The organism is Devosia sp. (genome assembly GCF_028290625.1).
In the GTDB taxonomy this organism is placed as follows: Bacteria; Pseudomonadota; Alphaproteobacteria; order Rhizobiales; family Devosiaceae; genus Devosia.
In genome coordinates this window covers 1-56,188 of sequence record NZ_JAQGJM010000028.1, presented here as the reverse complement: position 1 = coordinate 56,188, position 56,188 = coordinate 1, and the positions used below count along the sequence as shown (strand labels likewise).

The following is a 56,188-nucleotide window of genomic DNA, read 5'->3' as shown; positions in this document are numbered from 1 at the left end:
CCCAAAGGCTTCGCCGCAACCGCGGCCGGCACGGTGACGATGCCGCCCATGCTGGCGCCAACCAGCACCAGATTGGCCGCTCCGCCGGCCTTGGCGAAGGCAATCGCCGCATCGAGATCATGCCCGATGGCGCCGATATCCTGCGTGCCTTCCGACGGCTTGTAGCCGCGGAAATTGTAGGTCAGCACGCCATAGCCCTGGTCGGCCAGGCTATTGGCGACATCGACCCAGGCCGCCTGGTCCAGATCGTATTGATGGGACAGGATGACGACATTGTCGCCGTCTCCGTACCACAGCCCCGAAAGGGCGATCCCGTCGTCGCTGGTGAAGGCGACCACCTTGGCCTCGGCGGCCAGCGCCGGCGCACTGAGCATCACGGTCGTGGCGACCGTCGTGAGTAGCGACAATAGAGTGGGTCGAAAATCCATGCTGTCCTCCTGCGCGGCCTTCTCGCCGGCGGGACACACTCGGGCGAAGCGCCCTTCGCAACCATGCCGGGATGGACTAGATATCATGCGGAATGGAAACCGCTCCGCCATGATGCCAGCCGCAGCCCAATCGATGTTTGTCGGCCGACAGTTCTTCGCCGGCTACCAGTTGCCGGTCGAACTGGGCCCCTATGATCCGGCGCAGGCATTTGTTGGCCATTACGGCTTGATCCATATTGCGCATGGCACTGGGCTGATCGAGGGCCCCGACGGGCCGGTCATGGTCGCGGCGCCCGCCGTGATCCTGCTCGATGAGACCACCCGCCCGACCATCATCCGCCGCCAGAGTCTGGTGCTCGACGTGCTGTTCTTCGAACCCGGCGTCATCAACAGCCTGTTCACGCCCGACCTGCTGCGCGCCACCGCGGTGTTCGACGGCACGGTGGAGCAGGACGCCTATCTGTTGCGACGCTTTCTCGAACCGGATGTGGCTGGACGGCCACTGCTGCTGTCGGCCACGCTGCACCAGCGCGTTGGCGAAGCCCTGAGCCGGGTGGGAGCCGAGGGTGCGGCGCAAATCGACGCGCATTGGCCCTGCCGCACCCGCTCTTGGCTGATCGAGTTGCTGTTCCAACTGCGCGTCGCCAATCCGCAAGTGCAGCAATTGACGACGCCAGCCTCGGACGACCGGCTGGACCAGGCGCTGCTGTTCGTGCACGAGCGGTTCAACACCGAATTCACCCTGGACGATGTGGCGCGCTGGTGCGGCAGCAACCGGACCCAGGTCAACCTGCGCTTCCGGGCGCTGACCGGCCAGAGCCTGCGCCAATACGTCATCGGTCTGCGCCTGCGGGTCGCCTCGTCGCTGCTGCGCGATACCGGCCTGCCGATTGCCGAAATCATGGCGCGGGTCGGCTACGAAAACGGCTCCAACTTCACCCGCACCTTCCGCGGCGCCTTTGGGCAGACACCGCGCGAGCATCGGCGCACAGTTCGACCAGGCGGCTGACGGCGGCCCGATAATCTCGTAAGCTGGGGCGAGGAGGATTTACCATGACCCAGCCCGTCATCGAACCCCGCCGCAAAGGCCGAAGCGGCACCCAGACCATGCTGATCCCGTCGCTCGAGATGGTGAGTGAGGCCATTGCCGCTGTGCCGCCCGGTCGTGCCGGCGACCTGGGCACGGTTCGCACAAGTCTTGCGGCGCGCTATGGCGCCGACGCCTGCTGCCCGGTGACGGTGCAGCGGCATTTGCGCACCATCGCCGAGCAGGTCGTGGCCGGGGACGGCACCATCCCGTTTTGGAGGGTGACCGATCCGGACCGGCCCAATAGCGCGCGGCTGGCGGGTGGAGTCGAGTTCATTCGCGCCCGCCAGGCGGCGGAACGCTAGGCGCGCTCAGGTATCGAGCGGGTCCCGCGCCGGCGTCATATCCATGACCTTGGGCGGCGGCGCGTCCGAGACGCCGGCGAGCCGGACGATCAGTCGCGCCAGGCTCGGGCCGGTCATCAGCACGACCAGGAACCGCGCCGTTTGCATGGCGATGACGAAAGGCACATCGACCTTGCTCGACGCGGCGATAATGGCCACTGAATCGGCGCCGCCGGGGCTGGTCGCCAGATAGGCAGTGAGCGGGTCGACGCCGGCGAACATCACCAGGCCGACCGCGAACAGCCCGCAGATGGCGATCAGCAAGAGCGTCGAGGCGAGGATTTGCGGGAAGACGCGCGCGGCGTGGCCGAGAATGTCGCGCGTGAACCGCAGCCCGATCGACCAGCCCGCCAGCGCATAACTGATGGCCAGCAGCCATTGCGGCAATTCGATCTGGATGATGCCGGTGTTCTGCAGCACGACGCCCAGGATCATGGGCAGCAGCATCGAGCCGGCGGGCAGACGCAGCCATCGGCCCACGAAAGCACCAATAAAGGCCAGTGCCAGGGTTTGCAACAGCGGCACCCAGACGATGGCGGGAAACCACTCGACCGGCGGCGGCGGCAGGCCGCTGCCACCCCCGCTGGCCCAGATGCGTGCCACCAGCGATGCCGCAATGGCGACGCAGACCACGCGGATATATTGCATCAGCGCCACGAGGCGGAAATCGGCGCCATGCGCCTCGGCCATGATGATCATGGCGGTCGCGGCGCCCGGCGAGGCGCCCCAGATCGCGGTGGTGCCGGGCAGCACGCGCAGCCGCGTCAACACCAGCCCGATCGCGTTGGCCGCCACGATGACCGAGAGCACCCCGATAGCGAAGATCGGCCAGTCCTTGGCGATTTCGCCGATCACCGAGGCGGGCAGCGCCCGCACCATCAGGCAACCGATCACCCCTTGCGCCAGCACGAACAGGTTGGGCGGCACCCGCACCGTGCCATCCGCGCCGGCGATGATGATGCCCGCCACCATCGGCCCCAGGAACAAGGCCGCCGGTAGGCCCGCCAGTTCCAGAATGGCGATGAAAATAACCGAAAGGCCGAGCAGCGCCACGCCCTGCACAGGCCGGCTCCGCCCTCCGATGGCGAAACGGCGCGACGGCTCCAGGAGTGAGGACATGGCTGGACTCGTGGCCGGAAAACTCGGCCCTGGGAAGGATCAATACCCGCGTGGTAGCGGCTTGCGCGGTCACATTCAACCGCCAAAAGCTCGTGTGAGCGCATAGCGGAATTGCGCCCGGCCGCTAATCTGCTATCCATCTGCGAGCGCTTCAAAAATGGCGACCCGGCAGCATGGAACGACGTTTTCTCGATCTCAGCCTGCCCGTCGGCCAGAGCCGGCGTATGCGCATTATCGAGCGCCCCGGACTGTGGATGAAGCCGGAGGCTTTGGCGGAACTGGTGGGCAAGCTGCGCCAGATCGCCTCGCGCACTTTGGCCGACAAGGATTTGGAATACGGCATCTTTTCCGGCGACAAGAGCCGGCTGGAGAGCACGTTCATTACGCTGGTGACCGACAGCAAGAGCGGCGCGCCAATCGCCTTCAATGCGCTGCCGGTGATCCCGCTGGAGCTGGACGGGCGACCGGTGGAGTTACTGCATCTGGGCCTCGTGATGGTCGATCCCGACCAGCGCAGCAAGGGGTTGTCCTGGGTACTGTATGGGCTGACGTGTTTCCTGCTGTTCATCCGCAATCAGGGTCGGCCGATCTGGATTTCCAATGTCACGCAGGTGCCGGCCGTGGTGGGCATGGTGACCGAGACGTTTTCGGAGGTCTATCCCGATCCGGCTGGTGGCGGACCGCGCAAATTCCGTCATCTGGTGCTGGCGCGGCAGATCATGAGGACGCATCGCTATGTGTTCGGGGTGGGCGCCGAGGCGGAGTTCGACGAGCAGCAGTTCATCATCCGCAACGCCTATACGGGCGGATCGGACAATCTGAAGAAGAGCTTCGAGGTCGCCCAGAAGCATCGCAAGGACGTGTTCAACGCGTTCTGCCAGCGCCATCTCGATTACAATCGCGGCGATGACGTGATCCAGATCGGCAAGCTCGACCTGCCGGCGGCGCGACGTTATCTGACCGACATGGTGCCCAAGGGGGCACTGGGCTTTGTGGCGGTGGCGTCGATCATGGCGCTGATCCAGCGGGCGATTTTGCCGGTGATCCAGTGGTTGGATGCGACGCGCGAATTTGGGCGCCTGCGTCCGAGGAGCAAGGCATGAGTTTTTCCTATGCCGAATTCACCAACCGCAACCTGGGATTCGTCGACGCGGAGGGCCAAGAGAAGCTGCGCAAAGCCACGGTGTTCGTCTGCGGCACCGGCGGCATGGGCGGGGCGGCGGTGCTGGCGCTGGCAAGGGCTGGTGTGGGCAAGCTGATCCTGGCGGATATCGACACGTTCGAAATTGGCAATATGAACCGGCAGGTGTTTGCTTTCATGGACACGGTGGGGCAGCACAAGGCGCAGGCCACGGCGGAAATTGTCAGGACCATCAATCCCGAAATCGAGACCGTGATCTACGGGGACGATTGGCCGGACCATGTGGGCGAGAGCGTCGCGGCTGCGGCGGTGACCATCAATGGCACCGATGATCTCGCGGCTGGGCTGCTGCTCTACCGCACTGCGCGGGCGGCGGGGAAGACCGTGATCGACGCCTATGCGTCGTCGCTACCCTCGGTCTATGTGACGCGGCCGGGCGATCCGATGCCGGAGGAGCGGCTGGGCTATCCGACGATCGGTACGGCGTGGAATGCACTGACAGCGGAGCAGCGCAGCAAAGCGTTCATGGCCGAGATCGAGCACGTCATGGTGCATTCCTCGGCGCGCAAATATATCGACATGGCGCTGGCCGGCGAAATGGCGGCGGGCAAGCGCAAGCGAATGTCCTTCGCACCCATGGTGATCACGACGGGCATGCTGATGGCTTATGAGACCATCGCCATCATCCTGGGCCAGACGACGAAAACCGATTGCCGCGGCTGGTTCTTCAACCCCTATGAGGGCAAGGTCGAGCGGCCGCTGCCGGGCCTGCTGTCGGCGATCATCACCCCGATCGCGCGCCGGCAGATCGCCAAGCTGGTGAGTGCCGCGTGACCATCCAGCACTCGCTTATCGCCGATAGCGTCGTTTCAGGCACCGCGCTGGCTGGCACGCTGGCCGCCATCGCGGTCATCCGAGCCCGCTCGACGCCGGACGGGTTGAGCGCGCGGTTCATTTTTGCACTCGGCCTTGTCGCTGCCCTGCTGGCGACGCGGCTGCTGTTCTGGAACCTCCATCCGGGCATTTTCGAGGTTTTGAATTACCTCTGTGCGGCCTGGATTCCACTGGCCGCCTTGCTGGTCATCGAGGGACTGCAGCGCCGCCACGCCCCGCAAATCCTCAAGTATGCGGCGCTGGCAGGCGGCCTCGTGTTTTCGGTTTTTGCGGTTTTCAGCCCTCTGGGCTTTCCGGTCTATTTCCTGCTGGCCTTCCAGCTCGCCAGCTTTGCGGCAATCTACCTGCTCGCCTGGATCGGCAGCGGCGGCCTGACCGAGCAGGAAAAGCGCGTCATCGCCCGCGTCCGCTTCGCCCTGCCGGTGCTGGTCGTGTTCCTCACCAGCGATTTCGGGGTGTTCGAACAGTTCGTGCCCATCCGGGCCTCGGGCGTCGCGATCCTGTTCTTCTGCTGGATGGCCATCGGCCCCAGCGGCGCCACGACCGGACGGCGGGAAGCTGGCGTGGCGTTTCTCGTCACCACGGCGCTGGCCGTGATCATCGGGGCGACGGCGACCGTCATGTCGCAGATGGATTGGGGGTTCCTGATCCAGGTTTCGGCCATGGCGCTGTGCACCGGCATATTGGCGCTGGTGCTCAACGAGGCGGTGCGCGCCTTCGCCGAGTCGCGCCGCGATGATGTGCTCAAGGCTTTGGTGACCGCCGATACCAGTGATGTTCGCCACTTCATCGCCAGCGTCGCCGAAGGCTCGCCGCTGCAAGGTTCGCGTGTGCTCGACGATGATGAGCTGGCCGATTTCGACGCCGTCGCCCTGCGCGCTGCCTTCGCGGCCAAGCCCGTCCTCAGCCGCAGTGATCTACCGGCCTTCCTCGATGATACGCGCCAGCAGCTCGATAGCCTGCTGACCACCTATGACGCGACCCACCTGATTGCGCTCTCGGCTACGCCGCTGATCCTGGCTGCCGCCACCATCCCGTCGGTGGGCCGCAATTCGGCGATCGAAACCGAACTGGCGCTGGTGCAGCGCATGGCCATGCTGGTCTCCAGCCGAAAGGACAATCATGGACCTGCGTGAGGGCGATTTCGACGCATTCTTCCAGGCGCCGTTCGACGCCTATGGGCAGGGCACGCCCTATGTATCGCCGATGCGGTCCGACTTGCGGCGGTTCTATGCAGCGGGGGTAAATCCGCTGTTCGCCAATGCGGCCGATTTTTCGTTCTTCACGGTGCATCGCGACGGCGAGGTCATTGGCCGCATCGGCGCGCATGTGCATGCAGCCTCCAACGCACTCTATAAAACCAACACCGCCTATTTTGCCTATTTCGATTGCGCCGACGACTCGGAAGCTGCCAAGACCCTCCTCGGTGCCGCAGAAAATTGGGCCCGTCAGCGCGGCTTCGATACCATCGCGGGCAATTTCAACCTGACGGCGATGCAGCAGATCGGCGTGACCACCGACGGCTTCGACGGCGTGCCCTATGTCGACCAGGTCTATAGCCCGCCGCACATCGCGCGGCTGCTGGCCGAAAATGGCTACGAGGCCTATTTCCCGATGCGCACCTTCGAGGTCGATCTGGAGAAATTCGATCCGACGACCATGCTAGGCCCCAAGCAGCAGGACATCCTCAACTCGCCCGACTGGAAATTCGCGCAGGTGACGCGCGCCACCATTCCGCAGCGGCTGGAGGATGCCCGCCAGCTGCTCAATAGCGGCTTCGGCCACAATCCGATGTTCGTGCCGCTGACGGCGGAGGAATTCGAGTTCCAGGCCAAGGAACTCAAATGGATCATCGATCCGCGCATCACCTCGGTGATACACTATAAGGGCGAGCCGGCGGCCATCGCGCTGGTGATTCCCGACCTGAACCCGTTCATCCGGGCGACAAAATCGCGGATTTCGTGGTCGACGCCCTGGCATTTCCTCGTCAACCGCCTGAAGCGCACCCGCGCCCTGGTGGTCTATGCCTCGGTGCGTGAGGACCTGCACGCCAGGGGCGTGATGAGCGCCATGATGGTCAATCTGCTGCCCATCATGCGAGCCGCCGGCTATCGCCAGCTCGGCGTCACCTGGGTGTGGGACGAGAACGCGGGCAGCATTCGACTGATGGAACACCTGAACGCCAAGCCGCTGCATCGCAATCATCTGTTCCGCAAAGCGCTGATATGAGCCGGCTCACCCAAGCCGAGCTGTTGCAGCTCGCTGCGGCCGCCAACCAGGCGCCCAGCGTGCACAATACCCAGCCGACCCGCTGGAAACTGGCCGATGACGGCGCACTCTGGTTGCTGTGCGACACCACCCGCCAGCTCGCTGTCGGCGACGTGACCGGGCGCGACATGCGCGTGTCGCTTGGCGCGGCGCTGGAAGCTACTGCAATCGTCTTGGCCGAACATGGCGTGGGGTTTGGCAGCGTCAGTTATTCCAACCTGCGCGCCGCCGTGCGGATCGAGCTGACCACCGGCGCGGCGGGCGATCCGCTGGTGGTGCAGATGCCGCATCGCTTGACCTGGCGGAAGGGCTTTGCGCCAGCATCGTGGGAAAACGCCCGCTCGCTGGTCGCCTGGTCCGAGCGGCACGAGGATATTACCCGGGTGGACGAGGCCGGCGAGATTGCCTTCATCTCGGCGCTGAACGAAAAGACCAGCCTCGCCTTCTATCGCAACGCCGCCTATCGCCATGAACTGCTGTATTGGATGCGCCTGTCGCCCACCGATCCGCGCTTCGGCATCGATGGGCTATCGGCGCCGGCTTTGGGCATGTCCGGCTTCGAGGCCTTCGGCGCCGGCCATGTGCTGCGCGATCCGCTGTTCGGGCTGCTCGACCGGAGCGGCATGATCGGCGGCCTGATTTCCGAGCACGGCCGCACGATGACCTCGACGGCAATTCTGCTGTTTCATCGCCCGATCGACGAAAACCCCATCGACACCGGCCGCGCGCTCTATCGCCGGCAGTTGGAGCTATCGGCGCGCGGCTTCCAGACCTGGCCGATGTCGGTGCTGGCCGACGACCACGATGCCGCCGCCGAAATCGGCGCGCACTTTGGCCTCGCCGACGATCGCCGGCTGATCACGGCCTGGCGCACCGGTCTCGTGCCATCGGGGCAATCGCTCAAGCGCGAGCGCCTGCCGACGGCAGCACTGATTACAACAGCTTGAGATAGTCCAGCAGCGCGGCCTTGTCGGGCTCGCTCATAGTATCGAACGGGGTTTCGTGCCCTATCGCGTGCAAGCCCGGCAGGGCGGTGTCGATCCGCACCGGCGCGGCCCAAGGCGTATAGTCGGGTGGCGTGATCCACATGCCGTCATGGTCCATGCCCGCAATGCCGACCTTGGCCAAGTCCAGCGCATGGCCGCCGACATCGAATTGACTGGGTCGTTCGGCGGGATGCATCAAATGCCAGAGCGTCGGCACGCTGCCATTATGCAGATAGGGCGCGCTCGACCACAGCCCCGTCAGCGGCTGTGCCACATAGTTGGGCGACAGGCGGGCTTGCAGCAAGCCGTCATAGCCCAGGCCATTGACCGCATCGACGCTGGCCTGATCGAACTCTTCCAGATAGGTCCGGTCGGTCCCTATATCGCCCTGCCAGTTCGGGAATTCCACCAGCGCCGGTGCGTCGATCCCCGCACTATAGGATCCGTGGCACGAGGCGCACGCACTGGCATAGACCAGGCTGCCGCGCTCGGCCGAGGCCTTGTCGATCTCGCCCGGAAACGGCTGCGGCTTGTAGTCCCTGAGCCAGTCCATGATGTGCTCGGCGTCATCGACATGACGCGCGGCAGTAGTGGGCAACGTCCCCATGCTGGGCACGGTAAAGAAGGCCGTCAGCCCCGCGAGAGCCCGAAGATGGGCGTCGGTGATGTCGCCGGCACGCATGACGCGGAGCGGTGTTTCGCCGGGCACCCCATAGGACCCGCCGGCCAGCAGCGACGAGCGCCAGATGCGGCTGCCCAGCTCCGGCACCGAAATGGTGGGATTGCGGTCGGCGATCTGGTCCGATGGAATGATGCCGAACCGCGCCTGCAAGGCCTGCAAGCCATTGGTTGCGCCGGACGTGCTGACCTCGAACGGCAGCAAGCGGCCAATCGTGGCTTCCTGCTTGGCCACCAGGTCCTTGACCCTGGACAGAACGACGGTCTTGAGCGCCAGCCACTCGCGCCAGTCCGTTTCGGGATAGAGCTTCTGGACGGCGGCCCAGATGAATTCTTCGTCCTCGGGCCGGTCGCGCAGCGCCGCGTAGAGTTCGGTCACATAGCGTTGCAGGTTGATCGAGCCATTGGGCGTGCCCAGCCAGAAGGTGGAAATATCAGGCCGGCCATCGGCGCCATAGACCACGCTGGCATGGCAGCCGGCGCACGCAATATTGCCGATCGTCAGCCCGATCGGCGGCAGGACGCGGCTCGCAAAGCCGATATTCTGGCCCAGCGGACCATTCAGGCCTGGTTGCGGCATGCCGGCGGGCCAATTGGCGATCCGCGTCGGGGTGACGAAGCCATAACTCTGATACATCGCGGTGACGGCCTGCGGCGTCACACCATCCAGGTGTCCACCGGCATAGCGCAAAGCCAGAAGCGCGGTCGCCAGCTTCCAGGGCGAGGCCGAGACCTCCAGCGCCTCCGAACTCAGCGCCGAGAAATCACCGAAGGCGAACTGCACCGCGCCCTGTTGCGCCGGGGTGAGAGCAAGCCCGTCGAACTGCGCCAGCGTGGCGCTACGCGCCTGCAAGTTACCGGACAGTATTCCCGCCGGATCGCCATCCACCGCCACGCCGACCCCGATCAGGGCCAGCAGCGCAAGGATGGGGACGAGGATGGTGCGCTTGTGCATGGCGTTACGCTACGGCAACAGGCTGAGGTAAGTCATCAATTCCCGCGCCGCCGCCTCGCCGGCGCGGTTGGCGCCGATGGTGGAGGCCGAGGGGCCGTAGCCGACCAGATGCAGCCGGGGGTCGTTGACAACCTGCGTGGCCAGGCGGCCGGTCATCTTGATGCCGCCTCCGGGCTCGCGCAATTGTAACGGGGCCAGATGATCGAGCGCGCTGCGAAAGCCGGTGCACCAGAGGATCGTGTCAACATCCTGGGTGGTGCCATCGGCCCACTTCACTCCGGTCTCGGTGATTTCGCTGAACATCGGCAAGCGATTGAGCACGCCGCGCTGGCGCATGGCGGCGATGGCGGGCGTCATCCGCAGGCCGGTGACCGAGACCACCGAATGGGGCGGCGCGCCGCGGCGCACCCGCTCCTCGACCAGCGCCACGGCGGCGCGGCCGTCCTCGGGGGTGAAATCCCCCTCGCGGAATTCCGGCTCGCGCCGCGTCACCCAGATGGTGGTGGCGACGCGCGAAATCTCGTCGAGCAGTTGGATGGCCGAAATACCGCCGCCGACGATCAATACGCGCTGGCCGGCGAAATCCGCCGCCTGTCGGTAATCGCGGGTATGGAGTTGGCGGCCCTTGAACAGGTACGCGCCGGGGTACTCGGGAATAAACGGAGTTTCCCAAGTGCCGGTGGCATTGATGATGCCGCGCGCGGAGAAATTGCCCGCATCGGTTTCCACCCGCAGCCGCTCGCCCCGGTTCACCACAGTGCTGACCTTGACCGGACGGAACACCGGCAGGTGGAAATTTTCCTCATAGGCGGCGAAATAATTGGGCACCGCAACCGAGGCCTGCACCTGCGCCTCGGTATTGACCGCATCGGCGAACTTCATGCCCGGCAGGTCGTGGATGCGGTTGACGGTACTCAGCGTCAGGGACGGCCAGCGGAACTGCCAGGCGCCGCCGGCCTGTGGCGATTGATCGAGCACCACAAAACCGCGCGCCGGGGCCAGGCCCAGCCGTTGCAGGTGATAGGCCGAGGACAGCCCGGCCTGCCCCGCCCCGATCACCACGACATCGACCTTGAGGGCGACGCGCGCGACCTCGAGGCCGCCCGGCGCGGGATTTTCTTGTGCGGCGCTCATGGCAAACCTGTCCCGGACCTAGCCGATCTTGCCGCCCAGTTCATCATCGATATAGACGCGCAAGAGCGCATCGAGGTCCGCGTCGGCGGTAAAGCCGAGGGCGATGGCGCGCTGCGGGTCAAAATCCTGGGCCCAGCCGTCGACGATTTTGACGATGGTGGGATCGGGCTCGCGGCGGATCAGGGCGACGGCCTTGGGGCCGGCGGCGCGTTCGAGCGCGGCGATTTCCTCGGCCACAGTGGCGCTGATGCCGGGCATCGACAGATTGCGCTGGGCGCCGAGTTGGGCGGTATCAAGCGTTGCGGCATGGAGCAGGAAGCCGACGGCGGCGCGCGGGCTGGCAAACCAGTGGCGCACGCTATCCGCGACGGGCAGGATTGCCTCCTGGCCGTTGAGCGGCTCGCGCAGGATGCCGGAGAAAAAGCCCGAGGCCGCCTTGTTGGGCTTGCCCGGCCGCACCACGATGGTGGGCAGGCGAATGCCGACACCATCAAGGAAACCGCGCCGCGAGTAATCGGCCAGCAGCAATTCACAGATCGCTTTCTGGGTGCCGTAGCTGGTCAGCGGCGTGTGGTGCTGCGTATCGGAAATGACGGCGGGGAACGGCTGGCCGAATACCGCGATAGACGAGGTGAACACCACGCGCGGGCAATAGTGCTCGACAGCACCGGCATGGCGGATCGCCTCGAACAGCAGGCGCGTGCCATCAAGGTTGATGCGATAGCCCTTTTCGAAATCGGCCTCGGCCTCGCCTGACACGATCGCGGCGAGGTGGAAGATCAGGTCGGGCCGTTCAACGAGCAACTGCTCGGCAATGCCGGGGGAGGAGAGGTCCGCCGCGATGGTCTGTGTGGGAATGGCCGTGTCCGGCTTCGTGGGCGCGATCACGTCGGCCAGGATCATGCCAGTGATCGGCGCGTCGCCGACCGTACCCGTCTGCAGCAAAGCTGCCGTCAGCTTGCGCCCGACCATGCCCGCGGCGCCGATTATCAAGACCTTCATGCGTTTCTCCCTTGCGGGCGCACATCACCATTGTTCAGGCGAAATTGTCCAGTCGGCAAAAACAAAATCGGCGCCCGAAGGCGCCGATTGAAGGGGTATCCGGCTCGGGCAACGTGGCCCCTGCCCTTGCCGTAACGGGATCAGTTGAAGCGGTAGCGCACCGAGGTGCGCAGTTCGTGGACCCAGTTATTGGCGATACTGTAGGGCGCCGGTGCCGCGTCGTTCTCGATCGAATTGATGTAAAGCGCGCGGTAACCGATATCGGCGACGACCGCACCGAAGTCATAACCGACACCGACCATGCCGGCGGCGGCGAAGCTCACATTGGTGTCACGCGTATCGGCAGGACCAGGGCCGGTGGTGATGAAGTCGTTGACCGCAAAACCGGCACCGGCGCCGACATAACCGAAGGCACCGCCGCTGGCGCCGTAGCCACCATTGCCGAAGCCGAAATCGTAGTAGACGTTGGCCAGCGCGACGGTCGAGCGAAGCGACAGCTTGTGGACGCCGTCCGTGACGCCGATCGTGCCGACCGGAACTGTGGCCTGCATGTTCTCGTTGCCGAGATAGTCGACGGTCGCGTCAACCCGCAGCCCGGTGCCGGTCTCGTAGCCAAAGCCGGCGCCGACCGAGTAACCGTAGCCATTGCCATCGATGGCAAAGACATTGGGCGTTGCGGTGGGATGCTGGACTTCCTTGGCCCAGAGCGTATTCCACGCCGCGCTGCCGCGCAGGTAGAACGAGCCCTGCACGCCGTAGTCGACATCGGGAACATCGATGATTGGGGGATATTCGGGGAAGTCGGCGGCAATTGCCGGCCCGCCCACCAGAGTGGCTCCTGCCACCAGAATCGCAGCTGTAAGCTTGCGCATGGAAATTCGTCCTTTGGGTTGCCACGACACCAGTCGATTGACCCCAATATCGGGCAATTTCCTTAAAGCTCACTTAACCTAAAGCTTTAACCCTAATGGGAAGCTAAATAGCTGTGCGCACCTATACTTAGCGGCCAGCGACGTTGCTGACGGCCGTTAAAACAACCTTAATAAATGAGGCTCAGGCGACGTCCTTGATCGCCGCTTCGATCTGGCCCACGACGGTCAGCACGAGGGCCGCATCGTCGGCCTCGCCCATGACGCGGATCACCGGCTCGGTGCCGCTTTCGCGGATCACCAGCCGCCCGCCAAGGCCCAGCATGGCCTGGCCATCGGCGATGGCCTGGATGACCTGCTTGTGCTGCAGCGGCTTGCCGGATTTGAACTTCACGCTGCGCAGCAATTGCGGCACCTTGTCGAAGCGCGCGCAAATCTCGGAGATTTCGCGGTCCTGCTGCTTGAGCACCGCCAGCAATTGCAGCGCCGCCACGAGGCCATCGCCCGTCGTGGTGAAATCGGACAGGATGATGTGGCCGGACTGCTCGCCACCCACATTGAAGCCCTTGGATCGCATGGCTTCGAGCACATAACGGTCGCCCACCTGGGTGCGCTCCAGCGTCAGCCCGATCGAACCCAGATAGCGCTCCAGGCCCAGATTGGACATGACCGTGGCGACGATGCCGCCGCCGAGCAGCATTTCGCGCTCCAGCCAGCTTTGGGCGATCACAGCCATGAACTGGTCGCCATCGACCACATTGCCCTTTTCGTCGATGATGATGACGCGATCCGCATCGCCATCCAGCGCGATACCGATATCTGCGCGCACTTCCTTGACCTTGGCGGAAACGGCCTCGGGGGCAGTCGAGCCGACCTTTTCATTGATGTTGAAGCCATCAGGCTTGTCGCCAATGGTGAAGACCTCGGCGCCCAGTTCCCACAGGGCAACCGGGGCCACCTTGTAGGCCGCGCCATGAGCGCAATCGAGCACCACGCGCAGACCGGCCAGGTCGATATTCCGCGGCAGCGTGCGCTTGGCATATTCGATGTAGCGGGTGCTGGCATCCTCGTCGCGATGGGCGCGGCCGATATCGCGGCCATGGGCGAGGAACTGGGTCATGTCGCTGTCGATCATGGCCTCGATTTCTTCTTCCAGCTCATCGCTGAGCTTGTAGCCATCGGGGCGGAACAGCTTGATGCCGTTATCGTCATAGGGATTATGCGAGGCCGAAATCATCACGCCCAGATCGGCGCGCAAGGACCGCGTCAGCATGGCAACGGCCGGGGTCGGCATCGGGCCGAGCTGGTAGACATCCATGCCCACGGCGGTAAATCCGGCGGTCAGGGCGGTTTCGAGCATATAGCCGGAGCGGCGCGTATCCTTGCCGATCACGACGCGGTTGCGGTGGTCGCCACGAACGAAGGTCTGGCCCGCCGCCATGCCGATCTTGAGCGCCAGTTCAGGGGTCAGCTTGGAGCCGTTGGCCAGCCCGCGAATGCCGTCCGTGCCGAAATACTTCCTGGCCATGTGCTGTCTCTTCCCTGCCGTGCGCGCAATACTAAGCGCGTCTGTCCCACGCGTCCGATAATACCACTTTTGGGCGGAATAGCGGAGATTTCCAAAAAGGAAAAGGGCCGCCCGAGGGCGGCCCCCAAACTAGACCAAACAGATTAGCTGCCCGGCTGCGGCTCGAGCCCGCCTTCCGGCGGTGCATCGGGGCGCTTCTTGCCCGACTTGCCGGCCGATGGCACGCCCGTTGCCTTAGGGGCAGCGGTGCCGTCGTCATCGGGACGAACCGGTGCCTTGCCATCCATCAGCGCGCGCAACTCGTCGCCGGTCAGCGTCTCGTATTCGAGCAGAGCCTGGGCCACGGCTTCGAACTGGTCGATATTACCGGTGATGATTTCGCGGGCGGCCTTTTCGCCGTCCTCGATCAGGCGACGCACTTCGGTATCGATCAGCTTGGCGGTGTCGTCCGACATATTGTTGGACTGGGTCATCGAGTGACCGATGAACACTTCCTGCTCGCTCGACTTGTAGCGCACGCGCCCAAGCTTTTCGCTCATGCCCCATTCCATGACCATGGAGCGGGCCAGCGAGGTCGCCATCTGAATGTCGCCCGAAGCGCCGCTGGTGACCTTATCGGGACCGAACTTGTAGATTTCGGCCTCGCGTCCACCAAACAGCATCGCCAGGCGGGCAACCGCTTTTTCGCGGGAGAACGAATAGCTGTCGCTTTCCGGCAGTGTCATCACCATGCCCAGGGCACGGCCACGCGGAATGATCGTCGCCTTGTGGATCGGATCGATGCCCGCAACCTTGAGCGCGATGATGGCATGGCCAGCTTCGTGATAGGCAGTCAGCTTCTTCTCGTCCTGCGACATGGCCATGGTGCGGCGCTCGGCGCCCATCATGATCTTGTCCTTGGCGTCCTCAAACTCGGCATGGGTGACAAAGCGCTTGTTGCGCCGCGCCGCCAGAAGAGCCGCTTCGTTGACGAGGTTCATCAAGTCGGCGCCTGAGAAGCCGGGAGTACCACGAGCCAGGGTCTTGAGATCCACATCGGGAGCCAACGGCACCTTGCGGACGTGCACCTTGAGCACCTTTTCGCGGCCGGACACGTCAGGGTTCGGCACCACGACCTGACGGTCGAAGCGGCCCGGACGCAGCAAAGCAGGATCGAGAACGTCGGGACGGTTGGTCGCCGCGATCAAGATGATGCCTTCATTGGCCTCGAACCCGTCCATCTCGACCAGCAACTGGTTGAGGGTTTGCTCGCGTTCGTCGTTACCGCCGCCGAGACCGGCGCCACGCTGGCGACCGACGGCGTCGATTTCGTCGATGAAGATAATGCAGGGAGCGTTCTTCTTGGCCTGCTCGAACATGTCACGAACGCGGGACGCGCCGACACCGACGAACATTTCAACGAAGTCCGAACCCGAAATGGTGAAGAACGGCACATTGGCTTCGCCGGCGACCGAACGGGCCAGCAGCGTCTTACCGGTACCCGGAGGGCCGACAAGCAGCACGCCGCGTGGAATACGGCCGCCCAGGCGCTGGAACTTGCCCGGATCGCGCAGGAACTCGACGATTTCCTCAAGGTCCTGCTTGGCCTCGTCCACGCCGGCGACGTCCTCGAACGTCACCTTGCCATGGGTTTCGGTCAGCAGCTTGGCGCGCGACTTGCCAAAGCCCATCGCGCCGCCACGGCCACCGCCCTGCATCTGGCGTATAAAGAAAAACCAGACGCCGATGATGACGATGAAGGGTAGCCAGGAGCTGAGCAGGATCGACCAGAATGGGCTCGATTCCGGCTCGCGCGCGGTGATCGAGACGCCCTTGTCTTCCAGGCGCGTGATGATATCGGCGCCGGCCGGCAGCGTGGTTTCGAAGCGCGAACTATCGTTCATCGTGCCGGAAACGACATCATTGGTGATGACGACGCTGGTGACCTTGCCCGCATTCACGTCGGTGACGAACTGGCTATAGCTCTTGTCGGCGACGGAGGCAGTGTGGGTCGACGACTGGAAGACCTGGAACAGGCCCATCAGCATAAAAAGTATCACCAGCCAGATGGCGAAGTTGCGGAAATTTCCGTTCATCAATCCTGTCCCGGGAGGGTCGGCGCAAAATCGCCGGTTTTGGTGTGCCGAATGTATGTCCCCCATTGGGGCGTTACAAGGGCAAGCCCTGCGGCCCTTTGGGCGTCGCGTCCAGTCTTTTCATCGCGAATGGGTTAATACGCACTGAGGAGTTGGATGGTTCCGGCCCTCAGACGGTTATACCCTCAATCGATCAGTAACGTCACCTTGATCCGCTCGTCGAAGGACCAGCCGCCCAGCGAGAGCACGCCGCCAGCCTCGTCGCGCACGATCGGGGCGGTGCGGATGGCTTCCGCGGGGGCCGTAACCTTGAAGCCGAGGAACTCCTCGAGCCGGTGGCGCGGCAGGTAATCGGCGACGCTGGCCGTCAGCCCCGCCTCGCCCGAGCCGTTGACGATGAGGAAACGCTGGTCCCAGACCAGCTCGGAATGCGGCAATAGCATCGCGTCCGACGGCAGCGCCCTGCCCGGCTCGCGAGCCACGAGGATGGCACCGCCACTGGTGCGCACCACGCAACCATGGGCCGTCGCGGCCTTGGCGAGGTCGCTGGTGGCCAGGGTGTTTTGCAGCCTCTCGACCAGGCCAAGCGCCCGCGGCTTTTGCCGCCCGCCGACAATATTCAGCACCCGCCCGAGCAGGCGCACCGCAATCGCGGGGATCAAGGCCGCATAGTCGGCATGGTCGATCCGCGCGGCCCCAAAGCCGTCCAGCGTGACCAGTTTCTGGAAATAGCCGTCGGCCATCTGGGCGATTGCCGCATCGGCCTCGCCCATGCGCTGGGCGAAGCGGGCCAGCGTCGGCGCGTCGAGGCCGAGCTCGGCCAAGGCCGGCATGGCGTTGCGCCAGCGCACCCGCTCATAATGCGGGTCGGTATTGGAGGGGTCTTGGGCCGGCGTCAGTCCCGCCTCTGCGACCACCGCTTGCAATGCGGATGGGTCGAGATCGAGCAAGGGCCGGTGCACGCGCACGCCCTCGACCGTGGTCATGCTTGCCATGCCCCGCAGCCCCTCGACGCCGCTGCCATGGGCCAGCCGCATCAGCACGGTTTCGGCCTGATCCTGGCGATGATGAGCGGTCAACAGGACCGGGACGCCATCGGCAGCCATCGCCGCGCCCATCAGCCGGTAACGCGCGATCCGCGCCGCTTCCTGCACGCCGGCCTGCGGCTTGGTGCCGGTCCAGCGCAGACCCGTCGCCGGGATGCCCAGGCTTTGGGCGACGGACAACACCATAGCGACTTCGCCGGCCGCCTCCGGCCGCAAGCCGTGATCAACCGAATAGACCTGCAGCCGAGGCGGCTGTTGCCGCCCGCTGGCCCAGCGCTGCGCCAAAACCATCAGCGCCAGGCTATCGGCACCACCCGACACTGCCAGCCCGATGGCCGGCAAATCGGCGACGGAAGCGAAGATCGCCTCCAGCGCCGCCGCATCATCGAGCCTTACGCTGGCGGACATTCGGCCTTGGTCTTTTCCGCCGTCAACCGAGTGAGGAAAGCCGGCGTCAGGTTGGTGTAGCGCTTGTCGATTTCGGCAAAGGTGCGGCAGGCCGTCTCGCGCTCCTCGGCACCCGACAGCGATACGCCCAGCTTGAGCAGCAGGTCCGGCGCGCGCGGATTGTCGGGCGCCTTCTGAAAGGCATTGAGCAGCACTTCGGCCGCCTGGTCATAGGCGGCGCGCTGGATCAGGGCTTCGCCCAGCCAGTTGGACGCATCGGTGGCCTTGGCATTGTCGGGATAAAGGTCGAGAAACTGCGTGAACTGCGTTTCCGCAAACGCATAATCGCCGCGCGTCATCGCCTCGTAGCCGGCATTGAACTGCGCGTCGGCATCGGCATCGCCCGTATTGGCGGCGGGCGCCTTGGGATCAAAGCTCAAATCAATGGGCGGAGCCTCCCCAATCGGCACGGCGGCGCCGGTGCCCAGCGGAATGGCCGCATCGCCATTGCCGGTGCCCACCAACGGATCGCCGGAATTGCCCAGCGTGTCCGCCGGCGTGCTGCCATCGGTGAAGCTCGGATCGATTTCTTCTTCGCCGGGCAGCGGCTTGATGCCCTGCTCGGGAATGTCAGTCATCGGCACGGCATTGGGGTCCTGCGGCAACGCCTCGGACGGCGTCGCGCCATCAGTTTGGGTTGCCGCCGGGGGTTTTCCCGGCGCGCCGCCTTCCAGCGCCGTCAGGCGCTGCTCATTGTCCTGGCTCATGCGTTCGACCAGCGTCTGCATCTGCGTGAGCTGGAAGGTCAGCCCATCGATTTGCCCATTGAGCAGCCGCATCTGTTCCTCGAGCTGCTGGATGCGTACCGACAACTGGGCCGCCTCCTGGCTCTGGGCGACGTGAATGCGCGCCGGCTGGGCATCGCTCATCACCACGCCGCCGATATCGGCGGGCGGCAAGGGCGAAACGCCGAACGCCAGCGAAGGGGCGAAGGCGCCGAGCATCAGCACCGACGCAAGCGCCAGCGTTCGTCCTCGGGATCGGATGGAAAGAGCGGTCAAAGCAGGCCTCCAAAAGGTCGCTGGGAGAGAGCGACGAGCATGGTCTGTAGCGGGCACGCAATAAAGTCGAAATTTGGTCAAAAGAAAGCGCCGGGGCCAATTAAGGGCACCCGGCGCTCTTGCCTCCAGTTTGCACTGGATGGAATGGGCTTTCCCGTTACGGGAGAGCCGGTTTTTTATTGGACAACAGTGACCGCGCGGCGGTTCTGGCTCCAGCACGAGATGTCATTGCAGATCGCCACCGGACGTTCCTTGCCGAACGACTTGGAGGTGATGCGCTGGGCATTGACGCCACGCGACACCAGGTAATTGACCACGATCGAGGCGCGGCGGGCGCCAAGAGCAATATTGTATTCGCGAGTGCCGCGTTCGTCGGCATGACCTTCGATCATGATGCGGTAATTGGCATACTGGTTGAGCCAGGCGGCCTGCTTGTCGAGCGTAGCCGAAGCTTCGGCGGTCAGCGAGGACGAATCGGTCTCGAAGAACACGCGGTCGCCGACCGACACCAGGAATTCCTGCTGGCTGCCCGGAGCGCCGCCACCGGGCCCAAGATTGCCGACACCGGTCAAGCCAGCATTGCTATTGGGCGAACGCGAACATGCCGCAATCGCGACGACGAAAAGCAGCATGGCGGCAGCGCGCAATGCGGTCTTGATGGGTGCGTTGATGTGCACGGGGAAGCTCCTGAAAGGCGATAATCTTAAGGACGCCATTTACCGCGCTTAATCTTAAGACCGGGTTTGCCGGTATAGTTAATTGTTGCCCTTCACGGCTGGAATGTGGCGGGAATCCGGGCTTTTTTGAGATGATGCAGATTGGCCACAGGTGCCAAGGCGGTCACGTTAAGGTTAAGTGGACCGGCGCCCCGGCACTGTCGACAGCCCGTCCACCGACTATAGGCTCCACCAGGAAATGTCGGATTGCGGACGCCGACAGCTCGGGGTGGCTGTTTCGGCGCCACCCCGCAAGTGCCGGCTAGAACTCGTTCCAATCCTGCGCTATCGCCGCATTGCCTTGGCTGAGATACGCGCGCGCTGGCCGTGATTTCGACGGAGCGACCACGACAGGCGCCGTGTGCGACCCAATTGAGCGCGGCACGTCCGCGGTCGCGAACACATCGATGATGTTATCGAGCTCGTTGGCCTGCGCCTCGGTCTGCTCGATCGCCGCATTGGTCTCTTCCACCAGTGCCGCATTGTGCTGGGTCATTTCGTCCATCTGCTGCATGGCGACATTGACCTCACGGATCGCCGAGGCCTGCTCGTGGCTCTCCCGCGAAATCGACTCCAGCGCCGCGGTGTTTTCGCGGATGTCGTCGAGCATGCCATGCAGCTTGGCGGCCGCGTCCGAGACCAGGCGCGAACCGCCCTTGACCTCGTTCGCCGACTGCTCGATCAAAATCTTGACGTCCGCCGATGCTGACGCTGCCGATTGCGCGAGCCGCCGCACTTCCACCGCAACCACGGCAAATCCCTTGCCCGCGTCCCCTGCCCGGGCCGCCTCCACCGAAGCATTCAGGGCCAGCAGGTTGGTCTGGAACGCGATATCGTCGATCAGCCCGATGATGTTGGAAATCTTGCTGGACGAGGCCGTGATGCGATCCATCGCTTCGGTTGCCTGGCCCATCACCGCGCCACTGTCTTCGGCCGTCCGCGAGACCGACTTGGCCTGGACGCTGGCGGCTTGCGCCTTGGTGGCGCTGGCTAGCACGGTCGAGGCGAGCTGCTCCATGGCCGCCGAGGTTTCCTCGATCGCCGCCGCTTGCCGCGTCGTGCGCTCGCTCAGGTCATTGGCCCCAGCCAGAATTTCTCCTGTCGCGGTCTTCAGCGTTCCGGACGTTCCCTTGAGCCTTCCGATGATGTCGGTCAGCGTATCGGCCACGCCGTTGGCGTCGGTCTTCAGCTTGGCGAACGCACCGGAATAGTCGCCAGTCATGCGTCGCGTCAGATCGGTATTGGCCAATGCAGTCAGCACCTGCCCAACATCGGCGATCCCGCGATCGACCGTGGTCACCAGATTGTTGACGCTGCTGGCCAGGCCATTGAGTTCTGGATCGGGGAATTCGGTTTCCACCCGCTTGCTGAAATCGCCGGCGATAGCGGCATCGACCACCTGTCCAAAGGCGCTCTGCAGTTCACCCATCATGCGCTGACGCGCCGCCTGGTCGGCAATGACGCGCATCGCTTCGGCTTCCGTCATCTGGCTGATCTTGAGCCCGTTCTCGCGGAATATTTCCACTGCCCGAGCCATGTCGCCGATCTCGTCCTTGCGGTTTTGCCCCTTCAGCTCGATGTCGAAGTTGTTGTGCGCCAGCGCCGCCATGTTGGCATTGAGCCCAGCAATCGGCCGGCTGATGCTGCGCGCGATCAGCACGCCGATAAGCAGCAGCAACAGCGTTACCCCCAAGGCGATGGCGCCGCTGGTCAAGGCCGCGCTCATGAAGATGCCATCGACCTGCGTCAGCAACACGCCCGAGGCAATGTTCCAGCCCCAGGGACGGAACACTTCAGAATAGCTGAGCTTGTCGAATTCGCCGCCCTTGGGATCCTTGAACAGATAGGTCTCATAGGCCGAGCCGTTGGCCACCGCATTGGTGATCATCTCTTTCATGTAGAGTTTGCCGCGGCCGTCCGCTTCGATCGAGCGGTCATTGCCTTCCTTCTCCGGCTTGGTGGGATGCATCAGCATCACCATGTCGACGGTGTCGATGAAGACATACTCCTTGCCCTGGTAACGGAACCCGCGCAGCGACGCCAAGGCCAGTGTCTTGGCCTCGTCTTCAGTGAACTCGCCTGCCTGCGAGCGGTCATAATAGTTCTGCGCGATGCTGACGGCCGCCTGCACCACGCTCTGCAGCTCGGTGCGTTTGAAATCATCAAGATTGGAGCGCAGTGTATAAAGCTGGAACGCCAGCACCCCGGCAAAGCCCACGGCAAAAACGGCGATGAGGCTGTAAAGGCGACGGGCGATGCTACCAGTGAGGAGGGCTGACACTGTTGGTCTTTCTGATTAGAGATGGCCACTCACGGCGAAGGATGGGCCTGGAACCTGAGTACCTCCCCGGCACTTAAGGTTCGGTAAACCACGTTATCTCTCTGATCGGGGCCTCTCCCAGCAACTTGGAATGCGTCAGCGGCAATCAATTATCGTCGAAATGGCGCAGTTTGCGAAGATACCGCCCGCTAGGTACTTTGCCTACATTTCACGCGGGCTACCGCTCCAATAAATACACCTTGTATGGTCATGGCTTGTTAAGCCTGCTTTCATGATGCTGTGCGGCTTAACGCGTTGTGAAAGCGCCCGGTTCAAAATGGACATAAAGGAGACCTATCATGCCCGCTTTGCGTTCCCTCACCAATATCGTCTTTGCCATTCTCGCCGCCTTCTCCACGCCAGCCCTGGCGCAGGACGTGCCGGCCGTGACGATTACCAGTGCGTCCGGCGCCGTCACCTACGATCGCACCCAGCTTGAGGCCATGGGCCTGGTCTCGGTCAAGACCAAGACGCCATGGAACGAAGGCGTGGTTGATTTCGAGGGTGTCCCCCTCGCAATGCTGCTCGAAAAGGCCAATGCCAAGGGCGACACCACCACCGTCACCGCACTCAACGACTACAGTGTCGACATCCCGACCGCCGATTTCGCTGAATTCGGCGCCATCCTGGCCGTCAAGCGCAACGGCGCCTATATGCCGGTCGACGACCAGGGGCCGTTCTTCGTGATCTACCCGTTCGACAGCAACCCGGTCCTGCAAGGCCAGCCCTACTACGGTCGTGCCGTCTGGCAGGTCAAGGAAATCTCCGTCCAATAGGCCGCGACTAGCGGCCGCCCAACCATGGAATGAACTTTTCCACCTTGCGCGTCCTACGCATAGCACTGACCGTCGTGATCCTGGGTTTCATCGCCTCGGCCTTCTACATCTCGGCCGTGGTTTTCCAGCGTCAGACTGCCCTCGAAGGCGTGGGCCTCGGCAACGTCACCTGGATCGTGGCCCAGGCCCCAAGCGAGTTTGCGCGCCTCGAACAGCGCGTCAGCGCCTTTGGCATGGCGGATGGTCGCACAACTGCCGACGAGGTCAAGCTCCGCTTTGACATCGTTGGCAACCGGCTCAAGACCTTGCGGACCAGGGATATCGAGGCGTTCGCGCTGTCCGATCCGCGCGTCGGCCAAATCCTGGACGACCTCGAAAGCGCCCTCGACAACACCAGACCCCTGCTTGCGGACCTGGCAGAGCCCGGCACGCCCGGCCGCATCCTGGCCATTCTGGAGCCGATCTATCCTAAGCTGGTTCGCCTTTCCACCGATGCCAATGTGTGGAACGTGGCGCGCATCGCGGCGGACCGGGAAAGCCTCTTCGGCCTGCAATGGGCCTTTACCTGGGTCGCCATCGGCATGATCGCCTGCGGCTGCGCGCTGACTGTCCTGCTGCTGCTGCACAACGGCCTTCTGGGTCGCGCCCAAGAGGTTCTGCAGCAGAAGGAGCAGAGCCTGGCCGTGCAGAATGCCCGGTTCGACGCGGCCCTCGATGCCATGTCGCTGGGTCTCGTCCTGCTCGACGCGCAATACCGCATCATCGTCTGCAATCCGCGTTTCCTGGCCATCTTCGGGCTGGACGAAGCCCAGGCCGCGCCCGGAACCCCCATCACCGACCTTGTCGACCCGGAACTGCTGTCCGACGCTAGCCATGAGTTTACCCGCGCCGACGATGACAACGACGACATCGCCGTCCTCAACGATCGCGCCCATCACCTGCCCAATGGCATGGTGCTGCTGGTCTCGCGCGACTCCATGGCCGAGGGCGGCTGGGTCTGCACGTTCGAAGACGTTACCGAGCGTCACCGCGCCCAGAACCGCGTGGTCCACATGGCCCGTCACGACGCCCTGACCGGCATGCCCAACCGGCTCTTGTTCTGGGAAAGCATCACCCAGGCCGTGCGCGGCCTGGACCAGCGCGCCCAGCCCTTTGCCGTGCTTTATCTCGATCTCGACCGCTTCAAGGAAGTCAACGACACGCTTGGCCATCCGGTTGGCGATGTCCTGCTGCGCCAGGTCGCCGAGCGCCTGCGGCATACCTTGTCCCCCCGCGACATTGTCGCGCGGTTGGGTGGCGACGAATTTGCCGTGCTGCACTATTGCCGCGACACGTCCCTCGACAGCACTCTGGAACTGTCCGAGCGCCTCATCGACACCGTCGGGCGGCCCTATCACATCGAGGACCACGAGATTGTCGTCAGCACCAGCATCGGCATCGCCGTAGCCCCGACCGACGGCAGCGATCCCGACCAACTGATGAAGAACGCGGACCTGGCGCTCTATTCCGCCAAGGCCGATGGCACAGGCACCTGCCGCTTTTTCACCTCGCGCATGGAACAGGTGCTGCGCACCCGGCACCTGCTCGAGGCCGACCTGCGCACCGGCATCAAGCTGAGCCAGTTCGAGCTTTTTTATCAACCCCTGATCAGCCTCAAGACCGGCCGGATCGTGTCAGGCGAAGCGCTGATACGTTGGCGTCATCCCGAGCACGGCCTCATCTCGCCGGCCGAATTCATCCCGCTCGCCGAGGAGACCGGCGTCATCGACGTGCTGGGCGAATGGGCATTGCTCCAGGCATGCCGCGACGCGCTGGCCTGGCCCGAACACATTCGCGTTTCGGTCAACCTGTCGCCGGTCCAGTTCCGCAAGGCGGGACTTGTCGATATGGTCAAGACCGTGCTGGCCGATAGCGGGTTCGACCCGAAGCGCCTCGAACTGGAAATTACCGAAACCGTCCTGCTGCGCAACAATGCCGCCAATCTTGAAGCACTGCTTCGGTTGCGCGCCCTGGGCCTGACTATCGCACTGGATGACTTCGGCACCGGCTATTCGTCGTTGAGCTATCTGCAGCGCTTCCCCTTCGACAAGCTCAAGATCGACCAGAGCTTCGTGCGCGACCTCGAAAACCGGCCCGATAGCCTGGCCATCGTGCAGTCGATCGTCACGCTCGGCCGCAATCTGAAAATGCTGACCACGGCCGAAGGCGTCGAGACCCAGGCCCAGCTCGACATCATCACCGAGGCCGGCTGCTCAGAAGCCCAGGGCTACTTTTTCAGCCGGCCTACGCCCGAATCCGAATTCCACGCCATGCTTACCCGGCAGGACCTCGAGAGCGGCCCGCTCCGCTCCAACAAGTGGTGAGGCGGGCCGCCGAGGGCCTTAGGGCGCGAAGAAGCCTGCGTCTTCTTCAAGCAGGTACTTCTTGGCCCCTTCGGCATCGATATCCAGCCCCAGGCCGGGCGCTTCGAGCAGGTCGACCATCGAGTTCTTGACGATCTGCTTGGGCAGGCCGATCACGATATCCTCCCACCACGGGTCCGAGGCGCTGGGATATTCGAAGGCGATATAGTTCGCCGGCAGCGTGGCGCACACATTGATCAGCGCGCCAAGACCCAGCAGTCCGTTGGCGGTGCCATGCGGCGCCATCATGATCGAGTGCATATAGGCGTGCTCGGCGACCCATTTCAGCTCGGCAATGCCGCCGATATCAGCGGGATCGGGACCAATGACACGCACCGCCTGCGTTTCGATCAGCTCCTTGAAGTTGTGGCGCAGGTAGATCTGCTCGCCGGTATGGATCGGCGTCGTGGTCGACAGCGTCAGCTCGCGATAGGCCTGCGGATTGACCCAGGGCACGTAGTCGCCGGTCAGCATGTCCTCGAGCCACATTAGGTTGTGCTTCTCGACCGCATTAGCGAAACGGATGGCATCGGGGAGGAACCAGCCGGGGCCGCAATCGAGCGCCAGCGAAACCTTGTCGCCCAGCACTTCCTTCATGGCGGTGACGCAATCGAGCATATGGTTGAAGCCGTGCTCGGATATCTGCCCCTGGTCCATGGCCCCGTGATAGCCCGCCTTGGTCTGGCGCGGGCCATAATGGAAGTCGTCGATCGAGTCCTTCATGTTGGAATGGAAGCTGATGCCCTGCTTGACCATGAAGAAGTTCTGCGGCTGCTCCATCATCCATTTGACGTCGGCAGCATAATCCTCCGGCCGGTCGCCGGTGCGCTTCTTGCGGATCGAGCCGTTATAGACGCGGACCTGATCGCGCACCTTGCCGCCGAGCAGCTTGTAGACCGGCACATTGGCGGCCTTGCCGGCAATGTCCCATAGCGCATGCTCGATGGCCGAGACCGCCGCCCCGTAGGGTTTGAAGCTGCCGCGCTGGCGGATCTTAAGCATCACCCGCTCGACATCGGTCGGATCTTCCCCGATCAGCGCCTCGCGGAAGTGCAGCACCCATGGCTTGAGGTAGGTCTTGGTGAATTCAACCTCCCCCAGCCCGTAGATTCCCTCATCGGTGACGATGCGCACGATGGGGTGCCGGCCAATAACGGCACAGCGCAGATCAGTGATTTTCATAGTGTCCTCTTATTTCACCGACGAGAAGGCGGTCGGCGCCAGCAATTGATTGGTGACATTGGCGACGATCTGTCCGTCGCGCTCCGATTCGTCGCGGGCCTTGTGCCAGGCCGGATCGGTGATGAAGGCGGTCCATTTCGCCTCGCGCTCGGCAAGGGATTCCCAGGCGAGGAAATAGGTGAGGCGCTGGTTGCTTTCGCCCACCACCGTGGTGAAGAACCCGGCCTGGCGGATGCCATGCCGGTCCCATATCGCCAGCGTGTGGTCGTTGAAGCGCTTGAGCAGTGCCGGCAATCGGCCGGGCAGGCATTCATAGATGCGAAGTTCGTAGATCATGGTTTCTCGTTCTTTCTTCACCTCTCCCTTTGGGGGAGAGGTCGGCGTGCAAACGCCGGGTGAGGGGGCCTTTACTGGGTGAGGTGCGTGGGGGAGGCCCCCTCACCCGACCCAAGAGGGTCGACCTCTCCCCCAAAGGGAGAGGTGAAGGACGCTCTCAGCTCCAGGTACGGTCCCAGGAATATTCGTCATCCCAGTGATCGGTGGGCAGCCAGATGCCTTTGACACCGTCCTGCAGGTGTTGACTGATAACTTCGTCGACAACATCGTCGATGCCCAGCCCCGGCTTGTCCGGCACGGTGATGAAGCCGTCCTGGACCAGCGGCTTGGGCAGGCCGGTGACGATATCGTCCCACCACGGCACGTCGGCCGAGTGATATTCCAGCGCCATGAAATTCTCGGTCGCGACCGCCACGTGGGCCGCCGCCATCGCGGCGATCGGGCTTTCGGCCATGTGGATGGCCATGGCGATGCCATGTTCCTGCGCCGCGTCGCCGATCTTCTTGGTTTCGAGAATGCCGCCCGAAGTCAGCAGGTCCGGATGGATGACCGAGATGCCACTCTTGAGCAGCGGTTCGAACCCCTCCTTGAGGTAGATGTCCTCGCCGGTGCAGATCGGCACCGAGGTGGCTTCCTGAAGCTGGCGATACTGGTCGGTATACTGCCACGGGATCACGTCCTCGAGCCAGGCCGGCACGTATTTCTCGATCCGCTTGGCGAGGCGGATGCCGTTCTGCAGCGAGATATGGCCGACATGGTCGATGGCCAGCGGAATATCCATGCCGATCACCTCGCGGACCTCGGCAATGTACTGCTCCAGCAGGTCGAGACCCTTGTCGGTGAAATGCAGGCCACTGAAGGGATGGCGGACATTGTGGGTGTCGTAGACCGCATTGCGGGCGCGCCGGTCGTCCATTGTCTTGGCCGAGCCGCGGCTGGGATGGATCTTGTAGCCTTCAAGCGTGCCGGCCGGGGCAACGACGGCGCCCGGAACGTCGGCGATTTGCATCAGGCCGAGGTCCATCTTGAGGAAGGTGAAGCCGCGATCCATGCGCTCCTTGAGGCGCTTGCCAGTCTCGGTGCCGCTCGGCTTTTCGGCGTCGGTATCGCAATAGATGCGCACCTTGTCGCGGAACTTGCCGCCCAGCATCTGGTAGATCGGCACCCCATAAGCCTTGCCGACGAGGTCCCACAGCGCAATCTCGATTGCCGATACGCCGCCGCCCTGCCGGCCATGGCCGCCGAACTGCTTGATGCGGCGGAACAGGCGATCGACGTCGCAGGGATTTTCGCCCAGCAGCCGGCTTTTGAGCATCAGCGCATACGTCGCGCTCGCGCCGTCGCGCACCTCGCCCAGGCCCACAATGCCCTGGTTGGTGTAGATCTTGATGAGCGCGGAGGTGAACGGCGCGCCGACGATCTCGGCGACCCGCAGGTCAGTGATCCGCAGGTCACTCGGGCTCGAACTCATGCGGATATTGTTCTGAATCGTCTCGGCGGCCCCCAATGTGGTCGTCATCAATTTCCTCCTCTGAAAATGCTATGCCGGGCGCTTGCGAGGCCCGTTTCTTTTGGCAACGCCCATCTGTTCGATGATGTGGCGTCCCGATCCTTCAACATGGCGTGCCACCACGGCGGCGGCGCCCTCGGCGTCCTGGCGCCTTATGCAGGCAATGAGTTCGCGATGCTCGTTCAGCACGGCCACGCGGCGGCTCAGCGAGGTGGGAAAGCGCCGGCTGATGGCGCGCAAAATCTCGCGGTGTTTCCACCACAGGTCCGCGGCATGGCGATTGTAGTGCCGGTCGTAGATCAACTGGTGGAACCGCGTGTCGAGCTGGCCGTGACGCTGCGCATCGGAAAAATTCAGCGCCTCGATATCGGCCTGCGCGGCCTCCAGCTCGGCAATATCGGCATCGGTGACGATCGACACGAACCACCGGGTCAGCGCCGGCTCGATCAGCACCTCGATCTCGATGATGTCGCGCACGAAGGCCTCGTCGATGGCCACCACCCGCGCCCCGCGATTGGCTTCCATGACCACGAAGCCCTCGCCGCGCAACTGCTGCAGCGCTTCGCGAACGGGGTTGGTGGAGGTGCCATAGGCGGCCGCGAGGTCAGCCACCTTGAGCCGCGCACTGGGCTCCAGCCGGCCGGAAATGATGTCCTCGCGGATCATCTCATAGACCTTGCCCGGCTGGTCGAGAGCCGGTTCAGGCGCTGTGAGGATGACATCGTTCTCGCTCATAATGCCTGTTTATGCGGCTTTTTGCGGCAAGCCAAGCCAGTTTGCACGTAAAATGCCACAAATAATGTACGATCTATCCGATCTTGACACATAGTTTGCAGTCTGCAACGGTCTTGTATGGGAGACGTGGGCAGGCAAGCCCGGCCCCAGGCAAGGCACCGAAACGACCTTGCGACTGAGGAGGCGCAGCGCATGCTGCGGGGAAGACCCGGTGCGACCAGGGGGTCGGACGGTCTTCCGAATATGAGGAGGACTATCGATGACGAATTCGGAAGACCGCGCGCAGCGGTCTGGCTCGCCGACCCGTCGGCACATCGCCAAGTTTGCTCTGGCGGCGATGGCAACCACATCCCTGATCTCGACCAGCGTTTACGCCCAGGCCGTCGATCTCAGCAAATGGTCGCCGGAATATGTGAAGTCGATCGCCGGCACCAAGGACTTCGACGCCGCCAAGGATTGCGGCGCAGTCGTGCCCAACGATTATGCCGGCAATGTGAGCTACTGGTACACCGGCCCGTTCGAGGCCGATCCGCAGATCGCGCACGACCAGGACAAGGCGTTCTGGGACGCGTTCCACGCGGCCTACCCCAACATCAAGACCGACGTGCAGTCGATCACCTATAACGAACTGCTCGACAAGTTCCGCACGGCGCTGCTCGGCAACTCCGCCCCGATGGTCATCCGCCTGCAGATTCTCGGTGGCGTCGAATTCGCCGCCAAGGGCTACCTGAACCCGGTCAAGCCGGAAGATTACGGCTTCACCGCTGCCGATTTCTGGCCAGGCGCCCTCAAGTCGGTAACCTACGACAACACGCTCTACGGCCTGCCGACCAATAACGAGACCATGGCCTTCATCTGGAATGCCAAGGTGTTCGCCGATGCTGGCCTCGACCCGGAAGCGGCGCCCAAGACCTGGGATGACGTGGTCGCCTATTCCAAGCAGATCCACGACAAGCTCGGCATTTCCGGCTATGGCCTCGTAGCCAAGCAGAACGCCGGCAATACGCCGTTCCGCTTTATGCCGCAGCTTTGGGCCTATGGTGGCGGCTCGCTCGACGAAGCGACCGCAAACCCGACCTACAAGTCGGTCGAGATCAACAATGCCGGCTCCAAGGCCGCCTTGCAGGCCGCGTACCAGATGTACGCCGTCGACAAGTCGGTGCCGGTTTCGGCCCTCACCAATACCCAGGCTGAAAACCAGGCGCCGTTCATCGCCGGCCAGCTCGGCATGATGATCGCCCACCCGGCTGAATACGCCAAGATGCTGGACCTCGCCAGCAAGGCTACCGGCGCCGACAAGGCCACGGCAGACGCCGTTGTCGCCAACATGCGCTATGGCCTGATGCCGACGGGTCCGGACGGCAAGCGCGCCGTTGTGTTCGGCGGCTCGAACATCCACGTGGTGAAGCCGGAATTCGTCGATGGCGGCAAGGTGGACGAACAGGCCGTCAAGGCGCTGATCTGCATGTGGGACAGCCCGGAATGGTCGACCAGGCTCGCCTGGGTCGGCTCCAACCCCGGCAACATCAACGGCTTCCTGACCTCCTCGATGAAGCAGCGCCTGGATACCATCAAGTTCCTGGACGTGACCACCTCGATGCTGCCCAACGGCATCCCGTTCCCGGTCCTGCCGGAATCACCCGAGATCATGAACATCGTCATTCCGGACATGCTGCAAAACGCCCTCACCGGCAACATGACGGTGGACCAGGCAACTGAAGACGCCGCCAAGAAGATCGAGACCATCATCGGCGGTGGTGGCGGCGGCATCTGATCTGCCTCTAACCAACCTCGGGCCGGCGGCCACTCGTCGCCGGTCTTTCTATTCATAGCCAAAGGTGGTGCCACCGTGAGCAGCGTACAGGGACAAGCGATTTTCCGGGATGTTCCTGGCCCCGCGCCTAAGCAGGCCAGCCTTGGCCAGCGCATGTACACCAGCCGCTTCGACTATCTCTATATCGCGCCGGCACTGCTGGTGATGCTGATCGTGATCGCCTATCCGGTCTACTACACGATCGAACTCAGCTTCTACAAAACCCCCGCGAGCCTGTCGCTGGCCGACAAGACCTTCACCGGGATCGATAACTATCGCACCGTCCTGACCAGCGCGATCTTCTGGAAGGTCACCTGGCAGACGATCATCTGGACCGTACTGTCCACGCTGTTCTCGTTCCTGCTCGGCCTGGGCGCCGCGCTGGCATTGCACCGGGCGTTCATCGGCCGGGCGCTGCTGCGCGGGCTCCTGCTGATTCCGTGGGTGGTGAGCGCTGTGGCCGCCTCCTATGTGTGGAAGTGGCTCTACCATTCCGATTTCGGCGCCATTGGGGCGCTGCTCAACCAGATCGGCCTGACCAAGGGGCCGGTCAACTTCATCGACAATTCCACCACCTCGCTCTACGCGCTGATCGTCGTCAATGTGTGGAAGGAGTTCTCCTTTGCCATGATCATGCTGATGGCCGGGCTGCAAACCGTGCCCGAATCGCTGCTGCGGGCAGCCCAGGTGGATGGCGCGTCGGCCTGGCAGCGGTTCTGGCACGTGACCTTGCCGCAGCTGCAGGGCGTATCGACCGTGACGATCCTGCTGCTGGTGGTGCAGAACTTCAACTCGTTCATCATCCCCTTCATCATGACCGGCGGCGGGCCGGTGGGTTCGACGCAGATCTGGATCACCCACATCTACGAACTGGCCTTCCTGCGCCAGAACTGGGGCGTCGGCGCGGCCTATGCGGTGCTGCTGTTCCTGATCATGATGGTGCTGGGCTACTTCTATGTCCGCGCCCTGACCCGCGGCGACGACAAGAGGGCCGGCGCATGACCACAATCACCGAAAGCGCCGTGAGGCGACGCAACGGCCCCGATTGGTGGCGCTGGACCGGGCGGCTGTTCCTCGTCCTGCTGCTGGGCTTCACCGTGATGCCGATGGTCTGGATGATCATCACCTCGCTCAAGACCGGTTTTGCGGCGATGCAGTATCCGCCGCAATGGTGGCCGGCCGAGCCGACGCTACAGAACTATACGCGGCTGCTCGACCCGTCGGGCCGCATCGGGCAGGATTTTCTGCACTATTTCTGGAACAGCCTCTGGGTTTCGACCATCACCACGATCCTCGCGGTGGTGGTGGCGGTGCCGGCGGCCTACGCGTTCTCGCGCTTCCGCTTCCCCGGCCGCAATTTCCTGTTCTTCGCGGTGCTGCTACGCAACATGTTCCCGGCGGTGGTGTTCCTCGTGCCGCTCTTCATCCTGATGAAGGCCCTGGGCCTTGTGAATACGCACGGCTCGCTGATCCTGACCTACCTCACCTTTGGACTGCCGCTGGCGATCTGGCTGCTCAAGGGCTTTTACGACAACATCCCGATCCAGCTCGAACAGGCGGCCCGCATCGACGGGGCCACGCGGTTCCAGGCGTTCATCTATATCGTCATGCCGCTCTCGACGCCGGGCATCATCGCCACCTCGATCTACAGCTTCATCGGGGCGTGGAACGAATACATCTACGCCTACACCTTCCTCACCAAGCAGTCGCAGATGACACTGCCGGTCGGCATCCAGCGCTTCTTTTCGGAGAATGCGACAGACTGGCCGGGCCTGATGGCGGCGACATTTATCATGAGCGTGCCGGTCGTCGTGCTGTTCCTCGTCCTGCAAAAATACTTCGTGCGTGCCCTCACCGAAGGCGCCGTCAAACATTAGGAGCCGAAGATGGCCGGGATTGTCCTCCAGCACGTCATGAAGACTTACGGCAACATGTATGCCGTCAACGATGTCAGCTTCACCGTCAACGATGGTGAATTCGTCGCCCTGGTCGGCCCGTCCGGCTGCGGCAAGACCACGACGCTGAACCTGATCGCAGGCCTGTTGCCCATGAGCGGCGGCGATATTTCCATCGGCAACCGCGTGGTCAACGATCTCGATCCCAAGGATCGCGATATCGCCATGGTGTTCCAGAACTACGCACTCTATCCGCAGAAGTCCGTCTACAAAAACCTCGCCTTCCCCCTCCAGATGCGCAAGCTGCCCAAGGAGGAAATCGACCGCAAGGTGCAGGACGCCGCCAAGCTGCTGGACATCACCCACCTGCTCGAGCGCAAGCCGCGCGAACTGTCCGGCGGCCAGCAGCAGCGTGTCGCCCTCGGCCGCGCTTTGGTGCGCGACCCGGCCGTGTTTCTGATGGACGAGCCGCTCTCCAACCTCGATGCCAAGCTGCGCGTGCAGATGCGCAGCGAGATCAAGCGCTTCCACCACAACCTCAATGCCACCGTGGTCTATGTCACCCATGACCAGCTTGAGGCCGTCACCATGGCCGACAAGATGGCGGTGATGAACGGTGGATTGCTGCAGCAATACGATACGCCCGCCAATGTGTTCTCCAACCCGGTCAATACCTTCGTGGCCAGCTTCGTCGGCAGCCCGGCGATGAGCCTGATCCCGCTGGAAGCTGCGGGCAATTCGCTCAGGAGCCCCGAAGGCTGGGAACTACCGCTGTCCCCCGCCAATGTGCGCAAGGCCGCCGGCTCGACCACCAAGGACATCGTGCTCGGTGCCCGCCACTCGACGCTCAAGCTGCACAAATCGGCCGTACCGGGCTCGGTGCCCGGCAAGGTCTACACCGTCGAGCCCACCGGCGACGTCACCTTCGCCCAGGTCTTCATCAACGGCGCCGTCGTCAATATCAGCCTCGCCCCCAGCGTGGTCATCGCGCCCGACGAGATGGTGTGGATCGAGTTCGACCAGGACCGCATGCATCTGTTCGACGGCGCCACCACCATGGCATTGCAGGCGGCTTAGGAGATCGTGGTGATCGACCAAAGGCCCCCTCACCCGCCGCTGCGCGGCGACCTCTCCCCCAAAAGGAGAGGTGCAGAAAGCACTGCGCCCACTTCACCTCTCCCTAGGGGGAGAGGTCGACCCGCAGGGTCGGGTGAGGGGGCCTTCCCCATGCACGAGACCACTTTATGAAAATCACGGCGATCATCCCCTACCCGACGTGGGTCGGCACGCGTAACCAGCTCATCGTCAAGGTCGAGACCGACGAGGGCATCTTTGGCTGGGGCGAAAGCGGCCTTTCCGGCCGCGAAAGGGCCGTGGTGGGGGCCATCGAGCACTATCGCGAATTCCTCATCGGGCGCGACCCGATGGCGATCGGCGCGCTGTGGCAGGAAATGTATCGCAGCCAGTATTTCGAGGGCGGCCGCGTGCTGACCGCCGCCATATCGGCCATCGATATCGCGCTGCACGACATCAAGGGCAAGGCGCTCGGCGTACCGGTCTATCAATTGCTCGGCGGCAAGCAGCGCAACCACATTCCCACCTTCGCCACCACCAAAGGCCCCTGCGGTCCCGAGATGATCGAGCAGGCCAAAGAGCTGATGGAGCTGGGCTGGGACGCCATGCGTCTCAATCCGGCCGCCCACGAAAGCCGCGGCATCTACGAGCCGCGCCAGTCCATCGGCGAAACGGCAAAATGGTGCATCAAGGCACGCGAGGAACTCGGCGACACCGTGGTGCTCGGCATCGATTACCACCATCGCCTGTCGGTCGCCGAAGCCGCCAGCTTCTGCCAGAAAATGCCTTCCGGTACGCTGGATTTCCTCGAGGAACCCATCCGCGACGAAACGCCCGAGGCCTATGAGGCCCTGCGCCGCATGACCGACATTCCCTTCGCCATCGGCGAGGAATTTGCCAGCAAGTGGCAGTTCCTGCCCTACATCGAACGCGACATCCACCAGTTCAACCGCATCGACGTCTGCAATGCCGGTGGCCTGACCGAAGCGATGAAAATCGCCGGCTGGAGCGAGGCGCACTACGTCGACGTGATGCCCCACAATCCGCTCGGCCCGATCTGCACTGCCGCGACCGTGCATTTCGGCGCCGCGGTCGCCAATTTCTCCTGGCTCGAAACTCGTGCCTCGCCCGGCGAAAAATATCACGGCTTCGATAATGCCGACATCTTCACCACCCAGCCGGTCCTCAATGGCGCGGTCTACGAGGTCAGCGAACTGCCCGGCCTCGGCGTCGAGGTCAACGAGGAGCTGGTGAAAAAACAAAGCTTTAAATTCTGGGAAGCCCCCCATCTGCGCCGCACTGACGGCTCGGTGACCAATTGGTAGAGACGACTTATTAGGAACCCAAAATGACCGAAATTGCCAAAATTACCCGCCCCTCCGCGGATCTTGTTGCCCGCGTGCAGGCCGTCGGCGCCGCCACCGCCAGCGCCACGCTCGCCCATATGGGCATCCGCAATTGCCACATCACGGGCCCCGTGAGCTTCAACAAGGGCAAGTCCATCGCCGGCCCAGCCCTGACGCTGCAGTTCATGCCCAAGCGTGAGGACCTCTACGGCGAAGGCGAATATGCCAGCGTCGAAAAGCAGTTGCATCGCCACGTGCTGTACCAGGTAGAAAAGGGCGACGTGGTGGTTGTCGATGCGCGGGGCGACATCACGGCCGGCGTGTTCGGCGATATGATGATGACCTATTTCCGCGGTCGCGGCGGCGCCGGCATGGTGGTCGACGGGGCCATCCGCGACTTCGTCAACGTGCAGAAGCTCGACATTCCGCTGTGGTTGACCGCCGTCACGCCGAACTTCCATACCCAGACCGGCCTGATGCCCTTCGCCGTCAACGTGCCAATCGCCTGCGGCGGCGTCACCGTTATCCCCGGCGACATTATCGTTGCCGATGACGATGGCGCGGTCTGCGTGCCGGTCGCACTCGCCGAGCAGATGATCCAAAACGCCACCCAGCATCACGAATGGGAGGATTTCTCCCGCATGAAGCTGATGCAGGGCGCGCCGCTGCAGCGCTATTATCCGCTGCACGAAGACGCCCGAGCCGAATACGAGGAATGGCGCAAGTCCAACCCGATCCAGCAGAGCTGACCGGATCGCTTCGCGCCTGGCTTCATCGCGAAGCCGGGCGCCTTGCACCAGCTTGACTTACTGTACGCATAGATATAATAAGCACGCTTACTAATTGCTTAGAGAGCGACGACCGCTCGCTGGCCGGGCGGCGTCTAAACGTCCCGGCACAATGCGAGCCTGGCCTGCCGCCTATCAGGTGTGCCATGGCCGCAACTCCCGTCTATTCAGCCCCCGCAGTGGTGGTCAAGCACAAGGGCTTGCTGACTGTCGCGCTCATGCTCGGCACCATCATGCAGGTGCTCGATACCACCATTGCCAATGTGGCCCTGCCCCATATGGCGGCGTCGCTGGGCGCGGCCCAGGATGAAATCAACTGGGTGCTGACCTCCTACATCGTGGCTGCGGCGATCGCCACGCCCCTGACCGGCTGGATGGGCGACCGGCTCGGCCAGCGCCGGCTGTTCCTGTTTGCCGTCATCGGCTTTACGGGGGCTTCGGCGCTGTGTGGTATCGCCACCAGCCTACCCGAAATGGTGATTTTCCGTGTGCTGCAAGGCCTCTGCGGCGCCATGATCGCGCCGCTGGCGCAGACGGTGCTGCTCAACATCAATCCGCGCGAACGGATCGGCCAGGCCATGGCGATCTATGGCATGGGCATCATGGTGGCACCCATTGTTGGCCCCACGCTGGGCGGATACCTGACCGAGAGCTTCGACTGGCGCTGGGTGTTTCTGGTCAACGTGCCGGTGGGTGTACTCTGCGTCACCATGCTGACGCTCTACATGCCGACCACCGAAATCAAGATCCGCCGCTTCGACTTCTTCGGCTTCTTCATGCTGGCGCTCGGCGTCGGGGCGCTGCAATTGATGCTTGACCGCGGCTCGGGCAACGATTGGTTTTCCTCCACCGAAACCTGGATCGAGCTGGGCCTGGTGATCTCGGGCATCTGGGTGTTCGTGGTGCATTCGATGACGGCGGAGTCGCCGTTCGTCGACCTGCGCATCTTCAAGGATTTCAACTTCACGCTGGCCACGCTGTTCATGCTGATGGTCGGCATCACGCTGTTCTCGGGCCTCGCCTTGCTGCCGCCACTGCTGCAGAACCTGATGGGCTATCCGGTGATTTTCACCGGCATCCTGATGGCCCCGCGCGGCGTCGCCACCATGCTATCGATGATCATCGTGGGCCGGCTCAGCGGCAAGGTCGATGCGCGTATCATGATGGTGTTCGGCGCCGTGCTGATGACCTATTCGCTCTACGCGATGACCGGCTTCGACCTGCAGATGGATGCCAGCCCGATTGTCATCACCGGGGCGATCCAGGGTTTTGGCATGGGGTTCATCTTCGTGCCGCTGTCCACCATGGCGTTCGCCACCATCGCGCCGGCCTTCCGCGCCGACGCCACAGCCATGTTCAGCCTGGTGCGCAATATGGGCCAGGGCATCGGCATTTCACTGGTGACGGCCGTGCTGTCCAATATGCTGCAGGTGAACCATGCCGAACTGGCCGGGCGCATCACGGCGACCTCGCCAGCCGTGCGCGACCAGTTCCCGCAATTGCTGGGTGCAAATACCCAGTTCACCGCCATGATCGATGGCCTGGTGCAGCAGCAATCGGCAATCCTGGCCTATCTGGACGATTTCTGGCTGATGGCGGTGCTGAGCGGGGCTTCCATCCCGCTAATCCTGTTGCTGCGCGGGGCCAAGAAACAGGCCGGCCCCGCCAAGAGCAAGGAACAGGAAGCCATCGAGCGCGCCCACGCCATGGGCGAATAGGTCGCCCTCCCGCAGGGAGGGCGACCAAGAGCGCCTATGCGCGCAGCGGCGACCACGCCGGGTCCGACGCATAGCTGTCGGTGGGGATGGTCTGCACGTTGCGGCCCCAGATATCGACGCTCATCAGCTTGGGGCCGTCATTGCCGCCTGGATCCTGGAAGAACATGATGACGCGCCCGTTCGGCGCCCAGGTCGGGCCCTCGGCGTGGAAGCTGGTATAGAGCATGCGCTCGCCCGACCCGTCAGGCGCCATGATGCCGATATTGAACTGCCCGCCCGACTGGCGGGTGAAGGCGATCAGGTCACCCTTGGGCGAATAGACCGGGGTCGAATAGCTGCCCTGGCCATAGCTGATGCGCTGCGCATTACCGCCACCGGCGCTCATCATGTAAATCTGCGGCGAGCCGCCACGATCGCTCTCGAAAATGATGCTGCTGCCATCGGGCGAATAGGACGGACCGGTATCGATCGCCTGGCCGCTGGTGAGCTGGCTCGGCTGCCCGCCGCCCACGGCCACCGAATAGATATTGGTGGCGCCGGCATTTTCCACCGAGAAGGCGATGCGTCCGCCATCAGGGGAGAAGCGCGGCGCGAAGGTCATCGCCCCGAACGAGCCGAGACGCTGCTGCTGCCCGGTCGAGAGCTGCAGGATATAGACCTGCGGATTGCCGTCCTCGAAATTCATATAGGTGACGAGGTCGTTATTGGGCGAAAAGCGCGGCGTCAGCGCCAGCGTGTTGCCCTCGGTCAGGTACTGAATATTGGCGCCATCCTGGTCCATGATCGCCAGCCGCTTGACGCGATTGGCCTTGGGGCCGCTTTCGGCCACATAGACCACGCGGGTATCGAAATAGCCGGTGCCGCCAGCGAGCGATTCATAGATCGCGTCCGAAATGATGTGGGCGACGCGACGCGACGAATTGGGATCCGTATTGTAGCTCTTGCCCACCACCTGGGTGGCCTGCTGCGTATCCCAGACGCGCACCGACGAGGAAATCTGCCCGCCGCGCTCAACCGCGCCCATCACCAGCGCATCCACATTAGCGGTGCGCCACGTGTTGAAATCGGGATTGTTGTTGACGTCCCCGACCTGCACCGGCAGCGAGGCCGGATCGAGCGGCAGGAAAAGCCCGGACCGGCGCAGGTTGTTGCGCACGATATCGGCGATCTCGGCCCCAAAGCTGGGGTCGGCCGAGGCGAAATTGGGAATGGCGATCGGCAGCGGCTGGAAATTGGCGCCCTCCACCACGATCTGCAGCGCCGCCATTGCCGATGGGCTGGCGGCCAACGCCACACCGCCCGCGAGGCCAAGCTTGAGCGCATTGCGCCGGGTCAGAAGGGTCATTTCGTCATCTCCATCTCAACGACCCCGGACTTCTGTCCAGATCGTGTGTCAAAATCAGGGACGCAGCGTGATTTCGATCTCGCGCCACTCGTTATAGGAATCGGCCGACAAACTGAAGGGCGCCGCCTGCAACACTGCCCGCTGCGCCGCCCGCGCCATCGATGCCCCAAGGGGCGACGGATCGGCGGCAATCACCTGGGGCGTACCCGCAACGCTGCCATCCTGGTTAAGGTTCACCCGCAGGGTGACGGTCAGGCCGCTTTCGGTTTCGCTTGGCAGCAGGTTCCAGAACTGCTTGATCTTGGCCTGCAGGCCCGCGATTTCCGACTGGCTCAGCGTCGCCGAAGTTCCATCCGCATCGCCTAGCGTGGGCGAGCCGCCCTGCCCGGTCGTTGCGCCGGTGGACGTATCCTTGTTGATGATGGCCGAAATGTCATCGGCCAACGAAGCGTCCAGCGTCGAGGTTGCCGCCTGCTCGCGCTTGGCCTCCTCGGCCGCAGCGACGCGCGCGGCTTCCTTGGCGGCGGCCTCTTTCTTCTTGCGCTCTTCTTCCTTCTTGGCATCGGCGGCGGCTTGCTGCTGGGCCTCTTGCTGAGCCGCCTGCTTGGCCGCAAAGTCTGCCCGCTTCTGCGCAAGATTGGCCGGCCGCGCCATCGGCGCCGGCACCGCCGGCTTGGGCGGTGTCGGATCGGGCGTCGGCGTTGGCTCGGGTGTCGGCTCCGGCGTCGGGATGGGCTCGGGAACGGGCTCTGGCGCGGGTTCGGGCACCGGAGCAGGCTCCGGCACGGGCGCAGGTTCTGGTACGGGGGCCGGCTCAGGAGCAGGGGCTGGCTCCGGCACCGGTGCGGGCTCTGGAACAGGTTCTGGCACTGGTTCGGGAACCGGGTCCGGCTCGGGGGTCGGCTCAGGCGTCGGCTCCGGCCGCGTCGCCGGGGTCGGAGCGGTATTGATCACCGGCGCCGGCGTCGGAATATCGGCCGGCTTGGGCTGTTCCTGGTTTTGCTCGGTATTGCCGGTTGGCTGCGCCAGTTCGGCCGGCTTGTTGGTCTCCACTGCCGAGGGGGTCGGCGTCTCGACAATTTTACTATCTAGCGAGCCGACGCGAATATTGGAAAAGTCCGAGATTGACACCAGGTCGACGGCGATGGATTCGGTTATCGGCTCCAACGGCTCCGCCTGCCCCAGATTGACCAAGCCAATGGTCAACAGGACGATGTGAGCTAGAGCCGATACGACGATCCCGGTGCGCATCTATGGCGTCCCTGGGGCTTTCTCGGTGATCAGGCCAATTTTGGTGAAGCCAGCGCCCGACAGCAGGCCCATGACCTTCATCACCGCGCCGTAGTTGGCCGCGGTATCACCGCGCAGGAATATCCGGTCCTCGGTGCCATTAGTGGCGAGCGCCGTCACCGCGGCGATCAGATCGCTCTCGGCCACCGGGTCTTCACCGACGTAGATGCCGCCTTCGGGCGTCACCGCCACCGTGATCGGCTGGGTCTGGCTGTTGAGCTCGTTGGCGGCCGTCTTGGGCAGGTCGATCGGCACGCCGGCCGTCATCATCGGGGCCGCCACCATGAACACGATCAGCAGCACCAGCATGACGTCGACCAGCGGCGTCACGTTGATCTCGCTCATCACCCCGCCGCTACCCTTGCGACGGCTGCGGCGGCTACCGCGCCGCCCGCCTCCGCCACCACCGCCTGCTCCACCCATGCCCATGGCTACTTGCCCCGGGCTTCGAGTTGGCGGCTCAGGATGGTCGAGAACTCGTCGGCAAAGCCTTCGAGCCGCCCGATCATCTTGCCGGCGTCGGACGATAGTTTGTTATAGGCGATAACCGCCGGAATAGCCGCGACCAGGCCAATGGCCGTGGCGAACAGAGCCTCGGCAATCGGCGCTGCGACCACGGCCAGGTTGGTCGAGGACGAGGCGGCAATAGCCGTAAAGGCGTTCATGATGCCCCAGACCGTGCCGAACAGGCCGATGAACGGGCCGGCCGAGCCGACGGTGGCGAGAAAGGTCAGCCGCTTTTCCAGCGTCTCGCTTTCGCGCGCGATGGCCACGTCCAGCACCTTGTCGAGTCGCTGCTGCATGCCCACGAAGGACGAGGCATTCTGCTCGTGGCTGCGCTTCCATTCCTTCATCGCCGCAACGAACACCGCGCCCAGCCCGCCGGTCGCCTTGTCGGATTGCTGCTGATACAGCTCTTCCAGCGACTGGCCCGACCAGAACACGCGCTCGAAGCGGTTCATCTCGCTGGCGGCGCGGCGATAGTACAGGGTCTTGTCGATGATGATGGCCCAGCACCAGATGGATGCGCCAAGCAGGCCCAGCATCACAGATTTGACGATCCAATCGGCCGACCAAAACAGCCCCCAGATCGAAAAATCGATGTGCGGAGCTGCCGCTCCCACCGCTGTCGCTGCGTCCATGGAGTGATCCTTTCGGCCGGCTTACAGAGCCCGACCTTCAGGCACAGGCCATGCGGTCGGAATTTGTCAAATTTAAGAGAAATGCCTTGGCTTTCCGGCCTTTGCGGAGCCCGGCACCATAGGACAGTCCCTTTGCCGCAATTATGGTCAAGGATTGGTTAACAAAGCCTGTGCCCTGACGGCAACGTGAGCGCCGGCATGTGCGTCATGCAAGCGGGACACACCTCGGGGCCGGGAACCCCACCCAGCCGGGTTCGTTATTTAGGCGAGGGGCGAATAATCCGCGCGGTAGAATTTATCGCGCGCCAAAGAGGAAAAAGAACAATGAAAAAGCTTCTTCTGGCCTCCGTGGCCATCTTTGCCCTGGGCGGCGCTCCGGCCTTCGCCCAGATCTTCAAGAGTGCACCCGCCACCAACGAGCAGGATGCAGGCGCAACCGTGGGCGGCGCTGGCGGCGGCGTTGCCGGCGCGATTGCGGGCGGCCTGGTGTTCGGCCCTATCGGCGCCGTTATCGGCGGCTTCGCGGGCGCTACCATTGGCGCCGCCGCCGGCGTGCAGGCATCCTCGGTTGACTATGTCCGCCTGCACCCGACCGACCCCGTAGTCATCGGGGGCAATCTCGACGTCGGCTATGTGGTGCCCTCGACCGTGGTCATCCACCCCATCGAAGGCGACCCCATCTATGGCTATTTCTACACCCAGGACCGGGTCTGGTTCGTCGACCTGTCCAACAATACCATCGTCTATTCGCCCGGCACGGTCGTTGCAGCAACCAACTAATCGCTAGACTTGGGCGGCCCGGCCACCAAGGCCCGGGCCGCGCCAATTCGTGAAGGAACCGCCGCGTTTGTCCTCCGTTCGATACGACGCACCATCGCGCAACGAGGAGGATTTTATGAGCATTCGTATCGCATCCATGGCCGTGCTGCTGGCCGCCGGCTCGCTCTTTGCCGCCGCCCCGGCCTATGCCGAAGTCATCAACATGATGGCCGAACTGAACGGCCCCTCCGAGGTGCCGCCCACCGATTCTGCCGGGACCGGCAAGGTCGAGGCCACCTTCGACACTGACAGCAAGCAATTCGCCTGGACTGTCACCTATGAGGGCCTGACCGGCGACGCCAGCGCTGCCCATTTCCACGGTCCAGCTGAAGTCGGCGCCAACGCGGCACCAGTCGTGCCGATCGAGGGGAGCCTTGCCAGTCCCATCAAGGGCACGGCCACGCTAACCGACGAGCAGGCCGAGCAATTGCAGGCCGGCATGTGGTATTTCAACGTCCACACTGCCAAATTTCCCGATGGCGAAATCCGTGGCCAGGTGATGGCTGCCGGTGCCATGTAGCCAATGAGGGGTCGCACGCGGCCCCTTTTTATTGCCGCTCCGCCGCCAGCCGGTCCAGCAAATGCCTGGGCAGGCGGGCGACGCCGCCACTGGTCTTGATCGCCACCACCACCACTTTGGCCTGCGTCAACAGCAGGCCATCGCGTTCGATCGTCTGCGCCAAAGTCAGCCGCGCGCCGGTTATGGCCTCTACCCGCGTGCTGACGCTAAGCAGGTCATCGATATGGGCTGCGCCGAGAAACTGGATGTCCATCCCGCGCACCGCGAAGGCGATGCCTTGCTGGGCCAATTCGGAATGATGGATGCCCAGATCGCGCAGGAATTCCGTGCGCCCGCGCTCGAAGAATTTGAGATAGGCGGCGTGATAGACATTGCCCGAAAAATCGGTGTCTTCGTAGTAGATGCGAACCGGAAAGGTGTGGGGCTCAGACACGGGATCGCTCGTCGACGACGACATGGCGGGAGCCATCCTGCGGGGCTTCGAGCGCCTCGCGCAACCACATCGGCAGCAGGTTGACCACCGTCAGCGCTTCGGCGGTCGCCTTCACCCAGGAAAATTTCAGTTCCAGGCCTTCATCGAACCGCACCAGGCACGGCGTGCCGGTGACGAAGGGAAAATCATCCGGCAACGCGACCTGATAATAAATGCCGATCTGATGAAACGCCTCGCCGTCGCGTTCGAAAAAGTTCTCCTCGGTGAACAGCAGTCGCTCGATGGGTGCTTCAACACCGAGTTCTTCAACCATCTCGCGGGCCAGCGCGATGGGACTGGACTCCCCCAGTTCCACCCGGCCACCGGGCAACATCACATAATCGTCCTTGTCCTCGCGGCACACCAGGACGTGGCCGTTCCACATCGCGATGGCGGCAACCCGGTGGTTGAACCGCTGGTCGCCGACCTTGAAGCTGATCATCGTGCGCTCAGCCACGGTTTCGCTCATTCCGCCTCCGGCTCCTCGAACAGATTGGCCTGAATGCCCACAAAGCCCTGCGGCACGCTCATCCCCAGATGCTGGAATGCCGCTCCGGTCAGCATACGCCCGCGCGAAGTGCGCTGGATAAAACCCTGCTGCAGCAGATAGGGCTCGACGATCTCCTCGATCGCATCGCGCGGCTCACTCAGCGCGGCGGCGATGGTTTCGATCCCCACCGGGCCGCCATTATAGAATTCGGCAATGGTGGTGAGATAGCGCCGGTCGAGCTGGTCCAGCCCGCGCGCATCCACATCGAGCCGCAGCAAGGCCTTGTCGGCGATGGCGCGGGTGATTTCCCCCGAGCCGTCGACCAGCGCGAAATCCGTCACCCGCCGCAGCAGCCGTCCGGCAATACGTGGCGTGCCGCGCGAGCGCCGCGCGATCTCCATCGCTCCATCGGGCGCCATCGGCATCCCCAAAAGCCGCGCCCCGCGCTGAACGATCAGCACCAGCTCCTCGGGCGTATAGAAATTGAGCCGCACCGGAATGCCGAAGCGGTCGCGCAATGGCGTGGTCAGCAGCCCGGCGCGCGTCGTCGCCCCCACCAGGGTGAATTTTGCCAGATCGATCCGCACCGAGCGGGCCGCCGGGCCTTCGCCGATGATCAGGTCGAGCTGATAATCCTCCATCGCCGGATAGAGGATTTCCTCGATCGCCGGACTGAGCCGGTGGATCTCGTCGATGAACAGCACATCGCGATCTTCGAGGTTCGTCAGCAGCGCCGCCAGATCCCCCGCCTTGGCGATCACCGGACCCGAAGTGGCGCGAAAGCCCACGCCCAGTTCGCGCGAAATGATCTGCGCCAGCGTGGTCTTGCCCAGCCCCGGTGGCCCCACGAACAGCACATGGTCCAACGCGGTCCCGCGCCGTTTGGCCGCCTCGATGAACACTTCCAGATTAGCCCGCGCCGCTGCCTGCCCCACAAACTCGGAAAACCCGGTCGGGCGCAAGGAGACGTCCAGCGGATCGTCGCGACCGCTTGCGGGGGAGGTCAAACCGCTCAACTACTCAACTCCTGGCGTCTTCAGCAAAAAATGCGCTTAGCCTCAGCCAGCCGTGGTAGCGCTTGAATACCAAGGCGAAGATGGGAAACAATACAACGCAGGCCATTGGAACGAAAATGCCGAACGCAAGATAGCCGTTCGAGACCCCATCCGTCCCGCTCCGCAACAGCAGGTACAACAGGTAGTATGCTGCGCAGCCCAGAAGGCCCGCCAGCGCGGAGAGAAGGACATGCTGCAACCAGGATTTGGACAGGGGCGTCCGATCCAGAAGCAGCAGCAGGACGATCCAACAAAGCAAAGGCGGTATCAACAAAACTGCCCAAGTTCCCATGATCGCCGCCACGACGGATCCGACGGCGGCCAACCCGGTCCAGTAGTCGGGCGTTCGGCTGACCACGAAAAATACGGGCAACGTTGCCACCACGGCTATCAGCCAGACATAGAAGGCCAGCCGCCCCGAAGCGGCCAGCGTTTCCAGCAGTCCCCTCCGCCTCAACTACTCAACTCCCGCAACCCCAGCCGGATCAGCTTCTCGGTTGGCGTCCCATCCCCCTCGCGTGCCACGATCCGCGCCAGGGCGGCGGAGGCCTGGGCGCTGGAATAGCCGAGATTGGTGAGAGCCGAGACCGCGTCAGTGATATTGCTTGATGCCAACCCGTCGCCCAGGGCCGATTGCAGGCCGAGCACCCCGGCGTCTACGCCACCGGTTGCAGGCACCTTGCCCTTGAGCTCGGTGACCAGCCGGATGGCCAGTTTCGGCCCGACACCACTGGCCCGTCCCATCATCGCCTTGTCCTGCAGGGCAATGGCACTGGAAATTTCCGAGGGCGATAGCGCTGACAGGATCGCCAGCGCCACGCGCGCACCGACCCCCTGCACGGTCATCAACAAATTGAACCAGGCCTTTTCGGCCTCCGTGGAAAACCCATAAAGCCGGATCATGTCTTCGCGCACGATGGTTTCGATGAACACCACCGTGGCCTCGCCGACGCGCGGCAGCGCCTGCAGCGTGCGCGAGGAGCAGAAGGTTTCGTAGCAGACGCCGCCGCAATCGATCAGCACGCTGTCATCAGCGAAACTGTCGACCATGCCCTTGAGCTTGCCGATCATGCGATTGCCCTCAAGCGCTGCGCCGCGACCCGATGATGGGCATGGCAAATGGCGATCGCCAGCGCATCCGCCGCGTCTTCGCCCTTGAAATCGGCTGCCGGCATCAAGGTCTTGACCATCAGCCCGACCTGCCCCTTTTCGGCGTGACCGGTGCCGACCACGGATTTCTTGACCAGGTTCGCCGCATATTCGGCGACCGGCACGCCGCGCGCCGCCGGCGTCATCAACACCACACCCCGCGCCTGCCCCAGAATCAGCGCCGAGCGCGGTCCCGCATTGACGAAGGTCTCCTCGACCGCGGCCTCGTCGGGGGCGAACCGGTCGAGCAGGTCGTTAACGCCGGCAAAGAGGGCGGCCAGCCGGTCGGCCAGCGCTCCATCGGTCGGCGGCGTCAGCGTTCCGCAGGCAACGAACACCAATCTGTTACCTTCCGATTCGATGACGCCCCAGCCGCATCGGCGCAGGCCCGGATCGATACCGATGATTCGCACAGCTTTGCTCATGACCCACCTTTAATGAGGCGCGATCACTCTACCAACCCCAAAGTGAACAAAACGGCAACAGGCGCGGTGGAAAACCCGCATTGGATAAAATTGCGGCCGTCTCGCCAATACCTTCTTCAAGACCCGTCCATAGTGTTCGGCCCGGGAATGCATGAAAGTAAACCGATGAGCGCACGTGCCAAACTGCCGCCGCGGACTTGGAACCGCATCTGGCGGAACGCAGGATTGACACTGGCCGCCTCCATCGCGGTTTCGATCATATTGACCAACATTTTCATGGAAGTGTTTTCCGCCGGCCTCAATGTACCCGGCCTGATGGTCGCCGTGCTGATGCCGCTGGTGCTGGGCGGGCCGATGCTGTTTTACCTGACGCTGCGGCACGAACAATTGCGGCATGCCAACCGGCAACTTGAACTGCTGGCCAATACCGACTGGCTGACCGATTGCCTCAACCGGGGCGCCTTCACCAAGCGGGTGCTGGCCGACCTGAAGCGGCGCGCCGTCTCGGCCACCAGCGATGGCGCGGCCCTGCTGATCATCGATGCCGATGACTTCAAGCAGGTCAATGACCGCTTTGGCCATCAGCAGGGCGATGCAGCGCTCAAGCTGATGGCCGATACCATCCGCAGCAGCGTGCGCGCCTCCGACCTGGTGGGGCGCATGGGCGGGGAAGAATTCGGCGTCTACCTGGTCGGCGCCGATCCAGGCACGGCCGACCAGGTGGCCGAACGCATTCGCCATGCGGTCGCCTCGCTGCAATTTTCGCCACATGACACTGCCTGCCCGCTCTCGGTCAGCATCGGCGGGGCTACCTTTGCCCGATGCGCCGATTTCAACGACCTCTATCGCCTTGCCGATCAGCGCCTCTACCAGGCCAAGAGCCACGGCCGCGATCGCGTCGACATGATGCAGGCCGCCTGATTGCCGCTCCCCTGGTGGAACGGCGGGCGACCTGAACCGACGGACACCGTACAATTTTGGTCCGGCCGCTCCCCACAGCGGCCGGACACTGGATCATTGCGCTATATGCAGAGAGATTTTCATGGCCCTTTCCAGATCCCGCAAAGGCTTGCATCTCTGGTCGAGCGTTGCCCGGTGGACCTTGTTCGGCACCCTGGGCTGCGTGCTGGTCTCGATCGCGGTCAACAGCGTCATCTTCGGCGACCTTAGCGCCCGGGCGCAGTGGCGCTCGATGATCAGTGCGACGATCCTGCCGATCCTTTTGGGGGTACCGCTGTTCTTTTACATGAGCATGCGCCTGCGCGGCCTGGCGCTGAGCAATCTGCGGCTGGGGCTGGTCGCCCGCACCGACAGCCTGACCTCCTGCCTCAACCGGGGCGCGTTTGCCACCAAGGTCATGACGCTGCTGGCCCACACCAATCCGCAGCCCAGCGGCGCCCTGCTGATGATCGACGCCGATAACTTCAAGGCCATCAACGACCTGTACGGCCATGATGCCGGCGACGAGGCCTTGACCATTATCGCCCGCGCCATCCGCTCGACCCTGCGGGCCGGCGAGCTGGTCGGGCGCATGGGTGGGGAGGAATTCGGCGTCTACCTGCCCGGCGTCGACCACCATGGTGCCGAACTGGCTGCCGAACGCATCCGCCGCTCAGTCAATCTGGCGATTTTTTCACCCGATGGCCGGCCGCGACAACTTTCGGTCAGCATTGGGGGCGCGGTCTTCGAGGGCAGCGCCAGCTTCTCCGAACTGTTCCGCATCGCCGACCAGCGCCTCTACAATGCCAAGGAAGCCGGCCGTAACCGCGTCACCATCGTGCACGCCACCGACTATCCCGATATCGCGCTCAGCAAGGCCAGCTAGGGATCAGGCCTCGAGCTTGGCCATGTCCTCGTCGCTCATCTCGAAGTTGGAATAGACGTTCTGTACGTCGTCATCTTCCTCGAGCAGGTTGATCAGCTTCATCAGGGTGGCGCCCTTTTCAGCGTCGATCGGCGTGTTGGTCTGGGGCTTCCAGATCGCCTTGATCGATTCGGCCTCGCCCAGCACCTTTTCCAGCGCCGCTGACACTTCGATCATCGCCTCGAACGAGGTGTAGATCCAGTGGCCGTCCTCGTCGCTCTCGACATCATCGGCGCCGGCTTCGATGGCCGCTTCCATGATCTTGTCGGCCGAACCGGCCTTGATCGGGTATTCGATCTCGCCGATCTTGTCGAACATGAAGCCGACCGAATTGGTTTCGCCCATGGCGCCACCATTCTTGGAGAAGGTCGAGCGCACATTGGAGGCGGTGCGATTGCGGTTGTCGGTCAGCGTCTCGACGATGATGGCGACGCCGCCGGGGCCATAGCCCTCGTAGCGGATTTCTTCGTAATTATCGCCATCATTGCCGATGGCCTTCTTGATGGCGCGTTCAATATTGTCGCGCGGCATCGACAGGGCGCGGGCGTTGTTGACCGCCAGGCGCAAGCGGGAATTGAAGGCCGGATCGGGCATGCCCAGCTTGGCAGCGACGGTGATTTCGCGCGCCAGCTTGGAAAACACCTTGGAGCGAACCGCGTCGCTCTTGCCCTTGCGGTGCATGATATTCTTGGCGTGTGAATGGCCTGCCATTCTGGTCCCCATCTATGCTTATCGTGATTTTGCTTGGCTTATAGGGGCACAAAAGCCAATTGTGAAGCTTGCACGTCGCTCTCGTCCGCGCGCGCAATCGATAACCACATCTGCCAAGCCCCCTTGGCGCGCGCCTCATGATATGCACCATGCGCCGCTATTGGAGACCGTGTGTGCAACCCTTGCTTTGGTGCTTTTTCTCGTGGCGCGGCCGGCTGAACCGGCAGGAATTCGCGCTCGCCTTCTTTTTCCTGGTGCTGGTGACCTATCTGTTCGGCCGCATCCTGGTTCAACTCATGGTCGGCCCGACCAATGATGGCCAGCCATGGACCGCTGACGATCTGACCATGGCCCAGACCGAGGCGCAGATGCTGGCCTATGTGCTGACCGCCTGGCCGACGCTGACGCTGCAAGTAAAGCGCCTGCGCGACCTCGGCTATTCCTGGCTTTACCTGGTTGGCGCCAATATCCTCGTGGCTGCGATAATGTTGATCGCGCCGGTCATCGCCATCATCCTGGCCGTCGTGGCATCGCTCTGGCTGTTCTTGTGGCCGGGCAAGCAGGCCTAGAACTCCGGCACTGCCTGCGCCAGAACCCCACCGATCCGCACCGGCAGCACCTTGGTCGCCAGCCCGGTACGCGGATCGGTTTGCACTGCCACGCCCGACAGCGTCGCCTCGCCCTCGGCCGGCGAGAAGCGACCGCCCATGATGCCGGTCAGGAACCGGTTGAGCGGTTCATCGGCTTCGACGCCAATCACCGAATCATAATCGCCGCACATGCCGGCATCGGCCATCAGCGCCGTGCCGCCCTTGAGGATGCGATGATCCGAGGTCGGGATATGGGTATGGGTGCCCACCACCAGCGACACCCGGCCATCGAGAAAATGCCCCATGGCCTGGATTTCCGAGGTCGCCTCGGTGTGGAAATCCACGATGATCGCATCGGCTTGCTCGCCCAGAGGGCACGCCGCCACCGCTGCCTCGACGGCGCGGAACGGATCGTCGGCCGGCCCCATGAACACTCGGCCCAGCGCATTGACCACCAGCACCCGGTGACCATTGCGACCCTCGATAAACATCGCGCCGCGTCCCGGCGTGCCCGGCGCCATATTGATCGGCCGCACCAGCGTGGTTTCGCGCTCGATATAGGTCAGCGTCTCGCGCCGGTCGAAGGCATGGTCGCCCAGCGTCACGATATCGGCGCCCGCATCGCGGATGCCGATGAAATGGGCCTCGGTCAATCCGTTGCCGTGGCTGGCATTCTCGCCATTGACCACCACGAAATCGAAGCCATAGGTGGCAATGATGCCCGGTAGGCGCTCCGCCACCGCATCGCGCCCGGCGCGGCCGACGACATCGCCCAGAAACAGAAATTTCATTGCGGCGATCCGAAATGGCGCACGCCGGTCTCGGTCACCACGACATCGAGCGGAATGTCATGCGCCTCACGCGGAATGGCATCGAGTTCCTGGGCGGCGAAAGCCAGCCCGATCAGCCGAGGTTTCTTGCGCAGGCGGACCAGCGTCCGGTCATAATAGCCGCCGCCATAGCCCAGCCGCGTGCCCATCCGGTCAAATCCCAAAAGCGGCATCAGCACCACGTCCGGCTCCGCCTGCGGCGCCAGCTCGGCCGGCGCCAGCGTACCGAATCCCGCGGGATAAAGCGCGGCGCCTTGCTCCCAGACACGCATTTCCAGAGGCTCTTCGGGCCCCAGCACCACCGGCAGCACGACAGGTTGGAAACTATCCATCAGCCGCACCAGGATGGGCTGGCAATCCAACTCGTCGCGAATGCGCCAATAGGCCGCCACGACGGCGCCCGATGGCAGTTCGATATGATTGAAGAAGTGCTCGGCGACGGCCTGCGCCGCCTCGGTGCGGATGCCCTGCGGCAGGGCTGCGCGCGCTGCATGGGCCTTAAGACGCAGCGCCGCCTTGGCATTTTCGATTGTGTCGTCAGCCATGCCGCGCCGTTGGTCCGTCCGCCGGAAAATAGGTGCCGCCCTGGCCGTGGGATACACGATCCCGGGAACCTACTTTACGTAGGTGGGCGCCGTATGTCTGAGCCCAGGAGCCCAGTCAGGGACAGCTCCCTAAGGATCGTTAAGGCCCCGGGGATATAGGTATCCACACGCGCCGGGCAGCAAGGGTAGATATAGTGCGTTCATGCGGGGAGTGCAAAGCGGGAATTAAAGTTTGTCCTGCCAGTCTTGCAAATGATGAAATATCCTGACGACGCGAATGCCCTCGGCAACCACCTCGTAAATGATCACGTGCGAGCTCTTCGGCTGCGATCGAACCGGCCGACCACTTTCCGGTCGTTCGCGACCAGCGTCAGGAAACATTGCAAGAAACGAAAACGTCCGGTGCAATTCGTCATGATAGCGATCGGCGGCCTTTTCGCCGAAATCGACAAGTCCCTGTTTATAAATTTCGATCAGATCACGCTCAGCCGCTTCGCTTAGACTAAATGGGCCCCTCAATCTCGCAGGCCCGCCTCGCGACGTGCCACGGTTCTAATGTCATCCATGGATAGCGGGCTAATCCCGCTATCGTAGCCTTCCTGAACCAAACGCTGGAATTCAGTCAGCTTTTCCGCCCGCTCCTGATCGTGACGGATCAGATCGCGCACGTAATCGCTGGAATTTCCGTACTTTCCATCCCGCACTTGTGCCTCCACCCAGTCCTTCATCTGGTCGGGGAGCGATACGTTCATCGTGGCCATGGCAAATCTCCTTTCCCGAACCAATAGCACATTTTGGCAAAGCTTGCCATACGAAGTCATCCTTGCGGGCGTTGCGGGGCGACAATAGTCTGCGGTTGCTATCGAGGTGTGCGGTGCGGTTGTTGATCCACCTTTGGCTTGTCATGCTGGCGCTGATGCTCAGTGCGCCGGGCGCGGTGGCCGAGGACGCCCAAGCCGCCTCCTGCACCACGCTCGACGGTCTCAGGATCTGCATTCGCCCCGCGGCCTATGTCGTCGATGTCTGCGAGGCCATCGCCACCCTCGCCAAGCGCTATGAACTGCCCGAGGCCTTTTTCGCCCGCCTGATCTGGCAGGAAAGCCGCTTCGACCCGGCGGCGATCAGTCCGGCCGGAGCGCAGGGCATTGCCCAATTCATGGCCGGCACCGCAAGGCTGCGCCGGCTGGACAATGCCTTCGATCCCGCCTCCGCCTTGGCGAAATCAGCCGAATATCTGCGCGAACTCGAAGTCAAATACGGCAATCTGGGCTTGGCCGCCGCAGCCTATAATGCCGGCGAGGGCCGCATGACTCGCGTCGTCATGGCAGGGAGCGGCGTGCCATTCGAGACCCGCGACTATGTCTCGATCATCACCGGCCGCCCGATCGACTATTGGCTCGGCGCTGCCCCGGAGGCACTCGACTACGCACTGCAGCCCGACCAGGGTTTCATTTCCGCCTGCGTCGACATGGCCAAGGCCATTCCGATGCCGGAATTCGTGCCCGATCCGGCGGTGTGGCAGCCCTGGGGCATATTGATCGCGCAGAATTTCGGCCGCGACCTGGTGATGCGCCGCTTCAACCGTGCGCAAGCCAGCTACGCCACAGTCCTAGGACCTGAAAAACTGATGCTGATTTCAGTGCGCAATTCCAACTTTGGCCCGCGCACCCGCTATTCCGCCATGGTGGGCCGCCCGACCCGCAAGGAAGCCCAACAGCTCTGCAACGCCCTCCTGGCCGCTGGCGGCAATTGCATCGTTCAGAAGAACGGGCCTTAAGGCACCAGGCCGGTCTCATCCAGGGCCGTCGCCACCGATTCGAGCTTGCGCGCGGCTTCATCCAGCTTGGCGGCAAAGCGCTCTTCCAGCGCTTCGATTTCAGCCGACACTTCCTGGCCGGCGCGCGTCAGCACCGTCACTTCGGTCTGCAATTCCTTGATCTTGCGCTCCGCCTCGGCCAGTTCATCCACCACGGCAATTCCAGCCATTACCGTCAGCCGGTTATCGCCAATCTCGCCGACCGCGCCCTTGAGCCCCTCAACCTGAGCATTGAACCGCGCCGCCAGCCCGATCAGATGCGATTGCTGGCCCTCTTCGCAGGCCATGCGATACTTGCGGCCATTGATCTCGACATTGACTTCGGGCATCGGAAAAAATCCTACTTCGCCAACACTTCGCGCACGGTTTCCATCGCTTCGACCAGGCGCCGCGACACGTCATGGGCGCTATCATCGAGGCGCTTGGCCCGCGCCGCCGCCTTGTCCAGTTCGGTCGCCAGCCTCGCCCGCTCGGTCACCAGCCGCTGGGTATCCACTTCCATGCGATTGAGCTGCCTGATGCGGCCATTGAGGTTTTTGACGCTGGCATCGAGCCGCGCCATCGCATGATCGAACCGGCCATTGGCCGCCTCCATGCCGTCCTGCTGTTGGGTCTCGCTCATCGTCCGTGACATCCTCGACCTAAGTCGTTCACGCCTATCAGTTAGCCCCAGGGGGCCAGTGATGCAACGTCCGACCCCACCGTCATTGACAGTCAATCGGAACCTGTTATGCCTCGAACCGCCTTTGGAAGCGGGCTCGCGCGGCCGCTTCTCCACAGTTTTATGCGACACGAGAAAGCGGAACGGCAGATGACGAACACAGCCCAGCAGAACGATTTGGCCAATGCGATCCGCTCCCTATCGATGGACGCGGTCGAAAAAGCCAATTCCGGCCACCCAGGCCTGCCCATGGGCTGCGCCGATATCGCCACGGTGCTGTTCACCAAGGTGATGAAGTTCGATCCCACAGACAGCAAATGGCCTGATCGCGATCGCTTCGTCCTGTCGGCCGGCCACGGCTCGATGCTGCTCTACTCCTCGCTCTATCTCCTCGGCTACGAGGACATGACCATCGAGCAGATCAAGAATTTCCGCCAGCTCGGCTCCAAGACCGCCGGCCATCCCGAATATCATTTCGCCCAAGGCATCGAAACCACCACCGGCCCACTCGGCCAGGGCATCGGCAATGCCGTTGGCATGGCCGTGGCTGAAGCCAAGCTCGCCGCCGAATTCGGCAGCGACATTGTCGATCACCACACCTGGTGCCTCGTCGGTGACGGCTGCCTGATGGAAGGTATCTCCCAGGAAGCCATCGCGCTGGCCGGCCACCTCAAGCTGCATAAGCTGGTGGTGATCTGGGACAACAATTCCATCACCATCGACGGCGCCGTGTCCAACGCCGACAGCACCGACCAGGTCGCCCGCTTCAAGGCCTGCCAGTGGAACGTCATCGAGATCGACGGCCACGACCAGGCTGCGATCGAGGCGGCCTTGCTCGACGCCAAGAAGTCCGACAAGCCCACCATGATCGCCGCCAAGACCATTATCGGCTTCGGCGCGCCCAAGAAGCAGGGCACCGAAAAGGTGCATGGCGCAGCGCTCGGCGCTGAAGAGCTGGCTGGCGCTAAGGCCGCGCTCGGCATCACCTACCCGGCCTTCGAAATCCCGGCCGAAATCCTCAACCCCTGGCGCGCCGCCGGCACCCGCAGCCAGAACATCCGCGGCGAATGGCAGTCCCGTCTCGCCGCCAATGAAAACAAGGCCGAATTCGAGCGCCGCATGGCCGGCATCCTGCCGTCCGGTTTCGCCGACGCCATGGCCGCCCACATCAAGAAGCTGACCGTCGACCAGCCCAAGGTTGCCTCGCGCAAGGCCAGCCAGATGGCGCTTGAAGTCATCACCAAGGCGATCCCCGAGGTCCAGGCCGGCTCCGCCGACCTGACGCATTCCAACCTCACCAATACGCCGGACACCAAGCCCTTCCAGCCCGACAATTATTCCGGCCGCTATATGATGTATGGCATCCGCGAGCATGTCATGGCCGCTGCCATGAATGGCATCGCGCTGCATGGCGGCTTGATCCCTTACGGTGGCACCTTCATGTGCTTCACCGATTATGCCCGCCCCGCCATCCGCCTCTCGGCGATCATGGGCCAGCGCGTCATCTATGTGATGACCCACGACTCGATCGGCCTGGGCGAAGACGGCCCGACCCATCAGCCGGTAGAACATCTGAGCGCCCTGCGCGCTATCCCCGACCTCTTGGTCTTCCGCCCGGCCGACGCGGTCGAAACCGCCGAATGCTGGCAGATCGCGCTCGAAACCGCCGATCATCCCTCGATCCTGGCGCTGTCGCGCCAGAACCTGCCGACCGTACGCACCGAATACACCGCCGAAAACAAATCGGCCAAGGGCGCCTACACGCTGGTCGGCGATGCCAAGGCCGACGCGGTGATCTTCGCCACCGGCTCGGAAGTGGCCATCGCCATCGATGCCTATAAGCAGTTGACCGAGCAGGGCATCAAGGCCCGCGTCGTCTCTGTGCCATCCATGGAGCTGTTCGCCAAGCAGTCCGAGGCCTACCAGGACGAGATCATCGGCAGGGGCGTGGCGCGTGTCGCCATCGAGGCCGGCATCAAGATGAGCTGGGATCACATCCTGGGCCGCAAGGGCCGCTTCGTTGGCATGCACGGCTTCGGCGCCTCAGGCCCGATCGAGGCGCTCTATGAGCACTTTGGTATTACGGCCAAAGCCGTTGTTGAAGCCGTCACCGCGCAGTTGTAAGAAGCCCTCGGCTCCTCCCCCGCCACACTACTCTAAGGAAAACTTCCCATGGCAGTTCGCGTCGCCATCAACGGCTTTGGCCGCATCGGCCGCAATGTCCTCCGCGCCATCATCGAGTCGGGCCGCACCGATATCGAAGTGGTCGCGATCAACGATCTCGGCCCGGTCGAGACCAATGCGCACCTGTTCCGCTTCGATAGCGTACACGGCCGCTTCAAGGGCGACGTCGTCGTCGATGGCGACACCATCGATGTGGGTCGTGGCCCCATCAAGGTGACCGCGGTCCGCAATCCCGAAGAGCTGCCACACGCCGCCATGGGCGTCGACATCGCTCTGGAATGCACCGGCATCTTCACCGCCCGCGACAAGGCCGCGATGCACCTCAAGGCCGGCGCCAAGAAGGTGCTGATCTCCGCCCCCGGCGAAGGCTCCGACCTGACCGTGGTCTATGGCATCAACCACCAGAAGCTGACGCACGAGCACGTCATCGTCTCCAACGCCTCGTGCACCACCAATTGCCTGGCCCCGCTCGCCTATGTGCTGAACGAGACCGTCGGCATCGAAAAGGGAATGATGACCACCATCCATTCCTATACCGGTGACCAGCCGACGCTCGACACCATGCACAAGGATCTCTATCGCGGCCGTGCCGCCGCGCTGTCGATGATCCCGACTTCGACCGGCGCCGCCAAGGCCGTGGGCCTGGTGCTGCCCGAGTTGAACGGCC

At 63.3% G+C, this 56,188-nt stretch carries 57 protein-coding genes and 1 other RNA gene (1 of these 58 cut by a window edge); 24 read left to right on the top strand and 34 right to left on the bottom strand.

All coding sequences use genetic code 11. The features are described 5' to 3' along the window. On the bottom strand, positions 1 to 428 hold the 5' portion of the coding sequence (locus JWR51_RS15975) for an alpha/beta fold hydrolase (protein WP_299749544.1). The gene continues 271 nt to the left of window position 1, outside the view; only the first 428 of its 699 coding nucleotides appear in the window; its start codon is at positions 426 to 428; its stop codon lies off the left edge, out of view. Positions 429 to 537: 109 nt separating this feature from the next. On the opposite strand from JWR51_RS15975, the gene JWR51_RS15970 reads away from it, so the two are divergent. Both JWR51_RS15970 and JWR51_RS15965 read left to right on the top strand, forming a co-directional pair. Further along, positions 538 to 1,437, top strand: coding sequence for an AraC family transcriptional regulator (locus tag JWR51_RS15970; protein WP_299749542.1), 900 nt, complete (start codon positions 538 to 540; stop codon positions 1,435 to 1,437). Positions 1,438 to 1,481: 44 nt separating this feature from the next. Beyond that, complete coding sequence (locus JWR51_RS15965; RefSeq protein ID WP_299749541.1) at positions 1,482 to 1,820, top strand: hypothetical protein; 339 nt, start codon at positions 1,482 to 1,484, stop codon at positions 1,818 to 1,820. A gap of 6 nt (positions 1,821 to 1,826) precedes the next feature. Here JWR51_RS15965 and JWR51_RS15960 read toward each other — a convergent pair whose 3' ends face one another. Beyond that, positions 1,827 to 2,978, bottom strand: a complete 1,152-nt coding sequence (locus JWR51_RS15960) for an AbrB family transcriptional regulator (protein WP_299749537.1) — start codon at positions 2,976 to 2,978, stop codon at positions 1,827 to 1,829. 173 nt (positions 2,979 to 3,151) lie between these two features. Between JWR51_RS15960 and JWR51_RS15955 the strand changes: the two genes are divergently transcribed. The 5 genes from JWR51_RS15955 to JWR51_RS15935 are packed head-to-tail and all read left to right on the top strand — an operon-like array spanning position 3,152 to position 8,228. Then, the gene (locus JWR51_RS15955; protein ID WP_299749534.1) at positions 3,152 to 4,081 is read left to right on the top strand and encodes a hypothetical protein; all 930 of its coding nucleotides are present in this window, start codon (positions 3,152 to 3,154) and stop codon (positions 4,079 to 4,081) included. Further along, positions 4,078 to 4,953, top strand: a complete 876-nt coding sequence (locus tag JWR51_RS15950; protein ID WP_299749531.1) for a ThiF family adenylyltransferase — start codon at positions 4,078 to 4,080, stop codon at positions 4,951 to 4,953. Before JWR51_RS15955 ends, JWR51_RS15950 begins: the two co-directional genes overlap by 4 nt. Next, positions 4,950 to 6,149, top strand: coding sequence for a hypothetical protein (locus JWR51_RS15945; protein ID WP_299749529.1), 1,200 nt, complete (start codon positions 4,950 to 4,952; stop codon positions 6,147 to 6,149). The genes JWR51_RS15950 and JWR51_RS15945 overlap by 4 nt, the downstream gene beginning before the upstream one ends. Continuing rightward, positions 6,136 to 7,242, top strand: coding sequence for a GNAT family N-acetyltransferase (locus JWR51_RS15940; RefSeq protein WP_299749526.1), 1,107 nt, complete (start codon positions 6,136 to 6,138; stop codon positions 7,240 to 7,242). Before JWR51_RS15945 ends, JWR51_RS15940 begins: the two co-directional genes overlap by 14 nt. After that, positions 7,239 to 8,228 (top strand): hypothetical protein, encoded by a 990-nt coding sequence (locus JWR51_RS15935; protein WP_299749523.1) that lies wholly within the window; start codon positions 7,239 to 7,241, stop codon positions 8,226 to 8,228. Before JWR51_RS15940 ends, JWR51_RS15935 begins: the two co-directional genes overlap by 4 nt. Here JWR51_RS15935 and JWR51_RS15930 read toward each other — a convergent pair. From JWR51_RS15930 to JWR51_RS15885, 10 genes are all read right to left on the bottom strand, one after another. Next, entirely contained in the window at positions 8,215 to 9,900 is a 1,686-nt protein-coding gene (locus tag JWR51_RS15930) for a hypothetical protein (RefSeq protein ID WP_299749520.1), read from the bottom strand. The two genes, JWR51_RS15935 and JWR51_RS15930, sit on opposite strands and share 14 nt — an antisense overlap. A gap of 9 nt (positions 9,901 to 9,909) precedes the next feature. Then, a complete protein-coding gene (locus JWR51_RS15925; protein ID WP_299749517.1) occupies positions 9,910 to 11,034 on the bottom strand; it encodes an NAD(P)-binding domain-containing protein in 1,125 nt (374 codons plus the stop codon). A gap of 18 nt (positions 11,035 to 11,052) precedes the next feature. Continuing rightward, complete coding sequence (denD, locus tag JWR51_RS15920) at positions 11,053 to 12,036, bottom strand: D-erythronate dehydrogenase (protein ID WP_299749514.1); 984 nt, start codon at positions 12,034 to 12,036, stop codon at positions 11,053 to 11,055. Positions 12,037 to 12,176: 140 nt separating this feature from the next. Further along, positions 12,177 to 12,908 (bottom strand): hypothetical protein, encoded by a 732-nt coding sequence (locus tag JWR51_RS15915; protein ID WP_299749511.1) that lies wholly within the window; start codon positions 12,906 to 12,908, stop codon positions 12,177 to 12,179. 181 nt (positions 12,909 to 13,089) lie between these two features. Beyond that, positions 13,090 to 14,433, bottom strand: a complete 1,344-nt coding sequence (gene glmM, locus JWR51_RS15910; RefSeq protein ID WP_299749509.1) for a phosphoglucosamine mutase — start codon at positions 14,431 to 14,433, stop codon at positions 13,090 to 13,092. Positions 14,434 to 14,576: 143 nt separating this feature from the next. After that, positions 14,577 to 16,508 (bottom strand): ATP-dependent zinc metalloprotease FtsH, encoded by a 1,932-nt coding sequence (ftsH, locus tag JWR51_RS15905; protein ID WP_299749507.1) that lies wholly within the window; start codon positions 16,506 to 16,508, stop codon positions 14,577 to 14,579. Positions 16,509 to 16,693: 185 nt separating this feature from the next. After that, positions 16,694 to 17,962, bottom strand: coding sequence for a tRNA lysidine(34) synthetase TilS (tilS, locus tag JWR51_RS15900; protein WP_299749504.1), 1,269 nt, complete (start codon positions 17,960 to 17,962; stop codon positions 16,694 to 16,696). Further along, the gene (ybgF, locus tag JWR51_RS15895; protein WP_299749502.1) at positions 17,947 to 19,002 is read right to left on the bottom strand and encodes a tol-pal system protein YbgF; all 1,056 of its coding nucleotides are present in this window, start codon (positions 19,000 to 19,002) and stop codon (positions 17,947 to 17,949) included. Before ybgF ends, tilS begins: the two co-directional genes overlap by 16 nt. A gap of 176 nt (positions 19,003 to 19,178) precedes the next feature. Continuing rightward, positions 19,179 to 19,634 carry a peptidoglycan-associated lipoprotein Pal gene (gene pal, locus JWR51_RS15890; protein WP_299749655.1) on the bottom strand — a complete coding sequence of 152 codons (456 nt, stop codon included), beginning with the start codon at positions 19,632 to 19,634 and terminating at the stop codon, positions 19,179 to 19,181. Positions 19,635 to 19,980: 346 nt separating this feature from the next. Further along, a complete protein-coding gene (locus tag JWR51_RS15885; RefSeq protein WP_299749499.1) occupies positions 19,981 to 21,999 on the bottom strand; it encodes a methyl-accepting chemotaxis protein in 2,019 nt (672 codons plus the stop codon). Between the two features lie 338 nt (positions 22,000 to 22,337). Between JWR51_RS15885 and JWR51_RS15880 the strand changes: the two genes are divergently transcribed. Together JWR51_RS15880 and JWR51_RS15875 are read left to right on the top strand one after the other, a co-directional pair. Then, on the top strand, positions 22,338 to 22,814 hold the full coding sequence (locus tag JWR51_RS15880) for a molybdopterin-dependent oxidoreductase (RefSeq protein ID WP_299749496.1): 477 nt from the start codon (positions 22,338 to 22,340) through the stop codon (positions 22,812 to 22,814). 29 nt (positions 22,815 to 22,843) lie between these two features. Further along, on the top strand, positions 22,844 to 25,177 hold the full coding sequence (locus JWR51_RS15875; protein ID WP_299749493.1) for an EAL domain-containing protein: 2,334 nt from the start codon (positions 22,844 to 22,846) through the stop codon (positions 25,175 to 25,177). Between the two features lie 18 nt (positions 25,178 to 25,195). Here the strand turns inward: JWR51_RS15875 and JWR51_RS15870 are convergent, their stop codons facing one another. The 4 genes from JWR51_RS15870 to JWR51_RS15855 form a co-directional block, all read right to left on the bottom strand. Continuing rightward, entirely contained in the window at positions 25,196 to 26,398 is a 1,203-nt protein-coding gene (locus JWR51_RS15870) for a mandelate racemase/muconate lactonizing enzyme family protein (protein WP_299749491.1), read from the bottom strand. Positions 26,399 to 26,407: 9 nt separating this feature from the next. After that, positions 26,408 to 26,734: an NIPSNAP family protein gene (locus tag JWR51_RS15865; RefSeq protein ID WP_299749488.1), complete on the bottom strand. Its 327-nt coding sequence runs from the start codon at positions 26,732 to 26,734 to the stop codon at positions 26,408 to 26,410. Between the two features lie 157 nt (positions 26,735 to 26,891). After that, entirely contained in the window at positions 26,892 to 28,253 is a 1,362-nt protein-coding gene (locus JWR51_RS15860; RefSeq protein ID WP_299749485.1) for a mandelate racemase/muconate lactonizing enzyme family protein, read from the bottom strand. A gap of 21 nt (positions 28,254 to 28,274) precedes the next feature. After that, positions 28,275 to 28,979, bottom strand: coding sequence for a GntR family transcriptional regulator (locus tag JWR51_RS15855; protein ID WP_299749482.1), 705 nt, complete (start codon positions 28,977 to 28,979; stop codon positions 28,275 to 28,277). A 337-nt stretch (positions 28,980 to 29,316) separates the two neighbouring features. Here JWR51_RS15855 and JWR51_RS15850 point away from each other — a divergent pair, with 337 nt between their 5' ends. The 7 genes from JWR51_RS15850 to JWR51_RS15820 all read left to right on the top strand — a co-directional run bounded on the left by JWR51_RS15850 (position 29,317) and on the right by JWR51_RS15820 (position 37,613). After that, on the top strand, positions 29,317 to 30,753 hold the full coding sequence (locus tag JWR51_RS15850) for an extracellular solute-binding protein (RefSeq protein WP_299749652.1): 1,437 nt from the start codon (positions 29,317 to 29,319) through the stop codon (positions 30,751 to 30,753). Between the two features lie 153 nt (positions 30,754 to 30,906). Then, positions 30,907 to 31,794, top strand: a complete 888-nt coding sequence (locus JWR51_RS15845; protein ID WP_299749649.1) for a sugar ABC transporter permease — start codon at positions 30,907 to 30,909, stop codon at positions 31,792 to 31,794. Then, entirely contained in the window at positions 31,791 to 32,669 is an 879-nt protein-coding gene (locus JWR51_RS15840) for a carbohydrate ABC transporter permease (protein WP_299749479.1), read from the top strand. The genes JWR51_RS15845 and JWR51_RS15840 overlap by 4 nt, the downstream gene beginning before the upstream one ends. A gap of 9 nt (positions 32,670 to 32,678) precedes the next feature. Beyond that, positions 32,679 to 33,764 (top strand): ABC transporter ATP-binding protein, encoded by a 1,086-nt coding sequence (locus JWR51_RS15835; RefSeq protein WP_299749476.1) that lies wholly within the window; start codon positions 32,679 to 32,681, stop codon positions 33,762 to 33,764. Positions 33,765 to 33,931: 167 nt separating this feature from the next. Then, positions 33,932 to 35,086: a mandelate racemase/muconate lactonizing enzyme family protein gene (locus JWR51_RS15830; protein ID WP_299749473.1), complete on the top strand. Its 1,155-nt coding sequence runs from the start codon at positions 33,932 to 33,934 to the stop codon at positions 35,084 to 35,086. 23 nt (positions 35,087 to 35,109) lie between these two features. Continuing rightward, positions 35,110 to 35,856 carry a ribonuclease activity regulator RraA gene (locus JWR51_RS15825; RefSeq protein ID WP_299749470.1) on the top strand — a complete coding sequence of 249 codons (747 nt, stop codon included), beginning with the start codon at positions 35,110 to 35,112 and terminating at the stop codon, positions 35,854 to 35,856. A 185-nt stretch (positions 35,857 to 36,041) separates the two neighbouring features. Beyond that, positions 36,042 to 37,613, top strand: coding sequence for a DHA2 family efflux MFS transporter permease subunit (locus JWR51_RS15820; protein ID WP_299749467.1), 1,572 nt, complete (start codon positions 36,042 to 36,044; stop codon positions 37,611 to 37,613). Positions 37,614 to 37,647: 34 nt separating this feature from the next. On the opposite strand, the gene tolB is transcribed toward JWR51_RS15820, so the two are convergent. Genes tolB through tolQ form a run of 4 tightly spaced genes read right to left on the bottom strand, consistent with a single transcriptional unit; the run spans position 37,648 to position 41,390 of the window. After that, positions 37,648 to 38,958, bottom strand: coding sequence for a Tol-Pal system beta propeller repeat protein TolB (gene tolB / locus JWR51_RS15815; RefSeq protein ID WP_299749464.1), 1,311 nt, complete (start codon positions 38,956 to 38,958; stop codon positions 37,648 to 37,650). 54 nt (positions 38,959 to 39,012) lie between these two features. After that, complete coding sequence (locus tag JWR51_RS15810; protein WP_299749460.1) at positions 39,013 to 40,209, bottom strand: hypothetical protein; 1,197 nt, start codon at positions 40,207 to 40,209, stop codon at positions 39,013 to 39,015. Next, on the bottom strand, positions 40,210 to 40,677 hold the full coding sequence (gene tolR / locus JWR51_RS15805; RefSeq protein WP_299749457.1) for a protein TolR: 468 nt from the start codon (positions 40,675 to 40,677) through the stop codon (positions 40,210 to 40,212). It abuts the gene before it with no gap. Positions 40,678 to 40,679: 2 nt separating this feature from the next. Then, positions 40,680 to 41,390, bottom strand: coding sequence for a protein TolQ (gene tolQ / locus JWR51_RS15800; protein WP_299749454.1), 711 nt, complete (start codon positions 41,388 to 41,390; stop codon positions 40,680 to 40,682). 324 nt (positions 41,391 to 41,714) lie between these two features. On the opposite strand from tolQ, the gene JWR51_RS15795 reads away from it, so the two are divergent. Further along, a complete protein-coding gene (locus JWR51_RS15795; RefSeq protein WP_299749451.1) occupies positions 41,715 to 42,170 on the top strand; it encodes a DUF1236 domain-containing protein in 456 nt (151 codons plus the stop codon). A gap of 115 nt (positions 42,171 to 42,285) precedes the next feature. Continuing rightward, positions 42,286 to 42,729, top strand: coding sequence for a CHRD domain-containing protein (locus tag JWR51_RS15790; RefSeq protein WP_299749449.1), 444 nt, complete (start codon positions 42,286 to 42,288; stop codon positions 42,727 to 42,729). A 28-nt stretch (positions 42,730 to 42,757) separates the two neighbouring features. Here the strand turns inward: JWR51_RS15790 and ybgC are convergent, their stop codons facing one another. From ybgC to ruvC, 6 genes are read right to left on the bottom strand one after another with little or no spacing between them, the layout of a single operon-like run. Then, positions 42,758 to 43,162: a tol-pal system-associated acyl-CoA thioesterase gene (ybgC, locus tag JWR51_RS15785; protein WP_299749446.1), complete on the bottom strand. Its 405-nt coding sequence runs from the start codon at positions 43,160 to 43,162 to the stop codon at positions 42,758 to 42,760. Continuing rightward, entirely contained in the window at positions 43,155 to 43,670 is a 516-nt protein-coding gene (locus JWR51_RS15780) for an NUDIX domain-containing protein (RefSeq protein WP_299749443.1), read from the bottom strand. Before JWR51_RS15780 ends, ybgC begins: the two co-directional genes overlap by 8 nt. Continuing rightward, complete coding sequence (gene ruvB, locus JWR51_RS15775) at positions 43,667 to 44,665, bottom strand: Holliday junction branch migration DNA helicase RuvB (RefSeq protein WP_299749646.1); 999 nt, start codon at positions 44,663 to 44,665, stop codon at positions 43,667 to 43,669. Before ruvB ends, JWR51_RS15780 begins: the two co-directional genes overlap by 4 nt. Positions 44,666 to 44,711: 46 nt before the next feature. Next, positions 44,712 to 45,203 carry a hypothetical protein gene (locus JWR51_RS15770; protein WP_299749440.1) on the bottom strand — a complete coding sequence of 164 codons (492 nt, stop codon included), beginning with the start codon at positions 45,201 to 45,203 and terminating at the stop codon, positions 44,712 to 44,714. Beyond that, positions 45,200 to 45,817: a Holliday junction branch migration protein RuvA gene (ruvA, locus tag JWR51_RS15765; RefSeq protein ID WP_299749438.1), complete on the bottom strand. Its 618-nt coding sequence runs from the start codon at positions 45,815 to 45,817 to the stop codon at positions 45,200 to 45,202. Before ruvA ends, JWR51_RS15770 begins: the two co-directional genes overlap by 4 nt. Continuing rightward, on the bottom strand, positions 45,814 to 46,320 hold the full coding sequence (ruvC, locus tag JWR51_RS15760; RefSeq protein WP_299749435.1) for a crossover junction endodeoxyribonuclease RuvC: 507 nt from the start codon (positions 46,318 to 46,320) through the stop codon (positions 45,814 to 45,816). The genes ruvA and ruvC overlap by 4 nt, the downstream gene beginning before the upstream one ends. A 225-nt stretch (positions 46,321 to 46,545) precedes the next feature. On the opposite strand from ruvC, the gene JWR51_RS15755 reads away from it, so the two are divergent. Then, positions 46,546 to 47,241, top strand: a complete 696-nt coding sequence (locus tag JWR51_RS15755; RefSeq protein ID WP_299749432.1) for a GGDEF domain-containing protein — start codon at positions 46,546 to 46,548, stop codon at positions 47,239 to 47,241. A gap of 121 nt (positions 47,242 to 47,362) precedes the next feature. Continuing rightward, positions 47,363 to 48,145: a GGDEF domain-containing protein gene (locus JWR51_RS15750; protein WP_299749429.1), complete on the top strand. Its 783-nt coding sequence runs from the start codon at positions 47,363 to 47,365 to the stop codon at positions 48,143 to 48,145. A gap of 3 nt (positions 48,146 to 48,148) precedes the next feature. On the opposite strand, the gene JWR51_RS15745 is transcribed toward JWR51_RS15750, so the two are convergent. Further along, entirely contained in the window at positions 48,149 to 48,895 is a 747-nt protein-coding gene (locus JWR51_RS15745) for a YebC/PmpR family DNA-binding transcriptional regulator (RefSeq protein ID WP_299749426.1), read from the bottom strand. Positions 48,896 to 49,068: 173 nt separating this feature from the next. Here JWR51_RS15745 and JWR51_RS15740 point away from each other — a divergent pair, with 173 nt between their 5' ends. Next, positions 49,069 to 49,464 (top strand): DUF805 domain-containing protein, encoded by a 396-nt coding sequence (locus JWR51_RS15740; protein ID WP_299749424.1) that lies wholly within the window; start codon positions 49,069 to 49,071, stop codon positions 49,462 to 49,464. On the opposite strand, the gene JWR51_RS15735 is transcribed toward JWR51_RS15740, so the two are convergent. From JWR51_RS15735 to JWR51_RS15720, 5 genes are all read right to left on the bottom strand, one after another. Then, positions 49,461 to 50,276: a TIGR00282 family metallophosphoesterase gene (locus JWR51_RS15735; RefSeq protein WP_299749421.1), complete on the bottom strand. Its 816-nt coding sequence runs from the start codon at positions 50,274 to 50,276 to the stop codon at positions 49,461 to 49,463. The two genes, JWR51_RS15740 and JWR51_RS15735, sit on opposite strands and share 4 nt — an antisense overlap. Beyond that, the gene (locus JWR51_RS15730; RefSeq protein ID WP_299749419.1) at positions 50,273 to 50,860 is read right to left on the bottom strand and encodes a 5-formyltetrahydrofolate cyclo-ligase; all 588 of its coding nucleotides are present in this window, start codon (positions 50,858 to 50,860) and stop codon (positions 50,273 to 50,275) included. The genes JWR51_RS15735 and JWR51_RS15730 overlap by 4 nt, the downstream gene beginning before the upstream one ends. A 28-nt stretch (positions 50,861 to 50,888) precedes the next feature. Further along, a non-coding RNA gene (gene ssrS, locus JWR51_RS15725) (6S RNA) lies at positions 50,889 to 51,046 on the bottom strand. Positions 51,047 to 51,085: 39 nt separating this feature from the next. Continuing rightward, complete coding sequence (locus tag JWR51_RS24060) at positions 51,086 to 51,379, bottom strand: type II toxin-antitoxin system RelE/ParE family toxin (protein ID WP_366525603.1); 294 nt, start codon at positions 51,377 to 51,379, stop codon at positions 51,086 to 51,088. Further along, complete coding sequence (locus JWR51_RS15720; RefSeq protein ID WP_299749416.1) at positions 51,376 to 51,621, bottom strand: type II toxin-antitoxin system ParD family antitoxin; 246 nt, start codon at positions 51,619 to 51,621, stop codon at positions 51,376 to 51,378. Before JWR51_RS15720 ends, JWR51_RS24060 begins: the two co-directional genes overlap by 4 nt. Positions 51,622 to 51,734: 113 nt before the next feature. Between JWR51_RS15720 and JWR51_RS15715 the strand changes: the two genes are divergently transcribed. Beyond that, the gene (locus JWR51_RS15715; protein WP_299749413.1) at positions 51,735 to 52,637 is read left to right on the top strand and encodes a lytic transglycosylase domain-containing protein; all 903 of its coding nucleotides are present in this window, start codon (positions 51,735 to 51,737) and stop codon (positions 52,635 to 52,637) included. Here JWR51_RS15715 and zapA read toward each other — a convergent pair. Both zapA and JWR51_RS15705 read right to left on the bottom strand, forming a co-directional pair. Then, a complete protein-coding gene (gene zapA, locus JWR51_RS15710) occupies positions 52,634 to 53,005 on the bottom strand; it encodes a cell division protein ZapA (RefSeq protein ID WP_299749410.1) in 372 nt (123 codons plus the stop codon). The genes JWR51_RS15715 and zapA overlap by 4 nt on opposite strands. Positions 53,006 to 53,016: 11 nt before the next feature. Beyond that, on the bottom strand, positions 53,017 to 53,298 hold the full coding sequence (locus JWR51_RS15705; protein WP_299749408.1) for a DUF4164 family protein: 282 nt from the start codon (positions 53,296 to 53,298) through the stop codon (positions 53,017 to 53,019). 189 nt (positions 53,299 to 53,487) lie between these two features. On the opposite strand from JWR51_RS15705, the gene tkt reads away from it, so the two are divergent. Together tkt and JWR51_RS15695 are read left to right on the top strand one after the other, a co-directional pair. Beyond that, positions 53,488 to 55,461 carry a transketolase gene (gene tkt / locus JWR51_RS15700; protein WP_299749405.1) on the top strand — a complete coding sequence of 658 codons (1,974 nt, stop codon included), beginning with the start codon at positions 53,488 to 53,490 and terminating at the stop codon, positions 55,459 to 55,461. A gap of 48 nt (positions 55,462 to 55,509) precedes the next feature. Then, a partial coding sequence (locus JWR51_RS15695) for a type I glyceraldehyde-3-phosphate dehydrogenase (RefSeq protein WP_299749403.1) occupies positions 55,510 to 56,188 on the top strand: 679 nt, incomplete at its 3' end.

Bases quoted from the DNA above. Each gene is read 5' to 3' on its own strand.
- JWR51_RS15970 (WP_299749542.1), top strand. From the start codon at position 538: ATGATGCCAGCCGCAGCCCAATCGATGTTTGTCGGCCGACAGTTCTTC.
- JWR51_RS15965 (WP_299749541.1), top strand. From the start codon at position 1,482: ATGACCCAGCCCGTCATCGAACCCCGCCGCAAAGGCCGAAGCGGCACC.
- JWR51_RS15960 (WP_299749537.1), bottom strand. From the start codon at position 2,978: ATGTCCTCACTCCTGGAGCCGTCGCGCCGTTTCGCCATCGGAGGGCGG.
- JWR51_RS15955 (WP_299749534.1), top strand. From the start codon at position 3,152: ATGGAACGACGTTTTCTCGATCTCAGCCTGCCCGTCGGCCAGAGCCGG.
- JWR51_RS15950 (WP_299749531.1), top strand. From the start codon at position 4,078: ATGAGTTTTTCCTATGCCGAATTCACCAACCGCAACCTGGGATTCGTC.
- JWR51_RS15940 (WP_299749526.1), top strand. From the start codon at position 6,136: ATGGACCTGCGTGAGGGCGATTTCGACGCATTCTTCCAGGCGCCGTTC.
- JWR51_RS15935 (WP_299749523.1), top strand. From the start codon at position 7,239: ATGAGCCGGCTCACCCAAGCCGAGCTGTTGCAGCTCGCTGCGGCCGCC.
- JWR51_RS15930 (WP_299749520.1), bottom strand. From the start codon at position 9,900: ATGCACAAGCGCACCATCCTCGTCCCCATCCTTGCGCTGCTGGCCCTG.
- JWR51_RS15925 (WP_299749517.1), bottom strand. From the start codon at position 11,034: ATGAGCGCCGCACAAGAAAATCCCGCGCCGGGCGGCCTCGAGGTCGCG.
- denD (WP_299749514.1), bottom strand. From the start codon at position 12,036: ATGAAGGTCTTGATAATCGGCGCCGCGGGCATGGTCGGGCGCAAGCTG.
- JWR51_RS15915 (WP_299749511.1), bottom strand. From the start codon at position 12,908: ATGCGCAAGCTTACAGCTGCGATTCTGGTGGCAGGAGCCACTCTGGTG.
- glmM (WP_299749509.1), bottom strand. From the start codon at position 14,433: ATGGCCAGGAAGTATTTCGGCACGGACGGCATTCGCGGGCTGGCCAAC.
- ftsH (WP_299749507.1), bottom strand. From the start codon at position 16,508: ATGAACGGAAATTTCCGCAACTTCGCCATCTGGCTGGTGATACTTTTT.
- tilS (WP_299749504.1), bottom strand. From the start codon at position 17,962: ATGTCCGCCAGCGTAAGGCTCGATGATGCGGCGGCGCTGGAGGCGATC.
- pal (WP_299749655.1), bottom strand. From the start codon at position 19,634: ATGCTGCTTTTCGTCGTCGCGATTGCGGCATGTTCGCGTTCGCCCAAT.
- JWR51_RS15880 (WP_299749496.1), top strand. From the start codon at position 22,338: ATGCCCGCTTTGCGTTCCCTCACCAATATCGTCTTTGCCATTCTCGCC.
- JWR51_RS15875 (WP_299749493.1), top strand. From the start codon at position 22,844: ATGAACTTTTCCACCTTGCGCGTCCTACGCATAGCACTGACCGTCGTG.
- JWR51_RS15870 (WP_299749491.1), bottom strand. From the start codon at position 26,398: ATGAAAATCACTGATCTGCGCTGTGCCGTTATTGGCCGGCACCCCATC.
- JWR51_RS15865 (WP_299749488.1), bottom strand. From the start codon at position 26,734: ATGATCTACGAACTTCGCATCTATGAATGCCTGCCCGGCCGATTGCCG.
- JWR51_RS15860 (WP_299749485.1), bottom strand. From the start codon at position 28,253: ATGACGACCACATTGGGGGCCGCCGAGACGATTCAGAACAATATCCGC.
- JWR51_RS15855 (WP_299749482.1), bottom strand. From the start codon at position 28,979: ATGAGCGAGAACGATGTCATCCTCACAGCGCCTGAACCGGCTCTCGAC.
- JWR51_RS15850 (WP_299749652.1), top strand. From the start codon at position 29,317: ATGGCAACCACATCCCTGATCTCGACCAGCGTTTACGCCCAGGCCGTC.
- JWR51_RS15845 (WP_299749649.1), top strand. From the start codon at position 30,907: ATGTACACCAGCCGCTTCGACTATCTCTATATCGCGCCGGCACTGCTG.
- JWR51_RS15840 (WP_299749479.1), top strand. From the start codon at position 31,791: ATGACCACAATCACCGAAAGCGCCGTGAGGCGACGCAACGGCCCCGAT.
- JWR51_RS15835 (WP_299749476.1), top strand. From the start codon at position 32,679: ATGGCCGGGATTGTCCTCCAGCACGTCATGAAGACTTACGGCAACATG.
- JWR51_RS15830 (WP_299749473.1), top strand. From the start codon at position 33,932: ATGAAAATCACGGCGATCATCCCCTACCCGACGTGGGTCGGCACGCGT.
- JWR51_RS15825 (WP_299749470.1), top strand. From the start codon at position 35,110: ATGACCGAAATTGCCAAAATTACCCGCCCCTCCGCGGATCTTGTTGCC.
- JWR51_RS15820 (WP_299749467.1), top strand. From the start codon at position 36,042: ATGGCCGCAACTCCCGTCTATTCAGCCCCCGCAGTGGTGGTCAAGCAC.
- tolB (WP_299749464.1), bottom strand. From the start codon at position 38,958: ATGACCCTTCTGACCCGGCGCAATGCGCTCAAGCTTGGCCTCGCGGGC.
- JWR51_RS15810 (WP_299749460.1), bottom strand. From the start codon at position 40,209: ATGCGCACCGGGATCGTCGTATCGGCTCTAGCTCACATCGTCCTGTTG.
- tolR (WP_299749457.1), bottom strand. From the start codon at position 40,677: ATGGGCATGGGTGGAGCAGGCGGTGGTGGCGGAGGCGGGCGGCGCGGT.
- tolQ (WP_299749454.1), bottom strand. From the start codon at position 41,390: ATGGACGCAGCGACAGCGGTGGGAGCGGCAGCTCCGCACATCGATTTT.
- JWR51_RS15795 (WP_299749451.1), top strand. From the start codon at position 41,715: ATGAAAAAGCTTCTTCTGGCCTCCGTGGCCATCTTTGCCCTGGGCGGC.
- JWR51_RS15790 (WP_299749449.1), top strand. From the start codon at position 42,286: ATGAGCATTCGTATCGCATCCATGGCCGTGCTGCTGGCCGCCGGCTCG.
- JWR51_RS15780 (WP_299749443.1), bottom strand. From the start codon at position 43,670: ATGAGCGAAACCGTGGCTGAGCGCACGATGATCAGCTTCAAGGTCGGC.
- ruvA (WP_299749438.1), bottom strand. From the start codon at position 45,817: ATGATCGGCAAGCTCAAGGGCATGGTCGACAGTTTCGCTGATGACAGC.
- ruvC (WP_299749435.1), bottom strand. From the start codon at position 46,320: ATGAGCAAAGCTGTGCGAATCATCGGTATCGATCCGGGCCTGCGCCGA.
- JWR51_RS15750 (WP_299749429.1), top strand. From the start codon at position 47,363: ATGGCCCTTTCCAGATCCCGCAAAGGCTTGCATCTCTGGTCGAGCGTT.
- JWR51_RS15745 (WP_299749426.1), bottom strand. From the start codon at position 48,895: ATGGCAGGCCATTCACACGCCAAGAATATCATGCACCGCAAGGGCAAG.
- JWR51_RS15735 (WP_299749421.1), bottom strand. From the start codon at position 50,276: ATGAAATTTCTGTTTCTGGGCGATGTCGTCGGCCGCGCCGGGCGCGAT.
- JWR51_RS15730 (WP_299749419.1), bottom strand. From the start codon at position 50,860: ATGGCTGACGACACAATCGAAAATGCCAAGGCGGCGCTGCGTCTTAAG.
- JWR51_RS15720 (WP_299749416.1), bottom strand. From the start codon at position 51,621: ATGGCCACGATGAACGTATCGCTCCCCGACCAGATGAAGGACTGGGTG.
- zapA (WP_299749410.1), bottom strand. From the start codon at position 53,005: ATGCCCGAAGTCAATGTCGAGATCAATGGCCGCAAGTATCGCATGGCC.
- JWR51_RS15705 (WP_299749408.1), bottom strand. From the start codon at position 53,298: ATGAGCGAGACCCAACAGCAGGACGGCATGGAGGCGGCCAATGGCCGG.
- tkt (WP_299749405.1), top strand. From the start codon at position 53,488: ATGACGAACACAGCCCAGCAGAACGATTTGGCCAATGCGATCCGCTCC.